The organism is Mycoplasma enhydrae (assembly GCF_025779955.1).
GTDB lineage: Bacteria > Bacillota_I > Bacilli_A > Mycoplasmatales > Metamycoplasmataceae > Metamycoplasma > Metamycoplasma enhydrae.
In genome coordinates this window covers 57672-103139 of record NZ_JAOXHI010000003.1, presented here as the reverse complement: position 1 = coordinate 103139, position 45468 = coordinate 57672, and the positions used below count along the sequence as shown (strand labels likewise).

Below are 45468 nucleotides of genomic sequence, written 5' to 3'. Positions count from 1 at the left end.
TCTGGAATTTTTTCTCCAGTAAGCACTCTCATACACAACTTGTATAAAAATATTCTTGTCTTATATTTTTTCATAATAAAAAACATATCCTCCATTTGTGGTAGTCCACTAATAGGGGATATGTTTAAATTTAGTTGATGCTGAACTTCTAAAATTAACTAATGCTCAAAATAATGTTCAAGCCAAAAAAACATTGGGAATGCAAGCTTGAGAAGAATCTATTGAAGCATTCAAAAAAGCAATTGATAATGCCAACACTTTTAAAACTAATAATGAAACTAATGCAATTCTAAAAAATTCTGAAGCTAATGAAAAATTTGAAGATTTTAAAACTAAATTATTAGGTTTTGACAATCAAAATACTATTTTTAAAAAAGAATATGATGATAAAAAGGCTGCACTTGATTTAGCACTTGAAAATTTTGAAAAAGAAGTTAATTTAAAACTTGCTCAAGCAACTGAAGCACTAAATCAAAAAAATTCTCAAAAAATGGAAGAGAGTTTAGAAACTTTAAAACAATATCGAAGTAATTCTGCAAAATCAACAGCTCTACAAACCGAATTAAATAATTTCAAATATACTTCGGGTATAAATAAAATTAATGAAATATTTGCTAAAATAAACGCAAAAATTCAAGAATTAAATACTGTTTTAAAACAAACAATTGATGCGTTAAAACAAAAAATTATAGATAAAATTGCTGAAATAAAGGCTCAATTAGTTGGTAATCTAGGAAGACAATCTGATAATAAAAGTGCACTAGAAACAAAAAACCAAAATTTAGATAATCTTTTAAAACAATGAAATAAATTTGTTGAAGATACCAAAAAATCAAAAGAAACAAATCAAGAAATAAATGAAATTTTAGATAAAGAAAGTCTTCCAACAGAGATTAATGGAATAATTGATGATAATAATGCCTTAATCCAAAAAATTAAAGCAAAGCTTGGAAATGAGATCAGAGTTCTTGAAAACAATTTAGATATATACAAACAAAAACTAAATGAAATTAAAACTACTATTGATAAAAAAGATACTTTAAAGATTAAAGTTTTCGAACAAAGAGATAAGGTAAATGCCTTTAAAGGAAAATTGAATCTTTCAAGAGAAGAATATAAAACTTTTGATGACTTGAAACAAAAACATGCAGATATTGAACTTGGCACAAAAGAACTATTAGAACACATTGAAGATATTATTAAAATGGTAGATTCATTACAAAATGTCCAAGTAACCTGAAAAGGTTCTAAAAATTACGCTTCAAATTATGGTCCTGAAACAATTAAGAAAAATATCGAAATTAAAAATCAACATTCTAAATTTAAAATGAATTTTTCTGATTTGGATCCGGATGATAAATTAGGAGAACTAACTTTATATATTGGTATTGAAGGCTTTAAATTAGAAATTGAAAGAAAAATCAACGGTTTTAAAGGCATGAATTCAATAAATATCTTTTGATATAATTTAAAGAGCTTAGCTAAAGATATAAACATTGATGTTTATCAAATTATGGGTTCAATTAACTATAATATTCATAATAAATTTTTAGCACAAGTATTTGGAAATTTGACTTCAAATAATTTTTTACACCATATTTTAGCACATTTATATTTACAATATCCAGAAGACAATGAAAACAAATTGCCATATAGAAATTGAGAAGATTTACAATTATTAATTTTTGAAAACAAAAAATTTATTGCTGATGCTAATTATTTAAGATTAACAGCCAATAAAGCAACACTTAATGTTTTAAAATCAAGAAGACAAGGACTAAAATATCAAATTGCCAAAGAACAAAATAATTTTAACCTTAAGTTAATAGACTTTAATAATTTAAATGAATTCATGAAATATTACAACAGTTTACAAATCATTAAACAAGTAGTTCCTGATGCTGAAAAAGAATTTGATAGAATTATTGATAATGAAAGTCCTAAATTTGAATTTGATTATATGATTAGACAATTAAAAGATTGATTTAATGAAAACAAACCAAAATTCCACACTGAATGAAACAAAAAATCTAATGCTGACAAAAAAGCCGCTGAAGCAAAAATACTGGAAGATATTAAACAAAATATACATCGAGAATTTGCACCTAGTTCAGATAATTTATATCAACTAGGAATTAGTTTTATTCACAATGGCAAGACATATAATGTCTAAATTATAATTAATAAATTTTGATCCAGTTTAACTGGGTCAATTTTTAGTTTAGGTTTCTAATAAAATATATTTAGAGTAAAATATTTACATAAATATGTAGTTTTTGATTTTGTTTAAAATTACACTTATTTTAGATACTAAAATTATTAAAAAAGGAGGTAGCATGAAAAAAAATCAAAAACATCTAAAAACAGAAGCTAGAAGAAATACAGTTAACCAAAGATTAATTGAAGCTTCTGAAAAAAATGTGGATGAAATTTTAGCACACTACAATTCTTCTGAAAACGGTTTTATGGAAGAAGAACAAATTGAAATTAATCGTGATAAATACGGTCAAAACAAAATTTCTAAAAAAGGTGCTGATAGTACTGCTAAAAGACTGATGAGATCGTTTTTCAATTTGTTTAATATTATTTTATTAGTTTTAGTTGCTGTTAGTGCTGTAGTTGATATTATTATTCCTTTAACTAAAAACCCAAAAGAACAAGCTAATTATGCAACAGTAATTATAATTTTAGTTATTGTATTTACAAGCAGTATTATTCATTTTATTCAAGAGCAAAAATCCTCTTCAAGTGCAAATAAATTAATTGAAATAATTGAAACCACATGCTTAGTAGAACGAAAAGGAATCTTAAAAGAAATTCCTATGGATGAAATTGTTGTAGGTGATATTATTCACCTAGCAGCAGGAGACATTATTCCAGGTGATATTAGAATTATTAGTGCTAAGGACTTATTCGTTTCTCAATCTTCTTTAACTGGTGAAAGTGATGCAATTGAAAAATATGCTCAAATTGATAAACTTGGCAAATATGAAAGTATTACAGATCGTCACAATTTAGCTTTTATGGGCTCAAACATTATTTCAGGTTCAGCAAAAGCTGTTGTCATTGTGGTAGGAAATGATACTTTTATTGGTAAAGTAGCTTCTAAATTAAATGAAAAACAAGTACCTTCTAATTTTGAAAAAGGAATTAAAAAAATTTCAATAATGTTAACCATCATTATTGCAACAGTTATTCCTATTGTATTTTTAATTGTTGGGTTAATGCATTATAAAAATGAAGGATCTGCAGCATGAATTAATGCCTTGTTATTTGGTATTTCAATCGCTGTAGGATTAACTCCCGAAATGCTACCAATGATTGTTACTGGCTGTTTGTCTAAAGGCTCTATAGCAATGGGAAAAGCCAAAACAATAGTAAAAAATATTAATTCAATCCAAAACTTTGGAGCTATGGATATTTTGTGCACTGATAAAACTGGCACCATTACTCAAGATGAAATTATTTTAGAACGTCATCTTGATGTAAATGGCAAAGAAGACCCACACGTTTTAAAATATGCTTTTTTAAATTCATATTATCAAACCGGTCTAAAAAATCTATTAGATAAATCAATTATTAATCGTACACTCGATCTAGCTGATGAACAAAAATCACTAGATAATCTTGAATTACATTATCTAAAAATTGATGAAGTACCATTTGATTTTAATCGTAAAAGAATGTCGGTATTAGTTAAATCACTAAAAAATCAAAAAGTAACCCTAATCACTAAAGGAGCAGTTGAAGAAATTATTAATGTATGCAATAAAATATATTTAGATGGTAAAGTTGTACCACTAGATAAAAAAATAGTGCGTAAAGTGCTAAATAAAGTTGAAGAATTTAGTGAAGAAGGAATGAGAGTTGTTGCAATTGCTTCTAAAAAATCAAATATCGAGGCTGTTGGTAAACTATCAGTTGATGATGAAAAAGAAATGACATTAATAGGTTATTTAACCTTCTTAGACCCTCCTAAGGATTCAGCTGAAGATGCCATTAAACAATTACACAACCTTGGAGTTGAAGTTAAAATCTTAACTGGTGATAATCCTCTAGTAACTCAAGCTGTGTGTTCTAAAGTTGGTATTCCTTATGAAAAAATTTTATTGGGTAAAGACATTGAAAAAATGACAGATGTAGAACTAAAGTTTGAAGTAGAAAAAACCCAGATATTTGCTAAATTGAGTCCAGATCAAAAAGCGAGAATTATTAACATCTTAAGAAAAAATGGTCACGTAGTGGGCTACATGGGTGATGGTATAAATGATGCACCTGCTATGAAAGTTGCTGATGTTTCAATTTCAGTTGATACAGCTGTAGATATCGCCAAAGAATCAGCAAACATTATATTATTAGAAAAGGATTTAAATGTCTTAGCTACAGGAATTGTAGAAGGCAGAAAAACTCATGCTAACATTAATAAATATATAAAAATGACAGTTTCATCTAATTTTGGAAATATTTTTAGTGTTGTAATTGCTTCAATTATGCTGCCATTTATACCTATGGCACCAGTTCAAATTATATTTTTAAACTTAATCTATGACTTTTGTTGTGGAGCAATACCTTGAGATAATGTTGATAAAGAATTTATTAAAAGTCCACGGCAATGGAATCACAAATCCACGCTTAAATTTATGTTGTGATTTGGTCCAGTTTCATCTATTGTTGACATAATCACATTTGTTGTATTGTTTTATGTTTTTGTACCAAAACAAGTTGGAAATCAATGAAGTAGTTTAGTTAATTCAGCAGATAAAGAAAACTTCAAGCATTTATTTTGAGCGGGTTGATTGGTTACTTCGATGTGAACACAAACATTAGTAATTCATTTTCTGAGAACAAATAAGATACCTATTATTAAATCTAATGCTTCAACACCAGTCATTATATCTACACTATTAGGCATTGGAATTATAAGTGCCATGCCATACATTCCTAAAGTTAATGAGTCACTAAAATTAGCACCCTTGCCACCAGTATTTTATGCATGGTTAGCTATGTTTTTAGGTATATATATAACACTTATTCAAATAACTAAAGTAATTTATAGAAAAATATATCGTGAATTTTTATAAAAATTTTCATGGCAAAAAAACAATTTTTAAACCTTAATATTTTTCTCGAATTTTTCTTAGTTTTTTCTCATTACAACATGGTATAAAATCTATTATGAGATAATATAAATGTATTAAAAATAAGCATAAAAATACAGAAAAGAGGAGTATTTTAGAGAATGAAAAAGACAAATATTATTTTAAGTAAATTAGATTCTGAGAATTTAAATGATTTTATTTGTAGATATGTAGTTCAAGAGAAATTAGATGAAAAAAACAAAAAGACTTTCAAAAGTATTAGTGAAATTGATATTGAAAAAATCAACAAAGATTTTAATCTATCTATTTTAGATTTATCTAATGAAGAAATAATGGATAAGTTTTTATATTCTTTAGAAAATCAACTTATCCCCAGAGCATTTGAAACTGCTAAGAAAATTGATAAATTATCAGAAGATACACATGATTTTCTTCTTGTTAATCCAAAAGAAAGTGTTATTGATATTTTAATAAGAAGATTAAATAAATTTTATTATAGTCAAGATTGGTCAATAATAGACTTAGCAACTGAACTGTTTATCTGTTTCTTGTCAGATCACCATTTTTTTAATGGTAATAAAAGATTTGCTATTAGTTTTTTAAAAACGCTTTTGTTTCACTTTGGCTTTTATTTCCAGTGAAATGAAACTAATCCTATTTGAGGACAAATTCAGTCAAATGATGCTGATATAGAAGAACAAATAGCATGTTTTGAAATTAGATTGTCAAACAGAACAATTGATCCAAATTCAAATGATGAGCATGCTGAAATCATTAAGAAAAATAGTCCGCGCTGTTTTGATATTCTTTCAAAAGATAGTAGAAATATTATTGAAAGAAAAGCTAAAGCAAGGCAGGATATTAAAAAATGAATTCAAAAAATGATTATAGTGGTAAAATATGTTTATGAAAAAGGAGGTCAAGATGAATAAAACCAAAAATAATGTAAGTTTTAATGTTTCTATGTATAATGAATCTTCATTTATATCAGATGAACAATGAGAAAAAATGTTAAAGTGAGAAAAAGAAAATCATCCTGAAAGTTTAAAAGCTTTTGAAGACCTCATGCGTAAATTATCAAAAATGTAATTGAGGTTTATTAAAATAATCACTAAATTGTTGCACGAAACTAAAAGTGCGGCAATTTTTTATTATAGCCACCATTTTGACACTTTGATTATAATAATCAAAACGTGTTACAATTAATAATGTAAAAGACATATATTTTGAAAGGATATAAATGACCAAAAACAAAAAAATTTTGATTATGCTTGGAATTTTACCAAGCTTAGCAATTGCACCAACAATTATTTCCGCAGGTTGCCAAAAAATTGAATCAAAAGAAAAAGTGGAACAAATAGCTAAGCCTGTATACCCAGACATTTCAAATACTGAAATTGATAAATTTGATGTAAGTAAAATTTCTCTTGAAAATCAATCGGGATGAACATTTAAAGTTAAAGACCACTCAGTTGATAAAGCAAATAAAAAAGTAATCTTAACTATAATTGCTTCTAAAGATAAAACTGAATATGAAATTAAAAAAGAAATAAAAGGTTTTAAAGAAACTACAACCCCTGAAGTAGAATTAACAGAGCAACAGGTAAAAGATCAAACCACAGTAGATTATCCAAACAAAAACACAGTGTTTGTTAAAGATATAGATAAAACAAAAATAACAGTTAAGACTCCTAGTGGCTGAAGTGCAACTGTTGAATCATTTGCTGAAAAAACTAAAACCAGTATCACAGTTACTTTAAAAGTTTCTAAAGGAACTAAAACATATACTATAACCAAAGAATTGACCGGTTTTAAAGAAAATACAACTTCTGAAGTAGAATTAACAGAGCAACAAGTAAAAGATCAAACCACAGTAGATTATCCAAACAAAAACACAGTGCTTGTTAAAGATATAGATAAAACAAAAATAACAGTTAAGACTCCTAGTGGCTGAAGTGCAACTGTTGAATCATTTGCTGAAAAAACCAAAACAAGCATTACCATTACTTTAAAAGTTTCTAAAGGAACTAAAACATATACTATAACTAAAGAATTAGAAGGTTTTAAAGAAGAAAGTGCTACTCCACCTGTAATCGAATCTAAAGATCTTGTATCAAGTTCTACTCTTATAGGTTATAAAAACAAAGAAAATACTCTTGTAGCTGATATTTCATTAGACAATTTCGAAGTGATATCTAAACGTGATGGCTGAGATACAAAAGTTAAATCATGAGTTAAAAAAACAGATTCAAGTATCACTGTTACTATTGAAGCTAAAAAAGCAACTACAACATATGAATTTGAGCATGATTTAGAAGGTTTTAAAACACCTCCTTCAGCAGAAGAACACCAACAAAGAATATTGGCTGATGTAATAGTAGAATTATGAGATGATGTAAAAAAAGAACAAGTTACTCAAGATAAATATAAAGATTATTATTCGGACTTCCCTTTTAAACTTGTAGTTAAAAGTAAAAGTAATAAAAATAAATATGAAGTTGAAGACAATGGTAAGGACCCTGAAAAAGGAACATTAGGATTGTTAATTTATGAACAAGATCTATCAGGTACACGTACTGGCTTTTCAGCTGAAATGAAATTAACTGGTTTCAAAAAACAACTACCTGAAGATAAAAATGATGCAGTAATTACAATTAAAGGTTTAAGTGCTTCTCAATATTCAACAAGATCAGCTAGATCAATCAAAGAAGAAGATGTTGAAATTAATAGTAAAAGTGGAAAATACAAATATCAAATACTTGGTTTAGAAGCTAATATGCCAGGAACACTTAAAGTAAATGTTAATCAATTTAACGCTTCGGATAATACTCGTATTGGTTATTTTTCAATAGAAATTACAGGATTTAAAAAACAATTTCCTAAAGATAAAAATGATGTAAAAGTTCAATGAAGAGATAAAGAAATAAGCGAAAATTCTAAAGAAGAAAATGAAAAAATTTATCTTGAAGAAATTCAACTAAGTGGTGAACCATTAAGATCTATTTCAAAAAGTGGTGACTATGATTATGAATTTAAGGAAACAGCTTATGATCATGATAGTGGAATAATTACTATCAAATTAAATCAAAAAGCATATGGTAAAGAATTAGGTGAAATAACAGTTCAAATTCAAAACCTTAAAAGAGGTCAACCATCTAAATGAACAGCAGATGAAGTTAAAAATAAAATTACAGTAGATTATGAAAATGATAAGACTTCGAATTCTGCAACAGCTGCAATTCAAAAACCAGAAAATTTCAAGGTTAAAATTAGTGATGTAGTTATTGAGGAAGTAAATAAAGAATTAGTAGCAGATGAAACTACAAAATCAGTCAAAGTAAAACTAACTTTAAAATTAAAATATAGACCTACTGTTAAATGAGAAGTTGAAATAACAATTGATGGCTTTGTTTAAATAGAACAATAAGTGCTGCGCAGAGCGGCACTTTTTGTTAAATATAATTTCAAATGAAGTAAAATTAATATTTGAATAAACAATTTAAATAGGAGAGTTTTTTATAATGAAAAATGATAAAAATGTTGTTATTTTTGGAATGGAAAATTCTGTTGAATTAGCCTCACAAATTGGTCAATACATTCATCAAAAAATAGAACCAGTTGACAAAACAGTTTTTGCTGATGGAGAAAGAATTTTATCAACTAATATAACAGTTAGAAACCGTCATGTATTTGTAATATGTAACACAAGTAAACCTGTTAATGATAATTTAATGGATTTATTAATATTTGTTGATGCTCTAAAAAGAGCTAGCGCTAAAAGCATAGTTTGCGTATTGACATATTATGGCTATGCAAGACAAGACAGAAAAGCCAAAGGTCGTCAGCCAATAACAGCAAAATTAGTTGCTGATTTATTAGAAAAAGCAGGTGTTACAAAAGTTATAACTGTTGATTTACATAATGCTTCAATCCAAGGTTTTTTTAATATTCCAGTTGATGATTTAAGGGGACATTTTATATTTGCTTCCGAAATGCGTAAAAGAAAGGAAAAATTTGTTATTGTTTCACCAGATCATGGTGGTGCGGTTAGAGCTAGACAATTATCAGAATTACTTAATGATGATGAACAAATAGCAATTATAGATAAAAGAAGAACAGCTCCAAATGTATCTGAAATTATGGGTGTTTTAGGTGATGTTAAGAATAAAAATGTAATTATTTATGATGATATTATTGATACCGGAGGAACCATAATTCATGCTGCTGAAACACTAAAAAAACAAGGTGCTAAAAAAATAATTATTGCTGCTACTCATGGTTTATTTTCACGTGGCTTTGAAATGTTTGAAAATAACGAAATAATTAGTGAAGTTATTGTAACTAATTCAATTGACCATTCTAATTTAGCACATTTTAAAAAGCTTAGACAATTATCAATGGCTGAATTTTTAGGAATGGTAATTGAAGCTAACATAAATAACACTTCAATTAGTGACATATATGAAGATTATAGCGATAGATAATTTTAAAAAAATTATCAAAGAATACATAAATGAAATTGATGAACAAACAATCACTAAACTTTATGATTATTATTATTTATTAGAAACAGAAAATGCCAAGTATAACTTGACTGGTTTTTATGAAGAAAAACTAGTTAAAGAAGGCATAATTGAATCAATTTTAATATTCAAAAAAATTAACCAAGAAATTATCAATTTAAATAACCTAAAAATACTAGATATTGGCTCTGGTGCTGGTTTTCCTATTATTCCTTATTTTATTTACAATCCTAATTTTGATTTAACTATTTATGAACCCCTAGACAAGAGGGTGAATTTTTTAGGACAAGTAATTAAAAAATGCAACCTAAAAAACATAAAAATTGCTAAACAAAGAGCAGAAGAATCATCAGAATTTGAAATATATGATTTTATTAGTGCTCGAGCTGTATCTGAACTAAAAAATCTTGTAGAAATATCACACAGATTAGCAAAAATATCAGCAACATTTTGTTTCTTAAAATCTTCAAATTATCAAAATGAAATTGATAATGCTAAATGAATATCTAATTTATTAAAGATAGATTTTAACATTTTAAATGTTGGTGAATTCTTTAGTATTAATAATATTTTAGTTCATTATCAAAAAAAATCAAAAACTCCTGTTGACATTCCACGCAAGTGGTCTACAATAATCAAAAACAATCTTAAAAATAGATAAAATAATTATTTCTTTCCTAATAATATGGAAAGATTTTTTACTTTTTTAGGGTTTATATTAATTAAACACTTTTATCCTTATTAAATAATAATTTAATAATATAAATAAAAAATTATATAATTTACCTTAAATTATTAAGGCTGCCATAATTCCTTAATAATATTTGGAGGAAACGTATGAGAAGACTATTTAAAGAAGTTTTTAAATCACTTGCTAAAAATAAAGTAACTTTAATATGTTTAACAATATTAATATTTTTAACAACTTTTTTATTTACTTTATTAAATGATGTTAAAACATCATACTCTAAAACAATCAATGCATATGACAAGGTGTCAAAATTGCATGATTTAACTGTAGACTTAGACATTAATCCTTCCGGTATTATTCCGCGAAATGGTTACAACCAAATTGGAGCTGATAATAAAACCAATATTAATAAACCAATAATGTTTGAAAGTGCTAAAAACGGCTCTATGATTTCATATTCAATTAATTTGCCAGCGCACCAACAAGAATACTTAAAAATAAAAGGCAATATTGATAATTGAAATGCTGATGAAAATTATTATATTTCAACAGTGGATTTAATGAGTTTGTACTATGAACAACTAAAATCTAATGTTACTAGTGTTGAATTTGAAATTAACAAACCAAATCCAGACCCTACTAAAATAAGAGAATTTAAATTTTCAGGTTCTAATCGAAAATTTAAAGTATACAAAAAACAAGATAAAAAATATATCCCTATTACTCAAAAACAAAGCATTATTGCTAATGAAACAATTACTTTCAAATCACCAATTAAATTAGGTGATATTTTAAGCATTTCATATGCACCAAAAGGTCCATATGGTCAACAACAAAAAAATGATTCAATTGTAGAATCATCACCGTTATTTATTAATACTTTAACTAAAGAAGCATCATTTTTAACTTCTGATTATGACCAATGAAAATCACAAAACACTTTAGCAATTATTAAATCCGAAGATGTTTTAGACCTATTAGGTTTTAAAAAAGATACCAACGATAATAAATGATATTTTGATAAGACAAAACATGATACAGGCGAACTGAAGCTGAAAACAGGTTTTAAAACAACTACAAAAAATATATCAAAAGACGATTTATTAGAAGGAACTTTTAAATTAAATAGTTACTTAGCTAAAAATTCTTTAGAAACAAATACACCATTATATATCGATCTAGAAGCTAATAAAACATATAAAATTCCACATAATTGAATTCGTAAGACAGAAACACTAATTACTTATAACTGATACCGTTATGTAATGAACTGAAATGAATTAAGCGATGAAGAAAAATCGAACTGAAAAGGTTCTTATTTTAAGTATATTGATAATTTCAAAAAAACAAACCCAGAAGGATATAAAAACAATTTATATTTTTTATATTGAGATAAAACTATAACTACAATTTATACTATTGGTGATGGCACTCAATTTAGCCAAACCTCTAATATCACTAAAAGACTAGAAAAAGAAGATGTTAATGATATATTTAAAACACCTTGAACAGGTGGTCAAAGTAATAGTCATATACCTGAAGCAAAGACAAATCAAGAAAAAGTTAATTTACATAATATAAAACAAGTTGAGTTCAAAATATTCGGTCCAGATGAATTAACAAATGAACAATTTTTAGACGTATCAAATGTTGAAAAACTAGCTAATTTTCAAGAAATAATTCGAAATGGTGCCATTAATTTTGCAAGAAAATCAATTTTAGATGATGTAGAAAAAAATGTAGGTAAAGAAAATCTAGGAATTAGAAAAACTATAACCGTTGAAACTGTTGATGAAAAAACTGGAAAGAAAAATGTTTTTCATTTTGTTGATACAGGTGATAAAAACCGTAAAATATTCGGCGTAGAAAGCAACATTGGAAAGTTGTATAATGAAACATTAAATCCTGGTATATTGCATAGTAGTATTTCTAATGAAGCTGCCGAGAAAATAGTTTTAAAGCCAGATCCTAAATCTAATAAAATAAATAAGATCCCTTCAGTATATACAAGAGAAATAATTGATACAGTGCTATATCAAAAATTAACACCTATCATTAATTATTTCAATGCTGATATCCGATTTGAAGATTATTATGATTTTTTAATTAATACACGAATTCCTTATTTAACTAATGGTAAATTATTAATTTTAACAACAGCTACTCCTGAGCTAAAATCAAAAGGTGCAACAGTAGTGGGAGCATTGGCTATGCCTAGACGAGGACAATATGTATTCTTACAAAAAAGTCCTATTAAAGGTTTTAGTTCACAAAGTGTTTGAAACAAAGTTTTAATTAATAATAAAGATTATTTAACTCTAGATGAAGTTTATAACTATTTAGTAATTCAAAACTATACCATTAGAGGCGACATTGGTCCTAATGGTTGAGCACAAATAAACCCTAAATTTAAAAACCAAATTACCTTACCTGTTAGCTTTGGTGCAGTTTCTAATGAATTAATCCAAGAAATTATTCAACAAAATACAATTAGAAAATTGATTGATAAAGCAAGATCAATTATTTTGGATACAGATTTTGCTAAACTGTTTAATAAACAAGATATTTATCGCTTTTTCAAAGCTATTTCAGATTCAATTGAAGCTAATGAATTACAAAAATTTTTAGCCGCTACAAAAATTAATTCATCAATTTTAACTAAAACAATTTTAGATATATTTAAATATCTATCTGAACCAATCGAACAAGGAAAAAATAAAAACCTTGAATATTTAAATATGAATGCTAATGTGTTTATTCAAAACCTTATTAGCAATATTTTAAGATACTTCAAAAAGCAGTATGAATCGTTTGGTTCTACAATAGCCGAAAGAGATGCTCGTTTAGTAGCTGAAATTAATAAACTAAGTGGACTTTTAGGTTTTTCAAAAGTTTATATTATTCCTCAACTAAAATTAAGTTTATCTGAATTGCTTGTTTTAATAAAGGACAAGGCTAAAATATTTGACATTCTAGCTGAATTTGTAGAATCTGTTGATTTCATTAAATTTAGTGCCATTATTCAAGATTGATATCAAAAACATCCATATAAACCGTTTACTGCTGTGGATGCTGAGTATTGAAATTTATCAAATGATAGAATTATTATTTCTTTATTACAATCGCTTGATGAGCACAAATTTAAAAGCACACTTAATAAATTAATTAAACAAGTTGATTTTTCTAAAATTTTAAGTCCAGATTCAAATTCAAGTTATTATCAAAAATGAATTAGAGCATATGAAGCAGCTTCAAGACCTTTAGACGAACAAACCAAAAACCAAGCCAAAAACTTTTTTGAAGCACTAGATGCCAATAAAGATGGCTTATATTCAAATGTGCAAGAAGGTTTATTTGAAATTATTTCAAATGTAAATATCACTAAATTTAGTGATTCATTAAATAAACTAATAAAACAAGTTAAAAGTTCTATTACTGCAAATAACAAAATTTACAACAATTACAACACTGAAGTTTTAACAAGCACTGATTATTTAGCTTCTTTCATGGCTTCAATTAGTTCTTCAATAGATAATGAAGTTTCATCAGGAAAAATTAATCAAATTCAAAATGCTTTAATTAAGTTGCTAAATCTATCAGACAAAACTTCAAATATTATAAGTGAACTAAATATTTCTATTCCTTCAGCCGATCCTGGAAAAATTAGTTTATTAGATTTAGGTATTTTACCTAAATTAGCGTTCCCTCAAATTAATAATAATTCAAAACCTGATCCATTTAATAAACCAATTAATCGTTTTGATTTGTTAGACGTTGAAAAACTTATTATTAAAGTAGATAATGCCATCAAACAAAACCAACAAATTCAATTAACTTCTTCAGAGTATGATTTCATTAAAAATCAAGCACTAATTAATGAAATTGAGCTTAATGATTTAGCTTTATTAAAAAATAAATTAATTAAATATCATCAATATATCCAAAAACTTCAACTAAAATCATTTAAAAAATCAGACAATAAATATGATTTTAATGTTGATAGTACCAAAGATCTAAATCCTAATTCTTATGGAGATTTAGCTTATTTATCAGCCTTAATAGATGAATCAAGTCAAGATCATGCTGCTAATATTAAGATTTATAAAACAATTCATACTTTATTAGCTCAAAATTTTACTTCATTATTTATGACTAATGGGCAATATGACATTATTAATAACCATTTTGTTTTATATAATCTATGAATTAAATTAGCATACTTCTTAAATAGAATAGGTGATGCAAAGGAAAAAATCATTGTTGATCCAAAAACTGGCAACAGGTTAATTAAAAAAGAATTTGAAAAAATACTTTCATTTGACCAAATAAAACTAATTTTAAAAGAAATTTATAAATTGGCTAAAAACCCAGAATTTGCTAAGGTATTAACTAATTATGATAAAGTAATTAATCCAATACCAAGTATGGGTGTTTTAGGAAGTGATAGCGATTACAAAGCCACATTATTAAAAATGGCTTACTCACATGCACATACAACTCTAGCCAATCAAGAAATAACTAAATTGCTAGAAAACTCAAGTGCTATTAATCAATTTAGTGCAAATCTTGAAACTAGTGGTATTTCTGCTGACATTATTTCTAAAATTAAAAACTTATTAATTAGAAATTCAAATGAACTAACCTATAACTTAGGTTATGTGGCTAATGCTACACAAATGCCAACTTTCTATAATAAAGCATTAGAAATGTTTTTAGATTCGTTTTTAAAAACAAATGAATCAAATAAAATTGAAGCTTTAATTAATGATGATTATGATTTTGATTTGGCTTATAAAATGGCTATCGAAAATTCAAATTTATCAAATGGATTATCATTACTAAATGTTCCTAAGAACTTGCTAAATCCTTTAACATTACTAAGCTTTCCACAATTTCTTTTATACTACACCTTGAGTCCTAATCCAAATGAAGGCAATATTGCTCATATCATTAAAAAAATGTTAAATAATCTAAAATTTGCTAACATAAATGACATTCATAGCCAAATTGAATCTTTAACTCACAATTATGAAAATTCACTTAAATTAATTGAAAGTAGAAATGATAGTGCTGTTGAACTAGATTTATCAAGATTTAATAATCTTTTCAACAAAATTTTAAGAGACTCAGATGGCAAGTCATTGAATATATTTAATATTGATATAACCAATTCACTTAAAAAAGCTTTAACAAGTATTATTGAACCAATTGAAATTTCTAACCTTATTTCATTTTCTGATTCTGGTTCATATTTAGCTAAAGTTAATTACGGTTATGCTTCAAAGAATAATAAGCGAGCATATACAGGGGATATAAGCAAATATTTAGGTAATCCTTATACAATGCAATTATTTATTTCTAACCTTGATGATCAATACAAGGTTACAGTTAATAACCAAGAATACTTAATTATTGGAATTGATTCGACTTCTGATTATTTATATCCTGTTGTTAATGAAGGAAATATTCAAGTTGACACAAACACACAAGCAATTATTTATGTGAATTCAAAAGGTTTTGATAGAATTCATTCTGCTTATCTAACATTTGCGCTAAAAACTTATGCTTTAGTTAAAGCGCCTTTAGATGCTAAAAACCGTTTCATAGAAGGCAAGAGCCCTCAAGAATTACAAAAACTTTTTGCTAGAGAAGTTGAAAAAATCAATCCAAATTCATTAAAAAAAGTTTATTTAAGAGATGAATTAGATAGCATTAACCCTGAAAGGCAAATTAGAATTGTTACAATAAGATCAATAGTTAAAACAATTCAAAACGTAACAATATATCTAATTTTAGTTCTAACAGTTTTAGTAGCTTTTGTTGTTTACTTTGTTATTAAACGTTATATACAGGCAAGAAACAAAGTTGTTGGTATTCTAAGAGCTCAAGGTTATAAATCAACTAAAATAGCATTTGCCTTTTGTGCATTCGGCTGAATTCCAGCTGCCATCGGTGGAATAATTGGCTATATTTTAGGATATTCTTTACAAAGACCTGCAATGGGAATATTATCATCATACTGAACCTTGGAAAATAATATTATTCCATTCCACCCATTAGCTATGATTTTAACGATATTTGTCCCACTGCTATTTGTGAGCTCGATAATATTCCTTATAACAGCTTTATCTGTTAGAAAAAAACCAACTGAATTAATGAGTGGTTTAACTGAAGTAAGTGTTGGTAACTTCTCGCAACGTGTTTCATCATTGTTTAGAAAATTACCTATTAAAGCAAGATATATAGCTTCAATGACACTAAATAACTTCTGAAAAATGCTTTCTTTATTCTTAGCATTTTCAACAACTTCTTTAATATCTATGTTTTTCTTATCTTCAAATAACGTTTTCAATAAGGTTATAACCAAAACATATAAAGATAGATTATATAAATATAAACTAGACTTAGAAAGTCCTACCACTGAAGGTGGACCTTATGTAACATATAATAAGAATGATATTAATTCATTATTGTATGTTCCTAATGATATAGCAGGCGGTTCTTCAAGCGCGGGCAGTCAATTAGATTATGAAAATCCTAATTTCTTGCGTCCTGGAGGTTCATTTAATACAGATGTTATTCAAAAACCATATAGTCCTGTAGTTCTAACCAAATCTTCATTAGACATTCTAATGGACATTTCAGTTGAACTAACTCCTTGAGATGTAACTTATGCTAATATTCCTGAAACTCAAAGGGCTAGAATAGCTCAAATATTCAAACGAGTTGCAAAAGAAGTTCAAAATACTCAATATCTAATTGATATAACAAAAATTGGCAAAAATGAAGATTATTTAAATACAGAAGGTACTTTTATAGAAAATGTAATTGCCGTAAGAGATCTTCAAAAATTTCAAAAAGATCTTAAAGAAGGCAAACCAGAAGATTTAACTAATCGAACAAGTTTCTTCTATTTAACTCAGTCTGGCGCATATTACACTGGTGAAGTCTCGCGTCTGGATGAGCAATTTAAATATGTTGAATGAGATCCAGTTAATGAAATATATCAAAAAGAAAAAAATGTGTCTACAGCTAGATTTAGACAACAATATCGTGATTTCTTAGTTAACGCTTATCGCAATATTCAATCAATTGATTTCTTTGTTTCATTTGGTGGCATTTATTGAAATGACACAACAAATGAAAAATACACTTATGCTAAAACATTATTAGATGGTAAAGAAAATCGAGTTTATGGATATTACAATGACTCTAAATTTATATCAATTCATGATAAAACACAAAACAATTTACATCAAAAATTAGTTGAATATAAATATGATGATTCAAAAAATATTCCTTTAATTATCAATGAAGTAGCACAAAGGAAACATAAACTAAAAATTGGTTCAGTTATTGAACTAGATTTATTAAACCATGTGGATAGATTTGCTTATCGTGCTTTCAATTTAAAAGCTCCAAAAACCAAATATGAATTTGAAGTTATTGGTGTTTCTGAAACATATATTAATAGTGAATTTATTACCAGAAAAGACATTTTAGACAAGCTATTAGGATATGACACTCTTTCAAAACGTCTAAAAGATTCTAGACAAAATGAACTTAAAAATGCTTTAATTGCAAATCCTGCCAAAGAAAAAGAAATTAAAGCAGCATTTGATAGAAAATATGATGCTTTCAATGGTATTCTTTCAAATGATATTACTCCAGTTCAAACTATAGATACTTTAACTACATATTCTTCAAGTGGTTTTTGAGGTGCTGCTGCAACATTTGAAGTAGAAGGGGCAAGTGATCAAGCATTATGAACATTTTTCAAAAAAATATTTATTAGTGATCAAGCACTAAATTACAAATCAGTTTATGAAAATAATATTAATTCATATAATGAAGCACACCCTGATGCCAAACTTGATTACAAACAATCATTATTTAAATTGTTAGGAATTAATGAAGTTCAATTCCAAAAAATAGTTAAAGAAGAAAATTCTAATGAAGAATTTAAACAAATAGCTCGTAAAATTGTATCTGATTTTTATGGTATACAACCAGGAACAATTTATGGCAAAAATCTAATGTTTGGAGCTTCTTTTGATGTTAATAGCAAGGATATTGAAGCTGGATTTATTGGCGAAATATCAGGAACAGTAAACACAATATTAGTTGCGTTCATTATTATGTCAATGTTAATTTCAATTATCATTTTAATTGTTATTACTAATATTATGATTGCTTCAAATCAAAGATCAATTGCTACATTTTCAATTTTGGGTTATTCAAGTCGTGAAAGAGTAATGTTATTCTTTGCTAACTTTGTTCCAGCAATAATATTTGCTTGTTTATTGATGATTCCTGTAACATTTTTATTAATTACAGCATTTAATGCATTTACTATGGCAACTTCACAAATAGTATTACCTATAACCTTACAATATTCAACTATAATACTTTCAATTACTATTTGTTTAACAGTATTTATATTGACATCTATAGCTACATGAAAGAGCTTAAATAAAATTAAAGCGGTTGACGCTCTGAAAGGAAAATAATGGCAAAAAAACAATCAGAAGATAAAAAAACAACTAAAAATAAAAAGAAATTATCTAAAACTAGTGAAATTCATGTTTTAAACCCTATTGAATTAAAAAAACATGATCAGCCATTTGTTATTCAAGATGAAGATATTTCTGTTAAGGTTCTAGATCCTGGTACTTTAAAAAAATATAAACTAGCTAATAATAAGCCAAGAAAAAAAGATGGTCAAGAAAAACAAAAAAATACTGAAGGTTACATTGTTGAAGTTGAAGATGTTAAAAAAACTTATTTATCAGGTAATGTAGCAACTGATGTTCTAAAAGGTGCCACGTTCAAAATTAAAAAAGGCGAAATGGTAGTTTTACATGGTAAATCCGGTTCAGGAAAATCTACATTACTAAACATTATTAGTGCTTTAGATAGACCAACTTCTGGAACTGTAATTGTTAACGATGTAAATTTACCTTATTTAAGTGATTCAAAGCAAACATCATTTAGAAGAAAAAACATTTCATTCATTTTTCAAAACTATAACTTATTACAAAATTTAAATAGTTATGATAACGTTGAAACCGGCTCATACTTACAAGATGACGAATCAAAACATTTGAATATTAAAAAATTATTTAAAGATTTTGATTTAGAAGAATGTATGTACAAGTATCCATCACAAATGTCTGGTGGGCAACAACAAAGAGTTTCAATTTTAAGGGCTTTAGCCAAAAACTCAGATATTTTAGTTGCTGATGAACCTACAGGAGCGCTTGATGAAAAAACAGGCTTAATTGTGCTAAAAATTCTTCAAGAAATTAACCGTGATTATGGCACAACAATAATCATTGTTTCCCATGATCCAGATGTAGCACAATTAGCAGATAAAGTAATTTATTTAGAATTAGGACAAATAAAGAATATAATAGAACAAGAGAGAAAATGATTAGCCGCAAAAGAAATAGAACTTAAAGGAGAATAAAATGGAACTATTTATTAACATATTTTTTATGGTATTAGGCTTTTTAGCTTCAATATACGTTTTAATCATCGCAGTTTTATTGTTTGTAAAAAATGTTAAAAAAGTTCATAAACGAGTGGCACATTGCGCTTTATCAGCATTATTACCTGTTTCAGTTTTTGAACTATATCTGTTAGTTAAATCAGCAAATTCTAGTAACTATTTATGATTATCTCTTTCAATACTATTATTACTATTTATCATTTCTTCAAGCGTTCTATATCTAGTCGGAAGTATGATTAATAATAAAAAATACAAACACGATAGATAAAAAAACAATAAAAATTAACCGAGCATATTGCTCGGTTTTCTATATCTCATTTTGTTCTTGAATTGTGTCATATTTATCTACATCTATTATGTTGCAATGTAAATAATTGGTGGCTAAATTATCAATTGAAGCTCAATTTTTACCATAAATATTTCTTAAATAATTAGCGTATTCACTTATAATTTTTATTTCTAAATCACCCTTATTTATAGTTATTAATTTGTAACTAATATTTGTAATTCATTTTCTTAATGAATGTCTATTAATTAATGCTGAAGTAACTAAAAAACCTTCTTGTTCTTGGTCATATAATAAATCTACAACATCTTTATAATTAAATGATTTAGTTAGTCCTTTTAAAGTTTTAGCTAATCTTATTTTAGATTTAATACTAGCAACTTTAGTGTTAGTCATCGAAGCATAATGATTAATATAACTTTTAATTTTTAATGGACATTTAACAAATTTTTTAGCTTTTTTAGTAGTTGTAGGAATAATCAAATTTATATTAATGAAAGGACATTCATTATATATTTCTTTTATATCTTGCACAAATTTATTTTGCAATGAAAAATAATCAGAATGCTTAACAGAATCAATAATTTTATCAGGAAATAATCTTCTTAATTTTTCATATGATTCAAATGTCATCATCACATCATAATGATCAGTTTCATTTCAATAAGAAAGATCATTTTTTAGTGCTAATAAGCTATTTTCATCCAAACTATATCAAATATCATTCTGATTACATATATCAATAAATTCTTTTAAAATCCTGATTTTATTTTCAAAAATATTAGTCATATGAAAATTATAATTAATTATTTTTTTAAAAACTAAAAAACTAAAAGACGGAATATATTTAGTTTATTGTTATCATAAATTTTAGTGTTTTTCGCTTTATTTTAAGGCATTTATTTATCGCAATAAACCAAATACATATGTTTCACATTACTAAATTAAAAATGTATAAAAAATGGTAAAATATATAGTATTCTATATTTAATAAATTAAATATGAATGTAATTAACATTAATCAAATTACAAGAAAGGTTTAATGATGGCAGAAAAAGTTAAAAAAACTCCTACCACTGAACAAAAAACTAAGAGAAAGAAAGTTTTATGAGCAACTTTTTGAACTACAGCTATTTCAGCAGTAGTTGCAGCAGGAATTGCAATTCCTTTAGTTAGAGCTTCAAAAGCATTGCCAGCACCAACTGAAATACTTGATTCAAATAGTCCAATTTTAAATATCGAAACACCAAATGGCAAGGTAACTCCTAAATATGGTGAAATTGATAAAAAACCAAGTGAACCAAACAAAAATAAAAATATTTCAGATTCAATGGAAAAATTTACAGCTAAATATCTATATGAACAAGAATATGAGGCTTCATTATGATATCAAGCTGTTTATAATGCAAACAAGGCAAGATTAGATGAAAAAGTTTTTGCACTAGATTCAGTTGAAAAAATTAGAGAAAAAGTCAAAAAAGAACTTGAAGATCTTAAAAAGCAATTTCAAAAGCAATATGGTTTAGAAAAAAAATGAGAAGAAAAATTCAAGGAAAGACTTAATAGTGAAGAATGAGGAAAATCTAAGAACGAGAGTGAAGCAATTGAACATAAACTAAACTTAGAAATTAAAAAACATGCTTTTAGAAGATTCGAAACTGAAGTAAATAATGACTGAACATACAAAGATCTAAAAGATGGAATTATTGCAAACAAAGATGTTTTTTATGAATACAAAGGTAAAAGAGTTAATATAGCAAAAAAAGGTGAAAGCATTATTTTACCTTTTGCTAAGGAAAATGAAAATTATGTTTTACCTGCTAATGACTCTGAAGAAGTTAACAAGGATTCTAAAACCTCAATTAAAATTCCTATGTTTGTAACTAAATCTTTTGTTAAAGAATATAAAAATGCTAATAGATTTATTGCTCCTTGAATTTCAAAGGGGCAAGGTATTTTGTCTGAATTTTCTCTAAGTGCTCATCAAGACCAAAAAGGTTCAGAAAAACCTTGAATAGTTACAAAAACTGAAATTATTAATCTTTTAAAATTTGCAGCTTATGATGAATCAGATACAACAGTTAAAATTAAATTAGGAATTGATGGTTTAGGCGAATTCAAAGGATTTAGTACATTAATTAAATCTGGAAATATTACTAGTGCTGATGAAAAACAAGCTACAAATGATAAAAAACTAATTAAAGCCTTATCTGCTGATAAAACAAATGCTGATAAATTTGGTTCAAAAGGATTTATTAATTTAAAACAAACAATTTCTACTTCAGAACCTTCTGTATATTTAAATATGTTATCAATGATATCAGGAGATGGCGAAGCTAATAAAGGTGTATTCAAATATAAACAAAAAGATGATTTATTTAAAAAGCTAAAAACTGAATTACTAAAAGAATTTTTCCTTATTGAAGATTTTGTTAATTTAGAATCAACTTATAAAGCTAAATTAAAAGGTGCTTTAGAACAAGAGCCAAAAGCCGAAAACAAAAGTACTGAATATGATAAAGAATACGGCAAGCACAATTCTGAAATTGAAAGAATAATTAATGACTTAGATGACAAAAAATTTGCTAAGGCGTTTGGTAATGCTTTCAAAACAGTGTTTACCTCTGGAAATGAAAAAAATAAAGTTGATGCAATTTATAAAGTGGGCGAAAATTTTGTAACCTTAAATGAAAAAGGAATTTTAATTCAAAACTTACATAAATTTGATAAAGAAGAAGAAATTAAACAACTTATTGTTAAAGACCTGACAATTAAATCAAAAGCAAACTATTCTCCAACATTTACAACAGAATTATTTGATTTAACTAAGATTTTTTCAGACATTTTAAACACTTCATTTCAGCTAAATGAACTTTTAAGTCAAGAAAAATTCAAAAATTACATTAAAGAACAAGAATATACACCAATTGATTCTGATAAAGCTAAGAAGTTTAATGATGATGATATTAAAGCAGCACAGGATTACATTAAAACAATAGAAATTAGTAATCAAAGTACATCAATAGCAAACAAATATAAACAAATTGATGATTATATTAAAAACCAAATTAACCTTGGTTTAGTACTTGATTATAAATATGACCAAACTAAAAACAAATACACTATTTCACCACACAACATAGAAGCTAATATTACTGATTATTTATTTAATTTAATTGTTAAATATGTGCTAGGTAACTAGTAAGAAAAGGAATAAAATATTATGAAAAAAATAAATAAAATATTATGAGTTTTAGCTCCTTCTGCAACAGTATTACCTATTGCTGCTATTTCTGCATCTTGTGGCAAAACCGATAATTCAACCAAAAAAGAAACACCAGGTTTTCAAAGTGGATTTTTAAAAGAAGCTACATCGAAAAATCAAATTCTTTTATCTATTGTTAATACATATTTAGGAAGTTTTTATCAAGAAGAAATCAAGCTTTTACCTGAAGCAAATAGAGCACCTGAAAAAGACCCTGTTCTTGCGCTAATTAATAATAAAACTTCACAATTTCATAAAGACATATATAACATTTTTAAATTCTATGCTAATAAAGAAGTAGATTCAAACCCACAATTCTTTTGAAATATAAAAAATGATTTTGTTAAATTAAATATTGATACAACTCAATATAATCCTGAAATTGGAAAATTGCCAAGTGAAGATGAATTTATTTTCTTAATGAATAATTCAAAGTTTTTGGCAAAAAATATCAGACTTCAATTAGAAAAACTTCTAGTTGCAAAAATATATCTACTAAAATCAAGAGAAGAGTATAAAAAACTTTCATTAAATGACAAAGGCTTAGATAAATATCAAGTTAGCTTAGAAAAAGAAATGAAAAAAGATTCTACTTCTTCAACTAAAAAAGATATTTATAATGCTTTAGACTTTTCAGCATCAAACTTATACTTAATTAAATATTTAGTTGAAAATTCATTGATTCAAAAATGAAGTTTCAGTGATGACCAAAACATGGATTTAAGAGAAGGTAAAACTAATGTTAAATCATTTGAAGATTTTAACAATCTAGCTCGTTATAATCCATCAGAAAAACCAAAATTTGATTATAATCCAGCAGCAAAACACCCAGAATATATACTTAAAACTGGTGCATCTGAAAATTATGATCTAAAAAATCTAAGAGCATATAATGGAATAATAACCAATAAAGAATCATCAGGTGATTTATCAACAAGTATTTATACAATACAAAGACATAAATCTCCAATTTTTGGGTTCTTAGATCCTAAAACTCAAAAAGTTTATGACCAAGATCACTTTAAATTTAGAGAAATTTTAAAAACAGCGGACAAATGACCAGCCTTATTAGCAAGTGCTCAATTAAAAGCAAAACAAGATAAAGTTAATAAAGACACTTCATTTAGTGCTAAAGATGTTGAATTTATAGGTCTTGTTAGAGATACCAAAAATGAAAAATTATTTACCAAAACAGTAGTTGTAAATTCGATTGTATATACATTGCAATTTGAAATTAATAGTTCAATTAAATTTACTGGTGAAAAAGATGGTGTTCTAAGAGTTCCAGTTACTTTAAACATTAAAGAACTAGCTAAGAGACATGAAATTTCATTAAACATTGACTTAGAATATAAAACTAATAAATTTATTGATCAAACTGAAGGTAAAAAATATAATCTAGATAAATTACCTGCGCATGTTACTATGATTAGTAAAGATGGCAAGAAAATAGAAGCAGCTTATGTTGTTAAAATAGCTCCTTCATATCTTAAAAAATCAATTAAGGATAATGAAGGCAAAACAAAAGAAAAAAGTATTTTTAGCCTTGAAGAAACTCCATGAAATTATGCAGATCAACAAGATATTTTAGCTAACCACATAGTTTTAACTCAAGGAGATACTTTATTTAGAGAAGTAAATAAATACATTACAGGTAACTTAGGCTTTAAATTAGAATCACAAAACAAAACAATTTCAGATATTCTAAAAACAGAAGGATGAATTTAATGGAAAAAGACACATTTCAGAGAATTATTGATAGAGAAATTCCAGCGACAATTATTTATGAAGATGCAGATGTGATTGCAATTTTAGATATAGATCCAGTTGAAAAAGGGCATTTTTTAGTAATACCTAAAAAATATTCACGAAATTTATATGATATTGATAACGAAACCCTAGCTAAATTGTTCCAAAAAGCAAGAGAATTAGCTGTTGAACAAACAGAAAAATTAAATGCCTCAGGCTTTAAATTAACAGTTAATAATAATGAAAGTGCTGATCAAACTGTGTTTAGAACTCACATTCATATTATTCCCTATTACGATTAATAGAAAGACTTAGAATTTATTTTTATGGAAAGAAAATACTCAGAACAAGAACAAGTTAGAAGATCAAAAATTTCACAATTAGCTAATAAAAATATTAGAGCATTTAATGCAACAATTAAGCCTACTATTTGCTCTAAAGAAATTAACAATTTATATGCCTCAAAAACTAAAGACCAAATAGAAGCAAAAAAGCAAAATGCTATATTTAATGGTCGTGTAATGACTCAAAGAGGTCCTTTTTTAGTGCTACAAGACCGTTATGGAAGTATGCAAGTTTATGTTGATAAAAAATCTCTAGATGAAATTTCATTAGAGGTTTTAAAACAACTTGACTTAGGCGATATTATTAGTGTTGAAGGTTATGTATCAAAAACAAATACTGATGCTTTGATGGTTAAGTCTTCAAAAATTACTTTATTAACTAAAGCTTTAAAACCCTTACCTGATAAATATCATGGTTTAGTAGATCCTGAAGAACGTAGAAGACATCGTTATGTTGATACCATAGTTAACGAAGAATCAAAAAACACTTTTATTTTAAGATCAAAAATTATTAAAGGTGTTAGAGAGTTTTTTGATAATTTAGATTACCTTGAAGTTGACACTCCTGTTTTACAACCGATTTTAGGTGGAGCTGCTGCAAAACCTTTTGTAACATTTTATAATGCTTTAAATAGTAATTTTTATTTAAGAATTGCTACTGAATTACCATTAAAAAAATGTATTGTAGGTGGACTTGAAAGAGTTTATGAAATTGGGCGTATTTTTAGAAATGAGGGTGTAGATAGTACTCATAACCCTGAATTTACTTCAATTGAATTTTATGAAGCATATTCGGATATGTGAGGTATGATGGAACGTACCGAAGGCGTTTTTAAACACTTAACTGAAAAATTAGGTATTAAAAAAGTTAAATTTAACGGACATGACATTGAATTTAAATTCCCATTTGCTAAAATCAACATGGTTGATGCTATTAGTGAAAAAATTGGAGTTGATGTTAGAAAATTAGACGATAAACAAGCAATTGAACTAGCTAAAAAACACAACATTAAAACTGAAAAATACTATAAATTAGGTCACGTAATTAATGATCTATTTGAAAAATATATTGAAGATACTTTAATTCAACCTACTTTCGTTTATGGTCATCCTATTGAAATTAGCCCATTAGCATTCAAGGAAAAAGATGATGAAAGATTTACTCAAAGAGCTGAATTATTCATTGGAACAAAAGAATTTGCTAATATGTTTACCGAACTTTCAGATCCAATTGACCAACTTGAAAGATTTGAATCACAACTAGATGAAAGAGAAAACGGTAACGAAGAAGCTAATGAAATTGATTGAGATTTTGTTAATGCTTTAGAATATGGTTTACCTCCAACAGGTGGATGTGGAATCGGAATTGATAGATTAATAATGCTATTAACTGAAAATGACTCAATAAGAGACATTTTACTATTCCCACAATTAAAAGACTTAAAATAATTTAGAATTTCAAGTTTTAACACTTTTAAACTAAGTGCTAGTAAACTTGAATTTTTTTGTTATACATATAAAGCTTCAATTTTATTAATTTATTAACTTAAATTAATATAATTTAAATAAATATGGAAAATAAAACATTTAGTTTAACTATCAAAGAAGAAATAATGAATCGACCACTGAAAAGACAAGAAAAAATGAATTTGCTTAGTGGCATTTTTGCTACTTCTAAAATTGAACAAGGCGAATTTAAATTAATTATTAATAATAAAGATTTATATACTTTTGTTAGAAAGATTTTAGATGAACTAAATGTCAAATATTATCAACCTCATAAAAATGAATTTTGCATAATTAAGGCCACTTTTTTAAATTCGAAATTAAAAATGGAAAGGGATTATTTTTCAGGAATATTTTTATCTAGTGGTTCAGTTTCAAATTTTAAAAGTCTTTCTAATCACTTGGAACTTAAATATTATGATTTTTCTATAGCTAGTGAATGTGTCAAAATTTTGAACAAATATAATTTAAATTTTAAATTAATCAAGCGAGATAAAAAATACATTACTTACATTAAAAAAATCGAGAATATATGCGATTTTTTAAAAGCTATCGAAGCTATTAATTCTTATTTCAAATTAGAAGAATATAAAATTGAAAGAGATTATTTAAATAATATTAATAGAATAACAAATTTTGATGTTTATAATCAACAAAGAATTGCTAATGCTAATGTTGTTTTTTTAAAAAACCTTGAATTTATAGAACAAAACAATTTAATTTCATATTTTGGAATTGATGAAATGAAATTTTTTAATATAAAGAAAAAAAACTTGGATTTAAGCCTAACCGATTTAGCTTCTATTTTAGAAGAACACAATATAGTAAAATCAAGATCTTCCCTAAATCATTCATTAATAAAGCTTAAAAAAATTGTTGCAAAATATAATCGAAAAAATTTTTAACTTTTTTTTGCAAATAAAAAAAATTAATATATAATATTAAACATAGCAACCATAACGAAGGGGCCCACCTGATTCCATTCCGAACTCAGCAGTTAAGACCTTCAGTGCCGAAAATACCATTAGGGAAGATAGGTCGTTGCTTTTTTTATTTTCTTTTTCAATAATTTGTAATAATTATAAATATTATGGAACACAAAGAATATGAGGATTTAGGAATATTATTAAGCATCAAACCACACCTTGAAAATGATGCAATTATTCAAGTGTTGTTTAGCAAAAACATTATTAGCTTATATGCAAAAGGAATTCAAAAAGGAACTTCAAAAAACCGGCTAAATCTTCAGTTATTATCATTAATAAACTTTGAAATAATTAGTTCAAAAAATCCTAATGGACTTAGCACTCTTAAAAGAGCAACTCTAATTAAAGCATTTCCATATTCAGAACACTTGCAAGAAAATTTTAAAACTATTGGTCATTTTTTAAAAAAACAAACTCCAAATAATAACTTAGAAATTTTGATTAGTGCATATAAACAAATATTAGACAACATTGAATCTAGTCCAATTCATTGTATTTCTTATTTTTTATTAAAAATAGCTGAAATTAATGGACTCAGACCTATATTTCATAAATGTGTAGAATGCAATAATGTTGATAACATTATCGATTTTGAGTTTTATAAGGGTGGTTTTTTGTGTTCAAAACATTCACAAGATTCAAAAAACATTGAACTATTAAGGTCATTATACTGACTAAGTAGAGATTTAAAATCTTTTATTATAGAATCTAAAGAACCGGAAGTTCTAAAAATAAAAATTATGCTATTGGAATTTCTAAAAAATATAATTTAAAACCCGCCATAAAACGACGGGTCTTATTTTTCATTTTCTTTTTGAACTTTAATACTATTTTGTTTTTTTTTACTTTGAGTTTTTTTATTTAGCTCATTTGTTCTTTTAGTTTGTTTAATTGATTTAGTTCTAGTTTTAAGTTTTTTATCATCTTTTTTAGTTTCCGAATTATTTTTAGATTCTTTATTAATTTCATTGGTTAATAAAATAGTTGGAAGAATAACTATATTACGTCTTTTATTTTTATAAAAGAAAGGATCTAATCTGTCAATAATTAATTGTTTTAATTGCGGAATAGTTCATTCTTTTTCATTTTTAATAGTATAAAGAATTGCTCCATGAACCAAACGTTTTGCTTCTTCTACTAAGTGCAATGAATTTTTTACAAAAAAAGCACCTCTTGAAATAATTCTTGGCTTGCCTAAAATTATTTTCTTTTCTTTATTTATAGCCACAATTACATTAATGAAACCGTTTTGGCCTAATTCCATTCTTTCTTTCATGATTTGAGAATTAGTTTTAGATAAAATGTTTCCATCAATAAAAACGGGCCCGAAATATACTTTTTCTTCAGCTAAAGAAATTTTGTGATTTTGTAAATAATAAACATCACCTAAATTCGCTACTATAACATTATTTGGTTCCAAACCGCTTTCTATTGCTGTATATCCATGAACTACACTCATACGATATTCACCATGATAAGGAATGAAATATTTAGGTCTAGTTAATTCAAATATCTTAAGGTGTTCATCTTTATAAGCGTGTCCAGAGGTATGTAAATAACCATCTACACCGTTTTCTCTGATTATTGCACCTAATTTGTATAATCTATTAACTAATAATTCACACTTAGATCTGTTGCCAGGAATAGGACTGGATGAAAAAATTATTGTGTCTTTTGGTTTGATAGTTACATTAGGATGTTTACCAAATGACATTTTAGCTAGCCCAGCCATTTCTTCACCTTGAGAACCTGTTGTTAAGATTAATAGTTCATTTTCATTATATTTAGACATGTTTTTTTTGTCAATAAAAACTTCATCTGGAGCATTTATATATCCTAGTCTTCGACCAATATCAACATTATCAACCATTGATCTTCCAAAAGGAATTACTTTTTTGCCTAATGTTGCTCCTAATTCAATAATTGCCTTAATTCTTGTCAAGTTTGAAGCAAAAGCAGTAACAATTATTTTTCTTTCAGCTTCAAGCATGTATTTTTTAATGTCCTTTAAAATATCACTTTCAGAAGGTGAGTGATTAGGACGCATTGAGTTAGTAGAATCTGAAAAAAGTACATCTAACCCTTCATCGCCCATTTGTTTAAGTTTAGAAAAATCTGTTAAATTACCAATCGGAGTGTAATCAAATCTAAAATCACCCGTCATCATTAGACTACCATTAGGAGTTTTAACTCTAACTCCAAAAGCATCAGGAATTGAATGTTGAGCTGTTCATCAATCAACAGAACAATCGTCAAAATTAACTACTAAGTCTTTATGAATTTCGATAAATTCAACATTAGTTTTAATTTTCATATCAGCAAATTTTAGCTTTAAATATTGAATTGCAATTCTTGGTGCATAAATTCTTTTAATGTCCACTTGTTGAACTAAATAAGGTACACCACCAATGTGGTCTTCGTGCCCATGTGTTATAAATAAACCTTCAATTTTGTCTTGATTTTCAGCTAAATAGCTAAAATCAGGAATTGAGCCACTTATTCCTGTTACGAATGTATCACAAAACTTAATTCCAGTATCAATAATAAAAATATGTTTATCATATTCAATAATTAAGGTACTTTTACCAATTTCTTGCATTCCCCCTAAACCAAAAATTTTCGTTGGTTTCATATCATTCCTCCGTTTTTTGTGTATTATATATAAAAAATATAAAAAGATATAGTCTTAATTATTTTAACAAAATATATAATTATAATTATCAATATCCACTAAAAAAATATGGAGGCATTTATGACAAGCGAAAGAAGCTTTTCTATTGTAAATTTAATACTAAAATTTGTAGCAATTATTTTAATCACTGTCGGTATATATTTTTTTGTTACAAATTTTTTAAACTTTATAAAGGTGAATAATAAATCATATGATGAAACAAATTTAGACATTCTATTTCAAGACCTAAAATCACTTTTTGCAACAAATAAAAAATATTTTTATTTAGCAATTAGCGGAATTATATTAGCTTATTTAACTTATATATTTGACATCGTTATTTTATCAATCGCAAGCTGGAGTTCACAAGCTAGCGGAAAAATTCAACTATTAGTTTCAACAATCTTGCCAATTCCACTATGAGTTGTTTCTTGAATTGGTAACATTTTAATAATTGCTAAAAAAAGAGATAAGACAATTCAAGTTTAGTGCTTTAATTATATTGGTGAAATTATGACAAAAAAAGAACTAGAAGAAAAAAAGCACTATTGTAAGAAATCTTTTAAAGATGCTAAAGCAGTAATTGTTCGTGGCAACATGTTTATGTTAGCCATTGGTTTATTACTAGGAGCTGCATTTGGAGCAGTTGTTAATTCATTGGCTAATGACGTTATTATGGCAGCAATTGCTAATGTATTTAAGGTTGACAATTTAGCAGAATGAAAAGTAGGCCCTGTATTAATAGGTAAATTTTTGGCTGCATTATTATCATTTGTAATTGTGGCAACATTTATATTTATTGGCTTATTTTTAGTATTCTTTATAAGAAACTTAATTCAATACAAAAAAGCCAAAAAACAACCAATTGAACCAGAAGCAGAACCTGCACCAACAACTGAAGAAATGATCTTAGAAGAATTGAAAAAAATTAACAGTGAACTTTCGAAAAAAAATCAAAAATAGAGGGGAAAAATTTCAAGCCCTTCTATTTTTTAATATCAAATGATTGTAATCTAAAATTAGGTGTTTTATCTTATAGATAATAAAAATTAAATCGTAAAAAATTGTTATAATTTAGACGTGTTTTAAATATTTTGAAAACACTTATAAAAAGTCTATCTAAATTAATAAAATTAAGCCACTTGTTTTATAGCAAGTGTCAAGATAAACATTTTAAAGATACAGGAGAAAATACATGCCAATGAATTTAAAAGGTCGTAGTTTAGACACAGCTCTAAATTTTACAACCGATGAAATTAATTATTTATTAGATCTTTCATGAGATCTTAAAAAAGCTAAAATGCAAGGGTTACATACAAACAGTCGTCCTCTAGTAGGAAAAAACATTGTTATTATGTTCCAAAAAGACTCAACAAGAACACGTTGTGCATTCGAAGTTGCTGCTGCTGATTTAGGTGCAAGTTGTACTTACATCGGACCAACAGGGTCAAACTTTGGTAAAAAAGAATCAGTTGAAGATACAGCTATGGTTCTAGGACAAATGTATGACGGTATTGAATTCCGTGGTTTTAAACAAACAGACGTTGATGCTTTAGCTAAATATTCAGGTGTACCAGTTTGAAACGGCTTAACAGATGCTGAACACCCAACACAAATGTTAGCTGACTATTTAACATTTAAAGAACAAGTTGGAGACCTAAGAGGAAAGAAAATTGTTTTTGCTGGTGACATCAAAAACAACGTTGCTCGTTCATTAATGATTGGTGCAGCATTCTTTGGTGTACACATTGTTTTATGTGGACCAAAAGCTCAATGAGAAATTGTTAAAAATGGACCAGACCACAAAGAAGTTTATAAAGCAGTTCAAAAATTATTTGAACGTAACGGTGGTTCAGTATCATTTTCAGATAACAAAATCGAAGCTGCTAAAAATGCAGATGCAATTTACACAGACGTTTGAGTATCTCTAGGAGAACCATTTGAAATTTTTGAATCACGTATTCAAGAATTAGGTGCTTTCCAAGTTGATATGGCTATGATTAAAGCTGCAAAAGAAAATGTAATTTTCTTACACTGTCTACCTGCATTCCACGATGACAAAACTTTATTCTCATCTGAAATTAAAGAAAAATTAGGTAAAAAATACCCAGTTGTTGCAACCGGAGCTATGGAAGTTACAGATGAAGTATTCCAATCAAAATACAACAAATCAATTTCACAAGCTGGAAACCGTATGCACACAATTAAAGCAGTTATTTTAGCTACAATAGGATACTAATTATGAGTAGAATAGTTATTGCTTTAGGCGGAAATGCCTTAGGAAATAATCCAGCAGAGCAAAAAGAACTAGTTAAAATTCCAGCTAAAAAAATAGCTGAATTAGTAAAAGCTGGTCACGAAGTTATTGTTGGACATGGTAACGGACCTCAAGTTGGTATGATTTTTAATGGTTTTGTAAGTGCTGCTTCAGTAAATGCAAAATCACCTTTAGTACCATTGCCAGAAGCTGGCGCTATGTCACAAGGATACATTGGTTACCACATGGTTAATGCTATTACTAATGCATTTAAAGAAGAAGGTTTAAAAAATAAGGAAGTTTTATATCTTTTAACTCAAACATTAGTTGACCCTAAAGATCCAGCTTTCTTAAACCCAACTAAACCAATTGGTCCTTTCTTTGCTTCGAAAGCTGAAGCCGAAGCTGCAAACCCTAATAGTGTAATAGTTGAAGATGCAGGTCGTGGTTTTAGAAAAGTTGTTGCTTCACCAAAACCTATTAACTTTGTAGGTATTAACCAAATGATTAACTCAATCAATGCAGGTGCTACAGTTATCGTAGGTGGTGGCGGTGGTATACCAACAGTTGAAGATAAAAATGGTTTTATCGAAGGTGTTGATGGAGTTATTGACAAAGACTTTGCATTGGCAAAAATGGCTGCATTAGCTAAAGCTGATTATTTTATAGTTTTAACAGCTGTTGACTATGTTAAAGTAAATTTTGGCAAACCAGACCAAAAGAACTTAAAACATGTTACAAAAGCTGAAATTGAAAAATATATTGGTGAAAATCAATTTGCACCAGGAAGTATGTTACCAAAAGTGCAAGCAGCTATTAAATTCGTTGAAGAAGGCGGAAAAGCTGCATTCATCGGTGACCTAAAGGATTTAGAAAACATTATTGCTGAAAAAATCGGTACAAAAGTTACTTTAAATTAATTTCAAAAATTATATATATAAATAAAAACACATTCATCGCACAAAAGGCAAAATGAATGTGTTTTTTATAGTTTGTTTTTTGTTAGCTCATAAAGTACAATGCCAGTGGCAACTGATACATTAAGTGATTGAACTGATTCGCTTTTTTGATTAATAAAAATAATTTCATCAGATTTTTTGAGCAATGTCTTTGATACACCCGTGGCTTCATTGCCCATAATTATGGCACTAGGAGCATTAAAATTAGCCTTAGCTAAATCTTTAGCCTTATTATCTAAAGCAGTAGCATAAATTCAAAATTCATTTTTTTTCAAATACTCAATTGCGTCTAATAGACTTCCTACTTTTATTACTTTAATGTTTTTAAATCCCCCTGAAGAAATCTTTAGTACGGTTGAATTAACATCTACAGCGCGATCTTTTGGAATAATTATGTGTTTAATTCCAAAAACATTAGCTGACCTCATAATAGCCCCAAAGTTCTGTGGGTCTTGAATATGATCAAGAATTAAAACTACTTCGGGTTTATCTTTTACGATAGTTCCAATATCATAATATTGAAAATCACTGATTTTAGCAATAAAGCCTTGGTGATTGCCATTTACCATTCTATTCATTTCATTAAGACTTAAAAATTTAATATTTTTAAATTTAATTAATTTAGCATCACTACTTTTTAATAAATAAACTTCTTTAATAGGAAAATTATTATTAATAGCCTCAATCACTGAATTTTTTCCATAAATTAGATTTTTCATTAGATAATTTTTCTTTCTTTTAGTGTGTTTCTAATCAAATCAGCTTCTTCATAGTTTTTATTTTTTACTAAAATGTTTCATTTGTCATATAAATCTATATCTTCTTGGCTTAGGTTTTTAGTAGCAAAAGAAAAACCTAAAATTTTCATAATTTCAATAAAACTTCCAACTGTATCTTTGTTTTTCGATAATTTAATAATATTTTTATAAGCTTCTGAAAAATTCAAATCAGCAACATAATTAATTACTTCTTTGATTAAATTTTCATTTTTTGTAACTTGATAATTTTGCAATACCAAACTGTTTTTTAACAAAATAAATTTATCAATTATATTTTGATTAGCTACTAATAAATCATCAGTTAAATTAATAGGTTTTGAATAATTAGTAGTTAACATTAATAATTTATATGTATCAGCATCATACTTTTTTAAAAAATCATGTGGAAAAATTAAGTTTCCGATTGATTTTGACATTTTTTGATTTTTATAATTGAGTGTTCCAAAATGCATTCATTTTTTAGCAAGAGGCTTTCCATATATGGCATAGTGCTGTATGTTTTCATTTTCATGGTGTGGAAAAATTAAATCAATTCCTCCACCATGAATATCTATAGTTTCATTTCCAAAATATTTAGATATAAAACAACTACATTCAGTGTGTCATCCAGGTCTACCTAGACCAAAAGGACTGTCAAATTTAATTCCTTCTGTTGTTGATTTTCATAGTGCAAAATCTTCACTGTTTTTTTTGTTTAAATGTTCTTCTTCATTATTAATAAGGTTATCTATTTTTTGATTGCTTATTGAACCATATTCACTTTTATATTTGTATAAATCAAAAAATACATTTCCATTTATTTGATAAGCTGAATTGTTTTGCAACATTTTATTAATATATTCATAAATATCATTAAGTGATTCGGTTACTTTTACAATTTTATCTGGCTTTTGTAAATTGAAAATTTTAAATAATTCTAAATAATATTCAGTATATTTTTGTGCTATTTCATATTCAGTTGTATTTTCTGCAGCTGCTTTTTTAATTATTTTGTCATCAATGTCAGTAATGTTAGTTAAATAATAAATATTTTGACCTAAAAATCTTTGCGCTCTTATCATTAAATCAAATGTAACTGTAGGTCTTAAATTTCCAATATGGGGATAATTATAAACAGTAGGCCCACATAGATAATATCTTCTTAAATTTTTCATATTATTAAATTATACTTAAATTTAATTTTTAGTTTATTAGTTCAAAATTTAGCATCAATTTTTAAATTATTTAACGATTACAAAAGTCCCTAAATATATGATTTTAATTATATAATATTAATGTTATGAAAACGGCTAAAGATATAATTATAAGCTCAATAAAAGAAGCTTTAGAAAAACTAAAAATAAACAAACCAGTAGTTTTAACGGAGGCAAAAAACTACGGAGATTATTCTACAAATATTGCTTTAACATTGCAAAAGGATTTAGCAAAAAAAGCAACAGAAATAGCTCAAGAGATTGTTAGAAATATTGACTTAAATAAATACAAAGAAATTTCAGAAATTAAGATAGCTGAACCAGGATTTATTAATTTTTGAGTTTCAGATTCAGTTATTGCTGATACTGTTAATTTGATTAATAAATTGGGCAATGAATATGGAAGTGGTTCAAAAGAAAATAAAGGTAAAATTAATGTTGAATTTGTTTCGGCAAATCCAACAGGATATTTACATATTGGACATGCTAGAAATGCAGCAATCGGAGCAACATTATCAAAAATTTTAGAAAAGGCCGGTCATAAAGTAATTCGAGAATATGTAGTTAATGATTATGGTAACCAAATGAACAAATTGGCTATTTCAATTTATTCAAGATACCAACAAATTTTTGACAAAAACTATGAATTACCTGAAGATGCTTATCGTGGTGGAGACATTATTGAATTCGCACAAGCATTTTATGAAAAAGAAAAAGAGAAATATAAAGATGTTGAATATACAGCTGAAATTGAAAAACTATTTAGAAAATTTGGTAGAGATTTTGCTTTAGAAAACATTGAAAAAGATTTGGCAAAATTTGGAGTTTGATTTGATGTTTATACATCTGAAACTTCTCAATATGAAAATGATTTAGTTTGACCAGCTATTAGAAGACTTAAAACAACATATAAAAAAGATGGTGCCACTTGATTACAAACCACTAAAGGTGGTAAAGATGATAAGGATCGTGTAATCATCAAAACTAATGGTGATTCAACTTATTTATGTGCAGATATTGCATATCATGAACAAAAATTTAAACAACTAAACGACCCTGAAAAAGGAATCATAATCGACGTTTGAGGAGCAGACCACTCCGGATATGTGGAGCGTGTAAAATTTGCTTTTGAAGACTTAGGATACCGTAGAGATCAATTTGAAGTTATCTTATTTCAATTAATTAGAGTTATGAAAGATGGTAAGGAAATTAAAATGTCTAAGCGTCTTGGAACTTCATTAACTCTAAGAGAATTAATGGATGAAGTTGGCAAAGATGCCATAAGATTCTTTTTAATTGAAAGATCATATAATTCAAAAATTGATTTTGATATTAAAAAAGTTACTAGCGCTGATGAAAGTAACTCTATGTATATTATTAAATATGCTCATGCACGTTGTGTTCAATTATTAGAAAAATTATCTTATGAAAATCCTCAAGCTACAGATTTAAGCGACGAGTATTCACAAAAATTAGTTGCAGAATTAAAAGAATACCCAGATCTAATCACAACAATGGCAAAAAACTATAAAGTTAATTTATTACCACCTTACTTATTAAAACTAGCTAGAGCGTTTAATTCATTTTATTCAAATGTTAAGGTTCTAGATTCAAATAATGAACAAAGTTATGCAGCTTTAGTTAAAGCAGTTAAAACAGTTTTAGCTGATGCTATGAGATTAATGGATCTAGATATTCCAGAAAGAATGTAATAATAATATGAAATTATTAATTTTGGCACATAATGGTTTTAATGATATTGAACTAGGAACAACATATTCAATCTTTAATTACTTTAAGCATTTTGAAAAAATTACAATTTTTAATCCTGACCTAAATACTAAAGAAGTTATTGGTCAAGGTAATGTACTAAAATTGAGTTGTGAAAATCAAGTTAATTTAGATGAATATGATGCAATTTTCATTCCTGGTGGCTCTGGAGCTCAAACACTAAGAAAGGATAAAGAATCTTTAGATATCATTAGACAATTTAAAAATAGTGATAAATATATATTTGCTATTTGCGATGCCCCTAATGTTTTGTATGAAAACAACATTATTGATGATTCTATCAATTATAGTTCATATCCAATTAGTTCAAATTTTAAAGAAGGCTTAAAAAGGAATAAAAATGATGTCACAGTTGATAAAAAAATTGTAACAGGTAGATGTCCTTCAGCCTCTTTAGAATTTGCTTTAGAAATTTTAAAATTACTTTTTGACGCCGATGAAGTTAACCATTTTATAAAATATTTAAAAGCTGATTTAGAATAAATTTTATATAAAAAAATTCAAGTTTTCTTAGCTAATGCTGGAGGCTTGAATTTTTATTTATAAAACTAAAAAATCAAATTTCAACAGATTAAAAAAATATCGAAATTATTATGTCAATGTTAGAATTAGGGTATATGAAGCGCATTTTTCATATATGAAAAAACTAAATTGGAGGTGTAAAATGAAGAAACTTTTATTTTTAGGAAGTACTATACTAAGTTTACCTTTTACTATCATTAGTTCAAAATTAGAAAAAAATAATGAGATTAATATTTCATTAGCCAAAAAAATTGTTCTAGAAGATTATAAAAAAATTACTAGAATGAAAGATGTTAAAATTAAATTTACAAAATACTTACAAGTTGATAAAAATTTAAGATCTTTATTAGTTGTTTATGAAAAAAGAGGATATTCAATAATAAGCTTAGCAAATGGGAAAATAATTGAAGTGAATCCTTTTAGTAAAAAATATTTAAATTTAGATAAAGAAGTTCAAAATGAAAAACTTTTATATAAATATTTAAATGATATTAAAATATTAGACAAAGATAATAAAGAATTAAAGTCAAATTTTAAAAAAGAAATATTTTACAATAATGACGAAAACTCATTAAATTTGAAAATTGAAAATTTAGATTACAAAAGTTCACAAAACCGTGGAAAACCAGAATTTGAATGACCAAAAGGTCAAAGTGAAAAAGCACCATTTGTATATGCTGATTATGAAGTACCATATTCTTGATATTTTAAACTAAGTGGCTCTAATAATCATGGATATTTGGACGGCAGTGGATATCAAATTTATAAAGATTATTCAAACATTGAACCTTACTATAAGGGAAAATACTATGGTCAATCTCCAGAATCTGGGTTGTGTGGCTATATTGCTATGAATTTATTGATAATGTATAGAATGCTTTTTTATAACTCAAATTATTTTAACGATTGAGAAAAAGAAGAATTTGTTAGACCAGGAGAAGATATATATCATTCTAATTATTTAGACAGCAATCATTTACCTACATTAAAACCTGATTTTACAAAATATTTATATCAAAAAACATGATTTGCTACTGGTGTTGATAAATGATGAAATCTTAAATATATTGTTGATAGTTTTTTAAAAAATAAATGACAACAAGGAAAAATTAATTATTCACATTGAGGGGACTATTCATTTTTTGGTAAACCATGGTCAACTATAGTTTATAATAAAACTCCAACAGCCCTAGCTGGGCTTTATTCTCCAGGTTCCACAGGTAAAGATGGCCATGTAATTGTGGCTTATGGAGCAAATAGAGACGGAAGATTTTTAGTTAACTTGGGCTGGGGTGCAAATGATAGTCAAGTTTTCGTCACCAAGGAGTTATTTAGCCATGGAATGAATTATGCACTAAATGATAAGTCAGAACGAAAAATGGGTCAAAATAGATTTTTTTCATATAATGGTGAACTTATTGATGGTTCACAGTTTGAACAAATTTTAAATATGAAGGGGATAATATAATAATGAAGAAATTCTTATTACTTAATTCATTAATGATTTCTGCTATACCTATATCTATTTTATCTATTTCTTGTTGCCGATTTCCAAAGTATAATAAAAAAGAACTGCATGAAGAAATTGAAAAAACAAAAGGGCTAAAAATAGTTTCTATTTCAGCTCCATTGTTAAAAGGTCCAATAGAACCCGCTTACAAGAAAAATGACATTATTTTTAGTTTGGAAGATAAAAGTAAAGATCCTAATTATCAATCTATCACTATAAAAGATTTCAAAGGTCAAAAAAACCAAGAAAAAACAATCTATTTTTTAATTCCATATAAAGAAAAATTAAAATATAAAAATAAAGAACTAACATATTTTTATATGCCTGGTCGCTGAATGAATTATAGAAAAAATAAACATTTGAGTTTTACTTGGTGTATAGGCTATAAATATATTGGAAAAGAAAAGGAATCTGAATATTACTTTGAAGGTGAAGAAAACAAAAAAATCACAATTAATCTTAAAGTTAAAATCTTAATAAGCAATAGGTTTAATGAATTACATTTGACATTAAATGATACTAGTCAAATTTTAATAGTTGAAGAAATTTAAGCATTAAATAGAACCAAAGGAGACCTAATGAATAAAAAAAATTTGCTTTCAACTTTAATTGCACCAACTTTACCATTAACAATAATTTCAGTTTCTTGTAATTGATTTAATATGAATAAAGAAAAAATACGCTTCGACAAAAAAATAGACCAATATAAAGGTTATAGGGTGACTTCAGTATTTGGCACTATTACTAATGGTCCAATAGAACCCGCTTACAAGAAAAATGACATTATTTTTAGTTTGGAAGATAAAAGTAAAGATCCTAATTATCAATCTATCACTATAAAAGACTTCAAGGGTCAAAAAAACCAAGAAAAAACAATCTATTTTTTAATTCCATATAAAGAAAAATTAAAATATAAAAATAAAGAACTAAAAATTTGTCATCTTTTAAACAATGATAAACTTTATGAATATAAAAACAATGGTTTTTTCCATTTGAAATGTGGACTAGGATATGAATATTATTCTGAAGAAAATAATTCTGAGTATTATTTTGAAGGAAAAGAAACTCAAAAAATTCCAATTATGATTGAAATTAACAAAATACAAGATTACCTAGATTATGAAATAATATTAAAAATAAATAATACGTATCAAAAAATATATATAGAAGGATTGAAGTAAAACGAAATAAAAAAATGGCGGGTAAGAGAGGATTTGAACCTCCGCGGGTGCTTTAACACCCCTACAGTCTTAGCAGGACCGCCTCTTCGACCACTTGAGTACTTACCCGTACACATTAGCAATTAGTATTATATACTAAAACAATCTTCAAAATAAAAATATAGTTCACTAACAAAAAAATCAGTGAACTTATTTTTAATTTTTAGGATATATTTTATTAATATTACCGCTTCAAATACCTTTTTTATCTTCTCTAGCTTTGTCTTGTGCTTTTTTAAGAAAATGATAATAATTTTCATTATCTGTATAAAACTTATTTTTTAAATCAAGGCTAATATAATTCATTTTGGCAAAGCCATTAAAAACTAACTGTTCATTCAAACATAATAATTCATTATTTTTAGTTACAATAACTACAATTCCAATAACCCTGTCATACAAGTCTCGAAAGTTATTGCTTAATTTATCTTTTCCTTTAACTTTAGTTCTTTGTGGGATAACTCATATTGATTTAGCATTTTTTAGTTGCTTAGAAACGAAATTCTTTGCCATTTGGCCATATTTAAATTGTTCACCTTCAGTGGGAACTCAATTATCATTTATTCTTTTTCTGGTTTCTGGTGTGTCAATTCCTGCATATCGACAAATAAATTCTATACTAGTGTTAATTATTCTAAAATTTGTAGTATCCCCATCTTTTTCTCCTATCAATTTAACTTGTGTTGCATGATTAGGACTTAAATTATCAGAAATAACATATTCTTTATTATTAAGAATTAATTTTTTATTTTTGGTATCTAGTGAAGGAGATGTGTTTTCATTATTCCCGTTTGATTGTTTGGTGTCATCTTGACACTTGATTGATACAAGTGGACTAATTAAAACAACTGGGCTTAAGGCTGCTAATAATCATTTAAATTTAATCTTTTTCATACTAATACTTATTTAATAATTCCTTTGTTTTATTAAAAATCATTTCATTAGATAATTTGTATAGTTTTCTTGGATTATAGTTTTTATTTTTTAAAATATCATTGTTTTTTATATATTCTAATAGTCCTTTAGCATTTTCAATTTGCAAATCAGTATTAATATTTATTTTAGTAATTCCAAGACTAATACATTTTTTTAGGTCATTTTCACTAATTCCTGATCCACCATGTAAAACTAATGGAATTTGCAAATTTTCATTAATTTTACTTAATAGTTCGAAATTAATACCGTTTCAGTTTTTTGGATATTCACCATGAACGTTTCCAATTCCAATAGCAAGCATGTCAACACCAATTTCTTTAAATTTTAAAGCTTCTTCTAATTTGGTATAGACAATATCACTAATGCGATCATCATTTACATTTCCTATTGTGCCTGTTTCACATTCTACTGTTATATCTTTTTTTCTAGCTTTTGCAATAATTTTTTTTGATAGTTCTAGATTTTGTTCGAAATCTAGTTTGCTTCCATCAAACATAATGGAGCTAAAATTAGCTTCAATAGCTTGTAAACAATCTTCATAATTTCCATGGTCCAAGTGTAAACAAACTGGTACTTTAATACTTAGGTTTTCTATTAAGGCAACAACTAGATTATAAACCACCTTGTAGCCACCAAAATACTTTATAGCACTAGGACTAACTCCTAATATAATCGGCTTAGAAGTTTCTTGTGCAGCTAATAATACTTGTTTAGTTCATTCTAAATTATTGATATTAATATGAAAAACAACTTTCTTTTGTTTATAAGCATTATTTAGCATTTCTTTTGCATTTACTAGCATAATAAATTAACCTTTATAATCTGGTCTAATTGTTGTTCATGTTCCATCGGCATTGTGGAAAAATTTTCCGTCAACTGTTAGTAGTCTATATAACTCACCACGTTTTTTTAATAATAATTGTTCATCATTAACATTAGGGTCAGTTTCGTTTCTTCATCTTTCAAATAAAATTTCTTTTATTTCGTCAAATAAAGCATTAAATTCTATTGATTTACGACCTCTTAAAATATCTTCAGCAATATTTAGTAATGTCTTATATTCATTTTCTCTCATGTTATACTCCATAAATATTTTTTATTCAATTTTATATTTACAAATTATATTATGTAACAGTGCATTTTTAAGTTTAATTTAAGAAAAAATTAATAAATCATGACTTTAAATTTTAAAAAACAATGTAAAACATTTTTAAAGTGTCTTTAAAAGTCCATTCGCTCGCTAAAAACTAAAAAAATAGTATAATGTAATTGTATAAATTAGTTGTTAAAGTGTTTTTCATTTTTATTAAAAAAATTAGATTTTTAAAATATGTTAACAAATTAAAGTATTTATACAAAAAAACATCATTTATTTGAAAGGAAAAAAATGTCTGTATTTGACAGTAAATTTAAAGGAATTCACGTTTACTCAGAAATTGGTGAATTAGAATCAGTTCTAGTTCATGAACCAGGACGTGAAATTGACTACATTACCCCAGCTAGATTAGATGAATTATTATTCTCAGCTATTTTAGAAAGCCACGATGCAAGAAAAGAACACAAATTATTTGTTTCACAATTAAAAGAAAGAGGAATTAACGTAGTTGAATTAACCGATTTAGTTACTGAAACATATGATTTAGCATCACAAGAAAACAAAGACAAGTTAATTGAAGAATTCTTAGAAGATTCAGAACCTGTTTTAACAGAAGCACACAAAACAGCTGTTAGAAAATTCCTAAAATCAAGAAAAACAACAAAAGAAATGATTCAATTCATGATGGCTGGTATTACCAAACATGATTTAGGAATCGAAGCAGATCACGAATTAATAGTAGACCCAATGCCTAACTTATACTTCACACGTGACCCATTTGCATCAGTAGGAAATGGTGTTACAATTCACTACATGCGCTACAAAGTTAGACAACGTGAAACACTATTTTCAAGATTTATTTTCTCAAATCACCCTAAATTAGTAAATACCCCATGATACTATGACCCAGCAATGAAATTATCAATTGAAGGTGGAGACGTATTCATCTACAATAACGATACTTTAGTAGTTGGTGTTTCAGAAAGAACTGACTTAGAAACAATTACTTTATTAGCTAAAAACATTAAAGCAAATAAAGAAGTTGAATTCAAACGTATTGTTGCAATTAACGTTCCTAAATGAACAAACTTAATGCACTTAGACACATGACTAACAATGTTGGATAAAGATAAATTCTTATATTCACCAATCGCTAACGATGTATTCAAATTCTGAGATTACGATTTAGTAAACGGCGGAGCAGAACCTCAACCAAAAGAAAACGGTTTACCATTAGAAGGATTGCTACAATCAATCATCAACAAAAAACCTATTTTAATTCCTATTGCCGGAAAATGTGCATCACAAATGGAAATTGAAAGAGAAACTCACTTTGATGGAACAAACTACTTAGCAGTAGCACCTGGTGTTGTTATTGGTTACTCACGTAACGAAAAAACAAATGCTGCACTAGAAGCTGCAGGAATTACAGTTATTCCATTCCACGGTAACCAATTATCATTAGGTATGGGTAATGCACGTTGTATGTCAATGCCTTTATCACGTAAAGATGTTAAGTGATAGTCTTCTATAAAATTATTTAATTTTATATATTTAAAAATCCTCTTGCCTATGGCTTGAGGATATTTTTTTATCTTCCTTAAATTTTAATGTGGTAAAATTGTAAAGTACTTGTAAAGTATTCGATAGATTATTCAAATTTAATTAATTTATCAAGCACTATTATGAATTCAATTGCCAGTGCCAATATTAAATATTTGGTGCAAATTGTTCGAAGTAATAGGAAGTTTTAACAAATCAAAAAAACAAAATTTAAAGGAAAGTTAATATGTCAGAACAAAAAACTGTTGAACAAAAACAAGTAGACCAAAAACCTGAACAAAAACAAAATCAAAATTCAGAGCAACCAATAGTTTCGAGAGAAAAACTTTTAGAAGCTGGAGTATATTTTGGTCATAGAGTAAGTCATTGAAATCCAAAAATGAAACAATATATTTATGGTAAAAGAGCTGGAATTCATATTATTGATATTTCAAAAACCCAAAAAACATTGGAATATGCTTACAAATTATTAAATAAAATGGCACAAAAACCAATTTCATTTATTTGAGTAGGAACCAAAAAACAAGCTAAAAATGCCATTGAAGCTGCTGCAAATAGAACAAATTCAGTATATGTTTCAGAACGTTGATTAGGTGGAACTTTAACTAACTCACAAACAATCTTTAGAAGTGTTAGAGAATTAGAAAAATTGGAAGAATTACAAAAAAATGGTTACGTAGGTTACACTAAAAAAGAAGGTTTATTAAACGATAAAAAAATTTCTAAACTACAAAGAAACCTAGGCGGAATTAGAAAATTAGCAGGAAAAGCTCAAATGCCTCAAGTTATGATAGTAGCTTCTCCAATTGAAGATGAAATTGCTATTAAAGAAGCTAAAATCAAAGGTTTAAAAGTTTTTGCTATTCAAGATACAAACTCAAATCCAGATTTAGTAGATTTTGTAATCCCAGCAAACGATGATTCAGTAAAATCAATTTCTTTAATTACCACAATCTTAGCAGATGCTATTGCTTCTGCAAGGGGCGAAAAACCTTTATTTGCATATAAAAC

34 protein-coding genes, 1 tRNA gene and 1 rRNA gene (1 of these 36 cut by a window edge) are annotated in these 45468 nt (G+C 26.8%); 28 read left to right on the top strand and 8 right to left on the bottom strand.

Annotated elements, in window-relative coordinates:
• The first annotated feature begins 199 nt into the window (after window positions 1–199).
• The 10 genes from OF364_RS01585 to OF364_RS01540 all read left to right on the top strand — a co-directional run bounded on the left by OF364_RS01585 (window position 200) and on the right by OF364_RS01540 (window position 20092).
• On the top strand, window positions 200–2173 hold the full coding sequence (locus OF364_RS01585) for a coiled-coil domain-containing protein (RefSeq protein ID WP_263774017.1): 1974 nt from the start codon (window positions 200–202) through the stop codon (window positions 2171–2173).
• A gap of 163 nt (window positions 2174–2336) precedes the next feature.
• Entirely contained in the window at window positions 2337–5081 is a 2745-nt protein-coding gene (mgtA, locus tag OF364_RS01580; RefSeq protein ID WP_205851104.1) for a magnesium-translocating P-type ATPase, read from the top strand.
• 158 nt (window positions 5082–5239) lie between these two features.
• Complete coding sequence (locus tag OF364_RS01575) at window positions 5240–6031, top strand: type II toxin-antitoxin system death-on-curing family toxin (protein ID WP_263774016.1); 792 nt, start codon at window positions 5240–5242, stop codon at window positions 6029–6031.
• Window positions 6024–6188 (top strand): hypothetical protein, encoded by a 165-nt coding sequence (locus OF364_RS01570; protein WP_205851102.1) that lies wholly within the window; start codon window positions 6024–6026, stop codon window positions 6186–6188. The genes OF364_RS01575 and OF364_RS01570 overlap by 8 nt, the downstream gene beginning before the upstream one ends.
• Window positions 6189–6339: 151 nt before the next feature.
• Window positions 6340–8514 (top strand): lipoprotein 17-related variable surface protein, encoded by a 2175-nt coding sequence (locus OF364_RS01565; protein WP_205851101.1) that lies wholly within the window; start codon window positions 6340–6342, stop codon window positions 8512–8514.
• Window positions 8515–8620: 106 nt separating this feature from the next.
• Window positions 8621–9583, top strand: a complete 963-nt coding sequence (locus tag OF364_RS01560; RefSeq protein WP_205851100.1) for a ribose-phosphate pyrophosphokinase — start codon at window positions 8621–8623, stop codon at window positions 9581–9583.
• Window positions 9561–10283, top strand: coding sequence for a 16S rRNA (guanine(527)-N(7))-methyltransferase RsmG (rsmG, locus tag OF364_RS01555; RefSeq protein WP_263774015.1), 723 nt, complete (start codon window positions 9561–9563; stop codon window positions 10281–10283). Before OF364_RS01560 ends, rsmG begins: the two co-directional genes overlap by 23 nt.
• Before the next feature lie 176 nt (window positions 10284–10459).
• On the top strand, window positions 10460–18823 hold the full coding sequence (locus OF364_RS01550; RefSeq protein ID WP_263774014.1) for an ABC transporter permease: 8364 nt from the start codon (window positions 10460–10462) through the stop codon (window positions 18821–18823).
• Window positions 18823–19782, top strand: coding sequence for an ABC transporter ATP-binding protein (locus OF364_RS01545; RefSeq protein WP_263774013.1), 960 nt, complete (start codon window positions 18823–18825; stop codon window positions 19780–19782). Before OF364_RS01550 ends, OF364_RS01545 begins: the two co-directional genes overlap by 1 nt.
• A gap of 1 nt (window position 19783) precedes the next feature.
• A complete protein-coding gene (locus tag OF364_RS01540; protein ID WP_263774012.1) occupies window positions 19784–20092 on the top strand; it encodes a hypothetical protein in 309 nt (102 codons plus the stop codon).
• Window positions 20093–20131: 39 nt separating this feature from the next.
• Here OF364_RS01540 and OF364_RS01535 read toward each other — a convergent pair whose 3' ends face one another.
• The gene (locus OF364_RS01535) at window positions 20132–20899 is read right to left on the bottom strand and encodes a hypothetical protein (RefSeq protein ID WP_205851096.1); all 768 of its coding nucleotides are present in this window, start codon (window positions 20897–20899) and stop codon (window positions 20132–20134) included.
• A gap of 253 nt (window positions 20900–21152) precedes the next feature.
• Here OF364_RS01535 and OF364_RS01530 point away from each other — a divergent pair, with 253 nt between their 5' ends.
• The 7 genes from OF364_RS01530 (at window position 21153) to recO (ending at window position 28733) form a co-directional block, all read left to right on the top strand.
• A complete protein-coding gene (locus tag OF364_RS01530; RefSeq protein WP_263774011.1) occupies window positions 21153–23312 on the top strand; it encodes a HinT-interacting membrane complex protein P80 in 2160 nt (719 codons plus the stop codon).
• Between the two features lie 21 nt (window positions 23313–23333).
• Window positions 23334–25103, top strand: coding sequence for a HinT-interacting membrane complex lipoprotein P60 (locus OF364_RS01525; RefSeq protein WP_263752818.1), 1770 nt, complete (start codon window positions 23334–23336; stop codon window positions 25101–25103).
• Window positions 25103–25426 carry a histidine triad protein HinT gene (gene hinT / locus OF364_RS01520; RefSeq protein WP_373422506.1) on the top strand — a complete coding sequence of 108 codons (324 nt, stop codon included), beginning with the start codon at window positions 25103–25105 and terminating at the stop codon, window positions 25424–25426. The genes OF364_RS01525 and hinT overlap by 1 nt, the downstream gene beginning before the upstream one ends.
• A 24-nt stretch (window positions 25427–25450) precedes the next feature.
• Window positions 25451–26917: a lysine--tRNA ligase gene (lysS, locus tag OF364_RS01515; protein ID WP_263774010.1), complete on the top strand. Its 1467-nt coding sequence runs from the start codon at window positions 25451–25453 to the stop codon at window positions 26915–26917.
• Window positions 26918–27039: 122 nt separating this feature from the next.
• Window positions 27040–27879, top strand: a complete 840-nt coding sequence (whiA, locus tag OF364_RS01510; protein WP_205851092.1) for a DNA-binding protein WhiA — start codon at window positions 27040–27042, stop codon at window positions 27877–27879.
• Between the two features lie 41 nt (window positions 27880–27920).
• Window positions 27921–28024: ribosomal RNA gene (gene rrf / locus OF364_RS01505) — 5S ribosomal RNA — on the top strand.
• A 40-nt stretch (window positions 28025–28064) separates the two neighbouring features.
• On the top strand, window positions 28065–28733 hold the full coding sequence (gene recO, locus OF364_RS01500; RefSeq protein ID WP_263774009.1) for a DNA repair protein RecO: 669 nt from the start codon (window positions 28065–28067) through the stop codon (window positions 28731–28733).
• Between the two features lie 23 nt (window positions 28734–28756).
• Here recO and OF364_RS01495 read toward each other — a convergent pair whose 3' ends face one another.
• The gene (locus tag OF364_RS01495) at window positions 28757–30592 is read right to left on the bottom strand and encodes a ribonuclease J (protein ID WP_263774008.1); all 1836 of its coding nucleotides are present in this window, start codon (window positions 30590–30592) and stop codon (window positions 28757–28759) included.
• Window positions 30593–30712: 120 nt separating this feature from the next.
• Here OF364_RS01495 and OF364_RS01490 point away from each other — a divergent pair, with 120 nt between their 5' ends.
• From OF364_RS01490 to arcC, 4 genes are all read left to right on the top strand, one after another.
• The gene (locus OF364_RS01490) at window positions 30713–31120 is read left to right on the top strand and encodes a hypothetical protein (RefSeq protein ID WP_205851089.1); all 408 of its coding nucleotides are present in this window, start codon (window positions 30713–30715) and stop codon (window positions 31118–31120) included.
• A 24-nt stretch (window positions 31121–31144) separates the two neighbouring features.
• On the top strand, window positions 31145–31594 hold the full coding sequence (locus OF364_RS01485; RefSeq protein WP_205851088.1) for a large conductance mechanosensitive channel protein MscL: 450 nt from the start codon (window positions 31145–31147) through the stop codon (window positions 31592–31594).
• 238 nt (window positions 31595–31832) lie between these two features.
• Window positions 31833–32870, top strand: a complete 1038-nt coding sequence (gene argF / locus OF364_RS01480; RefSeq protein WP_449867082.1) for an ornithine carbamoyltransferase — start codon at window positions 31833–31835, stop codon at window positions 32868–32870.
• A 2-nt stretch (window positions 32871–32872) separates the two neighbouring features.
• Window positions 32873–33808 carry a carbamate kinase gene (arcC, locus tag OF364_RS01475; protein WP_263752398.1) on the top strand — a complete coding sequence of 312 codons (936 nt, stop codon included), beginning with the start codon at window positions 32873–32875 and terminating at the stop codon, window positions 33806–33808.
• A gap of 65 nt (window positions 33809–33873) precedes the next feature.
• On the opposite strand, the gene rlmB is transcribed toward arcC, so the two are convergent.
• Together rlmB and cysS are read right to left on the bottom strand one after the other, a co-directional pair.
• Window positions 33874–34566 carry a 23S rRNA (guanosine(2251)-2'-O)-methyltransferase RlmB gene (gene rlmB, locus OF364_RS01470; protein WP_263774007.1) on the bottom strand — a complete coding sequence of 231 codons (693 nt, stop codon included), beginning with the start codon at window positions 34564–34566 and terminating at the stop codon, window positions 33874–33876.
• Window positions 34566–35780 (bottom strand): cysteine--tRNA ligase, encoded by a 1215-nt coding sequence (cysS, locus tag OF364_RS01465; RefSeq protein ID WP_263774006.1) that lies wholly within the window; start codon window positions 35778–35780, stop codon window positions 34566–34568. Before cysS ends, rlmB begins: the two co-directional genes overlap by 1 nt.
• A 125-nt stretch (window positions 35781–35905) precedes the next feature.
• Here cysS and argS point away from each other — a divergent pair, with 125 nt between their 5' ends.
• From argS to OF364_RS01440, 5 genes are all read left to right on the top strand, one after another.
• Window positions 35906–37531, top strand: a complete 1626-nt coding sequence (argS, locus tag OF364_RS01460; RefSeq protein ID WP_263774005.1) for an arginine--tRNA ligase — start codon at window positions 35906–35908, stop codon at window positions 37529–37531.
• A 7-nt stretch (window positions 37532–37538) separates the two neighbouring features.
• Window positions 37539–38093, top strand: coding sequence for a DJ-1/PfpI family protein (locus OF364_RS01455; protein ID WP_205851083.1), 555 nt, complete (start codon window positions 37539–37541; stop codon window positions 38091–38093).
• Between the two features lie 181 nt (window positions 38094–38274).
• Window positions 38275–39600: a putative cysteine peptidase gene (locus OF364_RS01450; protein ID WP_263774004.1), complete on the top strand. Its 1326-nt coding sequence runs from the start codon at window positions 38275–38277 to the stop codon at window positions 39598–39600.
• 2 nt (window positions 39601–39602) lie between these two features.
• Window positions 39603–40193 (top strand): hypothetical protein, encoded by a 591-nt coding sequence (locus OF364_RS01445; protein ID WP_205851081.1) that lies wholly within the window; start codon window positions 39603–39605, stop codon window positions 40191–40193.
• Between the two features lie 27 nt (window positions 40194–40220).
• Window positions 40221–40823 (top strand): hypothetical protein, encoded by a 603-nt coding sequence (locus OF364_RS01440; RefSeq protein WP_263774003.1) that lies wholly within the window; start codon window positions 40221–40223, stop codon window positions 40821–40823.
• Between the two features lie 15 nt (window positions 40824–40838).
• Here OF364_RS01440 and OF364_RS01435 read toward each other — a convergent pair.
• The 4 genes from OF364_RS01435 to rpoE form a co-directional block, all read right to left on the bottom strand.
• A tRNA-Ser gene (locus OF364_RS01435) sits at window positions 40839–40931 on the bottom strand.
• Between the two features lie 87 nt (window positions 40932–41018).
• The gene (locus tag OF364_RS01430; RefSeq protein ID WP_205851079.1) at window positions 41019–41756 is read right to left on the bottom strand and encodes a thermonuclease family protein; all 738 of its coding nucleotides are present in this window, start codon (window positions 41754–41756) and stop codon (window positions 41019–41021) included.
• A 1-nt stretch (window position 41757) separates the two neighbouring features.
• Window positions 41758–42600 carry a class II fructose-bisphosphate aldolase gene (locus OF364_RS01425; RefSeq protein WP_263752403.1) on the bottom strand — a complete coding sequence of 281 codons (843 nt, stop codon included), beginning with the start codon at window positions 42598–42600 and terminating at the stop codon, window positions 41758–41760.
• A gap of 6 nt (window positions 42601–42606) precedes the next feature.
• On the bottom strand, window positions 42607–42873 hold the full coding sequence (rpoE, locus tag OF364_RS01420; protein ID WP_205851077.1) for a DNA-directed RNA polymerase subunit delta: 267 nt from the start codon (window positions 42871–42873) through the stop codon (window positions 42607–42609).
• 312 nt (window positions 42874–43185) lie between these two features.
• On the opposite strand from rpoE, the gene arcA reads away from it, so the two are divergent.
• On the top strand, window positions 43186–44418 hold the full coding sequence (gene arcA, locus OF364_RS01415) for an arginine deiminase (RefSeq protein WP_263752405.1): 1233 nt from the start codon (window positions 43186–43188) through the stop codon (window positions 44416–44418).
• Between the two features lie 265 nt (window positions 44419–44683).
• Window positions 44684–45468, top strand: the 5' portion of a protein-coding gene (gene rpsB, locus OF364_RS01410) for a 30S ribosomal protein S2 (protein ID WP_263752406.1). The gene runs 31 nt beyond the window's last position; 785 of the gene's 816 nt are visible here — the first part of the coding sequence; its start codon is at window positions 44684–44686; its stop codon lies beyond the right edge, outside the window.